At 69.8% G+C, this 57,151-nt stretch carries 52 protein-coding genes (2 of these 52 cut by a window edge); 26 read left to right on the top strand and 26 right to left on the bottom strand.

The features are described from left to right. Together RS84_RS04860 and RS84_RS04855 are read right to left on the bottom strand one after the other, a co-directional pair. On the bottom strand, positions 1–885 hold the 5' portion of the coding sequence (locus tag RS84_RS04860) for an extracellular solute-binding protein (protein ID WP_045256620.1). 396 nt of this gene lie to the left of the window's left edge; only the first 885 of its 1,281 coding nucleotides appear in the window; its start codon is at positions 883–885; the stop codon falls past the left edge of the window. A gap of 41 nt (positions 886–926) precedes the next feature. After that, on the bottom strand, positions 927–2,858 hold the full coding sequence (locus tag RS84_RS04855) for a DUF2264 domain-containing protein (protein ID WP_235281385.1): 1,932 nt from the start codon (positions 2,856–2,858) through the stop codon (positions 927–929). 152 nt (positions 2,859–3,010) lie between these two features. Here RS84_RS04855 and RS84_RS04850 point away from each other — a divergent pair, with 152 nt between their 5' ends. After that, positions 3,011–4,804, top strand: coding sequence for a heparinase II/III domain-containing protein (locus RS84_RS04850; protein ID WP_045256619.1), 1,794 nt, complete (start codon positions 3,011–3,013; stop codon positions 4,802–4,804). Continuing rightward, a complete protein-coding gene (locus RS84_RS04845) occupies positions 4,801–5,892 on the top strand; it encodes a substrate-binding domain-containing protein (RefSeq protein ID WP_045256618.1) in 1,092 nt (363 codons plus the stop codon). The genes RS84_RS04850 and RS84_RS04845 overlap by 4 nt, the downstream gene beginning before the upstream one ends. Before the next feature lie 183 nt (positions 5,893–6,075). On the opposite strand, the gene RS84_RS04840 is transcribed toward RS84_RS04845, so the two are convergent. Then, the gene (locus RS84_RS04840; RefSeq protein ID WP_045256672.1) at positions 6,076–7,026 is read right to left on the bottom strand and encodes a LacI family DNA-binding transcriptional regulator; all 951 of its coding nucleotides are present in this window, start codon (positions 7,024–7,026) and stop codon (positions 6,076–6,078) included. Between the two features lie 176 nt (positions 7,027–7,202). Here RS84_RS04840 and galT point away from each other — a divergent pair, with 176 nt between their 5' ends. From galT to galE, 3 genes are read left to right on the top strand one after another with little or no spacing between them, the layout of a single operon-like run. Further along, on the top strand, positions 7,203–8,354 hold the full coding sequence (gene galT, locus RS84_RS04835; RefSeq protein WP_045256617.1) for a galactose-1-phosphate uridylyltransferase: 1,152 nt from the start codon (positions 7,203–7,205) through the stop codon (positions 8,352–8,354). After that, positions 8,351–9,538 carry a galactokinase gene (galK, locus tag RS84_RS04830; protein ID WP_045256616.1) on the top strand — a complete coding sequence of 396 codons (1,188 nt, stop codon included), beginning with the start codon at positions 8,351–8,353 and terminating at the stop codon, positions 9,536–9,538. Before galT ends, galK begins: the two co-directional genes overlap by 4 nt. Before the next feature lie 40 nt (positions 9,539–9,578). After that, a complete protein-coding gene (gene galE / locus RS84_RS04825) occupies positions 9,579–10,559 on the top strand; it encodes a UDP-glucose 4-epimerase GalE (protein ID WP_045256615.1) in 981 nt (326 codons plus the stop codon). Between the two features lie 338 nt (positions 10,560–10,897). Here the strand turns inward: galE and RS84_RS04820 are convergent, their stop codons facing one another. The 5 genes from RS84_RS04820 to RS84_RS04800 form a co-directional block, all read right to left on the bottom strand. After that, positions 10,898–12,238, bottom strand: coding sequence for an MFS transporter (locus RS84_RS04820; protein ID WP_082062039.1), 1,341 nt, complete (start codon positions 12,236–12,238; stop codon positions 10,898–10,900). Next, positions 12,235–13,158, bottom strand: coding sequence for a polysaccharide deacetylase family protein (locus tag RS84_RS04815; protein ID WP_052676217.1), 924 nt, complete (start codon positions 13,156–13,158; stop codon positions 12,235–12,237). Before RS84_RS04815 ends, RS84_RS04820 begins: the two co-directional genes overlap by 4 nt. After that, a complete protein-coding gene (locus RS84_RS04810) occupies positions 13,155–14,288 on the bottom strand; it encodes an ROK family transcriptional regulator (protein ID WP_045256614.1) in 1,134 nt (377 codons plus the stop codon). Before RS84_RS04810 ends, RS84_RS04815 begins: the two co-directional genes overlap by 4 nt. A 134-nt stretch (positions 14,289–14,422) precedes the next feature. Beyond that, positions 14,423–15,013 carry a gluconokinase gene (locus RS84_RS04805; RefSeq protein ID WP_045256613.1) on the bottom strand — a complete coding sequence of 197 codons (591 nt, stop codon included), beginning with the start codon at positions 15,011–15,013 and terminating at the stop codon, positions 14,423–14,425. Continuing rightward, positions 15,013–16,392, bottom strand: a complete 1,380-nt coding sequence (locus RS84_RS04800) for a GntP family permease (protein ID WP_192627565.1) — start codon at positions 16,390–16,392, stop codon at positions 15,013–15,015. Before RS84_RS04800 ends, RS84_RS04805 begins: the two co-directional genes overlap by 1 nt. A gap of 193 nt (positions 16,393–16,585) precedes the next feature. On the opposite strand from RS84_RS04800, the gene RS84_RS04795 reads away from it, so the two are divergent. Beyond that, entirely contained in the window at positions 16,586–17,296 is a 711-nt protein-coding gene (locus RS84_RS04795) for a FadR/GntR family transcriptional regulator (protein WP_045256611.1), read from the top strand. A gap of 28 nt (positions 17,297–17,324) precedes the next feature. Here RS84_RS04795 and RS84_RS04790 read toward each other — a convergent pair whose 3' ends face one another. Then, positions 17,325–18,752 carry a gamma-aminobutyraldehyde dehydrogenase gene (locus RS84_RS04790; protein WP_045256610.1) on the bottom strand — a complete coding sequence of 476 codons (1,428 nt, stop codon included), beginning with the start codon at positions 18,750–18,752 and terminating at the stop codon, positions 17,325–17,327. Between the two features lie 100 nt (positions 18,753–18,852). Between RS84_RS04790 and RS84_RS04785 the strand changes: the two genes are divergently transcribed. Genes RS84_RS04785 through RS84_RS04775 form a run of 3 tightly spaced genes read left to right on the top strand, consistent with a single transcriptional unit; the run spans position 18,853 to position 21,067 of the window. Continuing rightward, on the top strand, positions 18,853–19,320 hold the full coding sequence (locus RS84_RS04785; RefSeq protein WP_045256609.1) for an Lrp/AsnC family transcriptional regulator: 468 nt from the start codon (positions 18,853–18,855) through the stop codon (positions 19,318–19,320). Beyond that, positions 19,320–20,723, top strand: a complete 1,404-nt coding sequence (locus RS84_RS04780) for an NAD(P)/FAD-dependent oxidoreductase (protein WP_045256608.1) — start codon at positions 19,320–19,322, stop codon at positions 20,721–20,723. Before RS84_RS04785 ends, RS84_RS04780 begins: the two co-directional genes overlap by 1 nt. After that, entirely contained in the window at positions 20,720–21,067 is a 348-nt protein-coding gene (locus tag RS84_RS04775) for a cupin domain-containing protein (RefSeq protein ID WP_045256607.1), read from the top strand. The genes RS84_RS04780 and RS84_RS04775 overlap by 4 nt, the downstream gene beginning before the upstream one ends. A 26-nt stretch (positions 21,068–21,093) precedes the next feature. Here RS84_RS04775 and RS84_RS04770 read toward each other — a convergent pair whose 3' ends face one another. Further along, complete coding sequence (locus RS84_RS04770) at positions 21,094–22,572, bottom strand: PucR family transcriptional regulator ligand-binding domain-containing protein (RefSeq protein ID WP_235281384.1); 1,479 nt, start codon at positions 22,570–22,572, stop codon at positions 21,094–21,096. 175 nt (positions 22,573–22,747) lie between these two features. Between RS84_RS04770 and RS84_RS04765 the strand changes: the two genes are divergently transcribed. Then, positions 22,748–24,232: a CoA-acylating methylmalonate-semialdehyde dehydrogenase gene (locus RS84_RS04765; protein WP_045256605.1), complete on the top strand. Its 1,485-nt coding sequence runs from the start codon at positions 22,748–22,750 to the stop codon at positions 24,230–24,232. A gap of 8 nt (positions 24,233–24,240) precedes the next feature. Continuing rightward, positions 24,241–25,626, top strand: a complete 1,386-nt coding sequence (locus tag RS84_RS04760) for an aspartate aminotransferase family protein (protein WP_045256604.1) — start codon at positions 24,241–24,243, stop codon at positions 25,624–25,626. 76 nt (positions 25,627–25,702) lie between these two features. Here RS84_RS04760 and RS84_RS04755 read toward each other — a convergent pair whose 3' ends face one another. Continuing rightward, the gene (locus RS84_RS04755; protein WP_045256603.1) at positions 25,703–26,704 is read right to left on the bottom strand and encodes a LacI family DNA-binding transcriptional regulator; all 1,002 of its coding nucleotides are present in this window, start codon (positions 26,702–26,704) and stop codon (positions 25,703–25,705) included. 122 nt (positions 26,705–26,826) lie between these two features. Here RS84_RS04755 and RS84_RS04750 point away from each other — a divergent pair, with 122 nt between their 5' ends. The 7 genes from RS84_RS04750 to RS84_RS04720 all read left to right on the top strand — a co-directional run bounded on the left by RS84_RS04750 (position 26,827) and on the right by RS84_RS04720 (position 34,241). Beyond that, on the top strand, positions 26,827–27,954 hold the full coding sequence (locus RS84_RS04750; protein WP_045256602.1) for a Gfo/Idh/MocA family protein: 1,128 nt from the start codon (positions 26,827–26,829) through the stop codon (positions 27,952–27,954). Next, a complete protein-coding gene (locus tag RS84_RS04745) occupies positions 27,951–28,673 on the top strand; it encodes a cupin domain-containing protein (RefSeq protein ID WP_045256601.1) in 723 nt (240 codons plus the stop codon). Before RS84_RS04750 ends, RS84_RS04745 begins: the two co-directional genes overlap by 4 nt. After that, a complete protein-coding gene (locus RS84_RS04740; protein ID WP_045256600.1) occupies positions 28,670–29,731 on the top strand; it encodes a Gfo/Idh/MocA family protein in 1,062 nt (353 codons plus the stop codon). Before RS84_RS04745 ends, RS84_RS04740 begins: the two co-directional genes overlap by 4 nt. 55 nt (positions 29,732–29,786) lie before the next feature. Beyond that, entirely contained in the window at positions 29,787–30,815 is a 1,029-nt protein-coding gene (locus RS84_RS04735) for an ABC transporter permease (RefSeq protein WP_082062038.1), read from the top strand. Continuing rightward, a complete protein-coding gene (locus RS84_RS04730; RefSeq protein ID WP_045256599.1) occupies positions 30,809–31,741 on the top strand; it encodes a carbohydrate ABC transporter permease in 933 nt (310 codons plus the stop codon). Before RS84_RS04735 ends, RS84_RS04730 begins: the two co-directional genes overlap by 7 nt. Before the next feature lie 49 nt (positions 31,742–31,790). After that, a complete protein-coding gene (locus RS84_RS04725) occupies positions 31,791–33,455 on the top strand; it encodes an extracellular solute-binding protein (protein WP_045256598.1) in 1,665 nt (554 codons plus the stop codon). A gap of 81 nt (positions 33,456–33,536) precedes the next feature. After that, on the top strand, positions 33,537–34,241 hold the full coding sequence (locus RS84_RS04720; RefSeq protein WP_045256597.1) for a DUF624 domain-containing protein: 705 nt from the start codon (positions 33,537–33,539) through the stop codon (positions 34,239–34,241). Between the two features lie 131 nt (positions 34,242–34,372). Here the strand turns inward: RS84_RS04720 and RS84_RS04715 are convergent, their stop codons facing one another. Both RS84_RS04715 and RS84_RS04710 read right to left on the bottom strand, forming a co-directional pair. Further along, positions 34,373–35,980: an amidohydrolase gene (locus tag RS84_RS04715; RefSeq protein WP_045256596.1), complete on the bottom strand. Its 1,608-nt coding sequence runs from the start codon at positions 35,978–35,980 to the stop codon at positions 34,373–34,375. Next, complete coding sequence (locus tag RS84_RS04710; protein WP_045256595.1) at positions 35,977–37,434, bottom strand: purine-cytosine permease family protein; 1,458 nt, start codon at positions 37,432–37,434, stop codon at positions 35,977–35,979. The genes RS84_RS04715 and RS84_RS04710 overlap by 4 nt, the downstream gene beginning before the upstream one ends. Before the next feature lie 104 nt (positions 37,435–37,538). Here RS84_RS04710 and RS84_RS04705 point away from each other — a divergent pair, with 104 nt between their 5' ends. Continuing rightward, on the top strand, positions 37,539–38,564 hold the full coding sequence (locus tag RS84_RS04705) for a LacI family DNA-binding transcriptional regulator (RefSeq protein WP_052676216.1): 1,026 nt from the start codon (positions 37,539–37,541) through the stop codon (positions 38,562–38,564). Here the strand turns inward: RS84_RS04705 and RS84_RS04700 are convergent. From RS84_RS04700 to RS84_RS04680, 5 genes are all read right to left on the bottom strand, one after another. Next, the gene (locus RS84_RS04700) at positions 38,553–39,548 is read right to left on the bottom strand and encodes a DNA-methyltransferase (RefSeq protein WP_045256594.1); all 996 of its coding nucleotides are present in this window, start codon (positions 39,546–39,548) and stop codon (positions 38,553–38,555) included. The two genes, RS84_RS04705 and RS84_RS04700, sit on opposite strands and share 12 nt — an antisense overlap. 12 nt (positions 39,549–39,560) lie before the next feature. Further along, positions 39,561–40,610 carry a biotin/lipoate A/B protein ligase family protein gene (locus RS84_RS04695; RefSeq protein WP_045256593.1) on the bottom strand — a complete coding sequence of 350 codons (1,050 nt, stop codon included), beginning with the start codon at positions 40,608–40,610 and terminating at the stop codon, positions 39,561–39,563. Positions 40,611–40,636: 26 nt separating this feature from the next. After that, positions 40,637–41,374 (bottom strand): DUF1684 domain-containing protein, encoded by a 738-nt coding sequence (locus RS84_RS04690; RefSeq protein WP_045256592.1) that lies wholly within the window; start codon positions 41,372–41,374, stop codon positions 40,637–40,639. 106 nt (positions 41,375–41,480) lie between these two features. Next, positions 41,481–42,335: an alpha/beta fold hydrolase gene (locus RS84_RS04685; RefSeq protein ID WP_045256591.1), complete on the bottom strand. Its 855-nt coding sequence runs from the start codon at positions 42,333–42,335 to the stop codon at positions 41,481–41,483. Between the two features lie 49 nt (positions 42,336–42,384). After that, positions 42,385–43,122, bottom strand: a complete 738-nt coding sequence (locus tag RS84_RS04680; RefSeq protein WP_045256590.1) for a copper homeostasis protein CutC — start codon at positions 43,120–43,122, stop codon at positions 42,385–42,387. A 73-nt stretch (positions 43,123–43,195) separates the two neighbouring features. Between RS84_RS04680 and RS84_RS04675 the strand changes: the two genes are divergently transcribed. The 3 genes from RS84_RS04675 to RS84_RS19115 all read left to right on the top strand — a co-directional run bounded on the left by RS84_RS04675 (position 43,196) and on the right by RS84_RS19115 (position 45,452). Then, positions 43,196–43,636 carry a MarR family winged helix-turn-helix transcriptional regulator gene (locus RS84_RS04675; RefSeq protein ID WP_045256589.1) on the top strand — a complete coding sequence of 147 codons (441 nt, stop codon included), beginning with the start codon at positions 43,196–43,198 and terminating at the stop codon, positions 43,634–43,636. A 5-nt stretch (positions 43,637–43,641) separates the two neighbouring features. Beyond that, positions 43,642–44,958, top strand: a complete 1,317-nt coding sequence (locus RS84_RS04670; RefSeq protein ID WP_045256588.1) for an MFS transporter — start codon at positions 43,642–43,644, stop codon at positions 44,956–44,958. A 74-nt stretch (positions 44,959–45,032) separates the two neighbouring features. After that, positions 45,033–45,452, top strand: coding sequence for a hypothetical protein (locus RS84_RS19115; protein ID WP_045256587.1), 420 nt, complete (start codon positions 45,033–45,035; stop codon positions 45,450–45,452). 56 nt (positions 45,453–45,508) lie between these two features. Here the strand turns inward: RS84_RS19115 and rocD are convergent, their stop codons facing one another. The 6 genes from rocD to RS84_RS04635 form a co-directional block, all read right to left on the bottom strand. Next, positions 45,509–46,765, bottom strand: a complete 1,257-nt coding sequence (gene rocD, locus RS84_RS04660) for an ornithine--oxo-acid transaminase (protein WP_045256586.1) — start codon at positions 46,763–46,765, stop codon at positions 45,509–45,511. Next, a complete protein-coding gene (gene ddaH, locus RS84_RS04655) occupies positions 46,762–47,658 on the bottom strand; it encodes a dimethylargininase (RefSeq protein WP_045256585.1) in 897 nt (298 codons plus the stop codon). Before ddaH ends, rocD begins: the two co-directional genes overlap by 4 nt. Before the next feature lie 174 nt (positions 47,659–47,832). Then, positions 47,833–48,828, bottom strand: coding sequence for an NAD(P)-dependent alcohol dehydrogenase (locus RS84_RS04650; RefSeq protein ID WP_052676214.1), 996 nt, complete (start codon positions 48,826–48,828; stop codon positions 47,833–47,835). Beyond that, positions 48,825–49,046, bottom strand: coding sequence for a helix-turn-helix transcriptional regulator (locus RS84_RS04645; protein WP_045256584.1), 222 nt, complete (start codon positions 49,044–49,046; stop codon positions 48,825–48,827). The genes RS84_RS04650 and RS84_RS04645 overlap by 4 nt, the downstream gene beginning before the upstream one ends. Then, entirely contained in the window at positions 49,046–49,480 is a 435-nt protein-coding gene (locus RS84_RS04640; RefSeq protein ID WP_045256583.1) for a hypothetical protein, read from the bottom strand. The genes RS84_RS04645 and RS84_RS04640 overlap by 1 nt, the downstream gene beginning before the upstream one ends. A 71-nt stretch (positions 49,481–49,551) precedes the next feature. Further along, complete coding sequence (locus RS84_RS04635; RefSeq protein WP_045256582.1) at positions 49,552–49,773, bottom strand: hypothetical protein; 222 nt, start codon at positions 49,771–49,773, stop codon at positions 49,552–49,554. A gap of 239 nt (positions 49,774–50,012) precedes the next feature. Between RS84_RS04635 and RS84_RS04630 the strand changes: the two genes are divergently transcribed. The 4 genes from RS84_RS04630 (at position 50,013) to RS84_RS19110 (ending at position 55,447) form a co-directional block, all read left to right on the top strand. Then, on the top strand, positions 50,013–53,615 hold the full coding sequence (locus RS84_RS04630) for a proline dehydrogenase family protein (protein ID WP_045256581.1): 3,603 nt from the start codon (positions 50,013–50,015) through the stop codon (positions 53,613–53,615). A 103-nt stretch (positions 53,616–53,718) separates the two neighbouring features. Beyond that, positions 53,719–54,360, top strand: a complete 642-nt coding sequence (locus RS84_RS04625) for a hypothetical protein (RefSeq protein WP_152641747.1) — start codon at positions 53,719–53,721, stop codon at positions 54,358–54,360. Then, the gene (locus tag RS84_RS04615) at positions 54,357–54,914 is read left to right on the top strand and encodes a hypothetical protein (RefSeq protein WP_052676213.1); all 558 of its coding nucleotides are present in this window, start codon (positions 54,357–54,359) and stop codon (positions 54,912–54,914) included. Before RS84_RS04625 ends, RS84_RS04615 begins: the two co-directional genes overlap by 4 nt. Next, the gene (locus RS84_RS19110) at positions 54,911–55,447 is read left to right on the top strand and encodes a hypothetical protein (RefSeq protein ID WP_152641746.1); all 537 of its coding nucleotides are present in this window, start codon (positions 54,911–54,913) and stop codon (positions 55,445–55,447) included. Before RS84_RS04615 ends, RS84_RS19110 begins: the two co-directional genes overlap by 4 nt. Here RS84_RS19110 and RS84_RS04605 read toward each other — a convergent pair. Together RS84_RS04605 and RS84_RS18595 are read right to left on the bottom strand one after the other, a co-directional pair. Beyond that, positions 55,333–56,706: a hypothetical protein gene (locus RS84_RS04605; protein WP_052676212.1), complete on the bottom strand. Its 1,374-nt coding sequence runs from the start codon at positions 56,704–56,706 to the stop codon at positions 55,333–55,335. The two genes, RS84_RS19110 and RS84_RS04605, sit on opposite strands and share 115 nt — an antisense overlap. A 30-nt stretch (positions 56,707–56,736) precedes the next feature. Continuing rightward, positions 56,737–57,151: the 3' portion of a DUF4190 domain-containing protein gene (locus RS84_RS18595; RefSeq protein WP_052676211.1), read on the bottom strand. Its footprint extends 650 nt past the window's final position; the window shows 415 of its 1,065 coding nt (coding positions 651–1,065); its start codon lies beyond the right edge, outside the window; the stop codon is at positions 56,737–56,739.

Below are 57,151 nucleotides of genomic sequence, written 5' to 3'. Positions count from 1 at the left end.
CGCGGTCTTCTCGTCGAGCTGCGGGGCCGGAGCGATGCCCCACTCGAAGTCGTTCGCCTCGCCGGAGGCCTGCTGCGCGATCAGGGTCGCGGTGTACCACGTGCCCATCAGCAGCATGGCCGCCTTCTGCGTGCCGAACTCGCCCTGATAGGTGAGCTGGTTCGCGGTCGAGGTGTTGAAGTCGACCTGGTCCCCGGCATCCTGCAGCGCCAGCGTGTTGTCGTAATAGTCCTTCAGGTGGCCGAAGTCCCCCTTGAGGATGTCGGTGCCGGTCTGCGCGTTCGCGAATCCCTGCACGGTCGACTGCCAGCGGTGCAGGTAGTCGCCCTTGACGGTGTCGGTGGTGAGCGCCTTCGCAGCGTCGGCGTAGTCCTCCCACGTCCATGAGCCGTCGGGGTAGTCGACGCCTGCCGCATCGAACAGCGCCTTGTCGTAGTAGAGCACCCAGGAATCCTGGCGGTAGGGCACCGCATAGGAGACGCCGTCGACCTTGTAGGAGTCGGCGCCGCCGATGCCGTCCGGCAGCTTCACGTCGGAGACGTCGAGCAGCTGACCGCCTTCCTGGAAGGTCGTGACGTACTTGACCTCCTTCTGCGTGATGATGTCGGGGCCCGATCCTGCGGCGAGGTCGGCCGTGACGAGCGTGTTGTACTCGGCCGGGTCGTACTCCTTGAGCTCGATCGTGACGTTCGGGTGCTCCTTCGTGAACGCGTCGGCGAGCGTCTGGAACTCGGGCGTCGTGTCGAGGCTCCAGCCCGACAGGGTCAGGGTGATCGGGGCGTCGGGGTCGGCGCTCTCGGCAGCGTCGGTGCCGCCGGAGCAGCCGGCGAGGGCGAGGGCCGCGACTGCGGCGATGCTGCCGGCGGCGAGGATCTTGCGGTTCATGAGGTACTGCTCCTTTGCAATTGCGGGTAGGTGCGTCAGGCTCAGGCGAGCCGGTGTGCGGTGGTGCGGGAATCGGGCCAGGTGACGACGACGTCGTCGTCACCGATGCGGACGGACGGGGCGGATGCCGGTGCACGATCCGACAGGTGCACCGCGGCGGCGATCCACGTGCCGGTTGTCACCGGGGAGATGAGGACGGGGACGGATGCCGCAGCTCCGAGCGGGCTCGCATCGCGGCGATTCTCGATCGAGGGCGCGCCGCCAGGGGTGAGAGCGACGATCGTGCTGTGCCGGCCCGCGGCCGCAGCGGTGGCGCCGGCCTCCGAGACGGCGTGCTCGACGGCATCCGCGGCGATGGCCCAGCCGCCGATGCGCAGCGCGGTGGGGGCGGCATCCGCTTCGATCGTGTCGATGCGCACGAGGCGGATCTCCCACGCGCCCCGCACGATCGACCAGGTCGTCACGGTGCCGGCGATCTCGACGTCGCCGGTGATGCCTGAGCCGTGCCGGGTCTGCGTCGCGGCCGGGACGATCCAGTGCGCGGTCGCCGTGGACCCTGCGATCGCGGCCTCGCCATCGAGCCGGATGCCGTTCACGCGCATGCCCGCGCGATGCGTCGCCCGGCCGTCGGCATGCAGGAGCGCGACCGACTGCTCGAGCGGCTCGGCCCAGCCGTCGCCGTTCAGCAGCGGGCTCGTCGCCGTGGAGTAGCCGAGGCGGGCGTACAGCGGCGAATCGCCGACGAGATCGCCGGGGCGCGCGTGGTCGGCGCCGTGGTTGATGACGCGGGCGATGCCGTCATCGGAGGTGGCCGAGATGATCCAGGCCGGAGAGAGCGCGGCGCGAAGGGTGTCGTGCGTCTGCGTGGGGAGCTCGGTCTGCGCGACGGTCCACACCGGGTGGTCCTCGGGCAGGGCGATGCCGAGCAGTCCCTTGGCCGCCCAGTACGGCGAGCCCGTGCCGGAGTAGTTCTGCGCGAGCCGGCGCCACTCGTGGTGCCAGCCGAGGTCGAGCAGGCCCTGGTCGTTCGGTGCGCCGTTCTCGGCGAAATGACGGACGATGGCGGATGCTGCTCTGCGCAGCTGCCCTGCGGGCACGGACGGCACCTCGGCGATGATGCCGGCCCAGTACGGAGCCGCCGCCGCGAAGCGGTAGACGAGGCTCCGGCCCTGGATGAGGGGAGAGCCGTCGGCCCCGACGAGAGCGATCGCGTCCTGCAGGAAGGTGTCGAGCCGCGCGACATCGCCCGCGGTGCGGCCGTTCGCGAGCTCCGTCGCACCCTGCATCCGCGACCACAGCACCGGATAGAGGTGCAGCGCCCAGCCGACGTAGTGGTCGTAGGCGCGCTCGTCTCCGTCGGAGATCCAGCCGCCCTCGCGCAGGAACGAGTCGTGCCGCGCGAGATCGTCGTCGATGTCGGCCTGCGACCACGGTCCGCCGACCGAGCGCAGGAAGGTCTGCACGACGACGCGGAACCACAGCCAGTTGTTACGGGGATACGTCGTGTCGCCCACGACCGGGGAGAGGTAGTCGATCAGGCGCTGCTGAGTGAGGGCGTCGAGACGGTCCCAGATCCACGGCCGGGTCAGATCGAGGATGAGCGCGATCGAGGCGGCTTCGACCTTCGCCTGGGCGTGCTCGTCGAGACGGACCCAGCGGTCGGCGGCATCCGGGTCGACGCCGGCGACGATCCCATGCGAGTAGAAGTCGATCAGGTCATCGACGCCCTCGCCGCGGGCGCCGGCGATGCGGAAGCCTGCGAGGAGGAACGTGCGCACGAAGCCCTCGAGTCCGTCGACGTCGGCGCCGTAGCCGCCGGACGCGCCGGGAAGCGTGATGCGCGCACCGTTCTCGGAGGCCCAGGGACGCACGGCCGCGAGCAGCCCGTCGGCGTAGGCGATGAGGTCGTCGCGGGTCCACTCCGGTGCCGCCACGGTCGACGCCGCTGCCGCGCTGGTGGGCTCGTTCGCCACAGGGTTCTCCTTTGAAGACTGCTTCGGGTCCGGTCGGGAGGGCCTGACGTCCGCTCCCGATCGTTGGGAGATTATCATCCCATTTCGATCAGGACAATACGAAGATAATTCTTTATCGATCATTTTCGATCAGCTATGCTGATCCCGTGAACATGCTTCCCGCACCGACGGCCGACGATCGCGCCGCCTGGTCGCACGTCGACGCGGCCGACCTGCTCGCCCGCGCCGAAGCCGATCTCGGCACCCCCTGGCCGCAGCCCCTCGCCAGCCAGGCCGCCCGCGTGCACCGCGACGGCGACCGCTCTACCTGGGAGGACGCGGCGTTCGCCCGCCAGCATCGGCTCAGCCGCGCCGTGATCGCGGCAGCCGTCACCCTGGAGGAGCACTGGATCGACGAGGTCGCCGACGGCGTGCAGCTGCTGTGCGAGCAGAGTTCGTGGTGCTGGCCCGCGCATGACGACGTCTACGAGAAGAGCCGCGGCGTGCTCGCCGACGTCACCGACCCGTTCCTCGATCTGGGAGCGGGCGAGGTTGTCGGCCAGCTCGCCTGGATCGATCACGTGCTCGGCGCTCAGCTGGACGCGCGGGCGCCCGGCATCCGCTCCCGCATCCGTCACGAAGCCGAGGTGCGCGTCTTCCGCCCCTTCATCGAGCGCCGCGACTGGCACTGGCTGGGCCTCGACGGCGACGTGCACAACTGGAACCCGTGGATCCACTCGAATGTGCTGACCGCCGCGGTGCAGCTGCACGACGACCCTGAACCGCTCATCGACCTGGTCATCGAGGGGCTGGACCGCTACCTCGTCTCGCTGCCGGCCGACGGTGCGATCGATGAGGGGTACTCGTACTGGTGGAACGGCGCCTGCCGGGCGCTCGAGGCGATCGACGTGCTCGAGCACGTGACAGGGCGGATGCCGGCGAGCATCGAGGCGCTGCGCGCGTCCGTCTCCTTCCCTCATCGGTGCCATCTGGGCGGAGAGTGGTACGCGAACCTCGCTGACGGACAGGCCCGCCCCCGCGTGCATCAGCCCTGGCACGCGCTGCACCGTGCGGCGCGGAGGCTGGGCGATGCGGATGCCGCGGCCCACGCGGCGGCGCACCGCGGCCTGCCCGCATCGGAGATCGCGGGGCTCGGGAGACTCGTCCGCGAGCTGACCGATCCCGAATGGCGCGAGGTCGCCATCGTCGGCTCGCCGCTCCCCCGCGACGTGTGGCTCCCCTCGACCGAGATGCTCCTGACGCGCGAGCGCGAGGGCTCCCCCGATGGCCTCGCCCTCGTCGTGAAGGGCGGGCACAACGCCGAGCACCACAACCACAACGACATCGGCTCGTTCATCGTCGCCAGCGACGGCGTCCCCGTGATCGTCGACGCCGGGCGGCCCACCTACACGAAGGCCACGTTCGGACCCGAGCGCTATTCGATCTGGACCATGCAGAGCGCCTGGCACAACACGCCGACGATCGCCGGCGTCGACCAGTCGCCGGGGCGGGAGTTCGCGGCATCCGAGGTCGAGGTGTCGTTGTCGGAGGACGTGTCCTCGCTCGCGCTCGAGATCGGCGGCGCGTACGAGATCGACGGGCTCTCCTGGTGGCGCACGGCCGCCCTCGATCGCGCGAGTCGCATCGTGCGGGTGTCCGACGTGTGGCGGGGGTCCCCGACCGGTGCGACTCGGCTGAACCTGGTGGTGGCCGGCGAGGTGACCCCGCTCGACAGCGGCGTCCGCATCGTGCCGCTCGACGGCGCGACGCCGGTCGTGATCCGATGGCCCGCCGGCATCCGCTGCACCGAGACGGTGCGCGAGCTCGACGATCCCGTCCTGAGCGACGTGTGGGGCGAGCGGCTGACCCGGCTCGAATTGGACGTGAGCGCACGCGAAGACGCGTGGATCACGGTAGAAAGAGACATCGTCGCTCCGGCGACGAGCGACAGCGAGGACGAACGATGACCGATCAGCAGCACGCTCCGCTGGCGCCGGCGCGCCACGCGCACATCCTCGCAGCTCTCGGGCGCGACGGGATTGTGCGGGTGTCGCAGCTCACGGAAGAGCTCGGCGTCGCTCCCGTCACCCTGCGCCGGGACCTGCAGCAGCTCGAAGAGGAGGGACGCCTCGAGCGCGTACATGGCGGAGCCGTATCGGCATCCGCCCCCTCCGCCGTGGTGGCCGCCGCCGGAACCGGAGGGGCGATCGCCGTGCTCGTCCCCTCTCTCGCGTACTACTGGCCCGGCGTCATCCGCGGAATGGAGGCCGAGGCCCACCGGCGAGGCCTCCGGCTGGTGCTGCGCGGCGCCTCGTACGAGCTGCAGGACGAGCGACCGGTGCTCGAGCGCCTCGTGGCGTCGGACGACGTGCGCGGCCTGATCGTCGCCCCGAACCCCGACGCCGCGCACGCGCAGGACGTCGTGCAGTGGCTCGCCTCCTCCGACATCCCGAGCGTCTTCGTCGAGCGCGACGCCGTCGTGCTGCCTGGGCGGGAGCCGGTCGAGAGCGTCACCACCGACCACGCGCTCGGCGCGGTGCTCGCCGCCCGTCACCTGGCCGGGCTCGGGCACGAGCGGCTGGGCCTGATCCTCTCGCGCGATTCGCCGACCGGCCGGAAGATCGTCACGGGCTGGGCGACCGCGTGCGAGGAGCTCGGCCTCGGCCCGGAGGCGCACTTCGAGAGTCTTTTCCCTGACCGGAACGGCCCCGGGTTCACCTCGGCGGTGAACGCGGCGATCGACACGGCTCTCGAGAAGGGTGTGACCGGGCTGCTGATCCACTCCGACCCCGAGGCCATGGCGTTCATCGATATCGCTCTCAACCGCGGCCTGGCTGTGCCGGAGGACCTCTCCGTCGTCGCCTACGACGACGAGGTCGCGCAGCTGTTCACTCCCGCGCTCACCGCCATCAGCCCTCCGCGCGGAGGCGTCGGCGCCGCAGCGGTCGATCTGCTCGCCCGACGCCTGGCCGATCCGTCGCGCCCCGTGCACCGGGTGTCGCTGAGCCCCACGCTGAAGGCGCGCGAATCGACGGCGCCGGCGACGAAGGCGTGAGCTCCTCGTTCCGGCGTGAGCTCCCCCTTCCGGCGTGAGCTCCTCGTCCCGGCGTGAGCTCCCCGCAAGGACGCACTGAACTCACGGCGGAAGCCGGATCTCACCGCAGGTATCGGATCTCACCGCAGGTATCGGATCTCACGACGGAAGCCGGACCTCACGCCGGAAGCCGGATCTCAGGCATCAGCGGGTGCTGGCCCGCTCGACCAGCAGCGTGGGCACCACGACGGGCCCGGACGCGGCATCCGCACCCTCGATCTCCGCCACCAGCGCGTCGACCGCCCGGTGCGCCAGGGCGGTGAAGTCCTGCCGGATCGTGGTGAGCGGAGGGCGGTAGTTCGCGGCATCCGGAACGTCGTCGAATCCGATCACCGCGACGTCTTCGGGCACGCGGCGTCCGCGCTCGGCGAGAGCCCGCAGAAGTCCCAGCGCCATCTGATCGTTGGCGCAGAAGACGGCGGATGCTGCGGCGAGCGCCTCGCCCGCCGCATATCCGGATTCGGCGCTCCAGTCACCGCGAATGGGGACGGGCGCCGCGAGGCCCGCCGCGACGAGAGTCTCGCGCCAGCCGCGCTCGCGCTCCGCCGCAGCGAACGAGTCGACGGGGCCGGCGAGGTGATGCACGGTGGAGTGGCCGAGCGAGATCAGATGCGCGGTGGCCGACGCCGCGCCACCGGCATGATCGCTGTGCACGGCGACGAACCCGGCATCGGTCTGCGCATCCACCACGACCAGTCGCAGGCCGCGAGGGCGTTGGGTCGTCGCGACCTGCGCCGATGCCTCGTTCAGGACGATCGCGCCGTCGACCTCCTGCTCTGCCAGGCTCTGGAACGCCGCAGCCACACCGTTCGAGGCGGTGACGAGGGTGAGCGCGTAGCCGCGCTCGGCCGCGGCCTCGGCTGTCGCCTGCAGCATGCGCGAGTTTCCGACGGTCGCGAGGGTCGTGACGACGAGTCCGATCGTCTGCGAGCGTCCGGTACGCAGGGCGCGCGCGGCGCGATGAGGGCGGTAGCCGAGTTCATCCATGGCCTTCTCGACGCGCGTGCGGGTGTCGGGGTCGACACGGGGGCTGTCGTTCACGACGCGCGAGACCGTCTGGCCCGACACGCCGGCACGGGCCGCGACCTGCGCCATCGACACCCGGCCCGAGGAGGCGCGAGGGCGGCGCTTCGGTGCGTCTCCGAGGCCGAGAAGATCATCGGTCACCGGCATCCTCCGTTCACAGGTCCGGAATGTTGACGTTACCACGGCCTGTAGGTCATGATGTTTACGTGAACACGGAGAATCATCCTGAATTGCGAACCGCCGCGATGACCGCCGAGCGACTCTCGGCCGGCGTCACGAAGCGCGCCACGAAGCTCGCCGATGGCCGAGACCTCATCTACTACGACGACCCCGATACCGCGCTCGACGCCGAGCGCTCGGTCGACGCACGCACGCTCGATCCCCGCCCCGAGTCGGCGACCATGCGTCTGGATGTGCTCACCGGTGACTGGATCACGGTCGCCGCGAACCGCCAGAACCGCGTCATGATGCCCAGCGCCGACGCAGACCCGCTGGCCCCGCAGACGCCCACGAACCCCTCCGAGGTTCCGTCGCGCTACGACGTCGCCGTGTTCGAGAACAAGTCGCCGGCATTCGGCCCCGCTCTCGCCGAGGCGACCGGCGACGCGCCGGCCGCGAGCAATCCGCCCCGCGGCCTCGACGACCTCGCAGCCCTCGGCCTCGGCCGCACCCGCACCTCGGTCGGCCGCTGCGAGGTGGTCTGCTTCAGCCCCGAGCACTCCGGCTCCTTCGGCACCCAGACCGTCACCCGCGCCCGCACCGTGATCGAGGCGTGGGCCGACCGCACGGCCGCGCTCTCGCGGCTGCCCGGCATCGAGCAGATCTTCCCGTTCGAGAACCGCGGCGAGGCGATCGGCGTGACCCTGCCGCATCCGCACGGCCAGATCTACGCGTACCCGTACGTCACTCCGCGCACCACCCGCCTGCTCGACAGCATCGATCGCACGGCCCCCGACCTGTTCCAGCACATCCTCGACTTCGAGCAGGGCTCCGAGCGCGTCGTCTTCCGCGGCGAGCACTGGACGGCGTTCGTACCCTTCGCCGCCCGCTGGCCCCTCGAGGTGCATCTGATGCCGCACCGGCACGTGCCCGATTTCGCCGAGACGACGGATGCCGAGCGCGACGAGCTCGCCCCGCTCTATCTGCGCCTGCTGCGCGGAGTCGACGCACTGTACGAGACCCCCACCCCGTACATCGCCGCATGGCACCAGGCGCCGGTGAACGTCGGCCGTGACAGCGTGCGCCTGCACCTGCAGCTGACGAGCCCCCGCCGAGCCGCCGACAAGCTCAAGTTCCTGGCCGGATCCGAAGCCGCCATGTGGGCGTGGGCCGCCGAAGTCACCCCGGAGCAGGGCGCTGCCCGCATCCGCGAAGCCATCGAGAGGGCACACGCATGACCGACACGCAGGACACCGCCACGGCCCTGTTCCGTGAACTCACCGGCCGCACCCCTGACGGCCTCTGGTCGGCGCCGGGGCGCGTGAACCTCATCGGCGAGCACACCGACTACAACGACGGCTTCGTGCTGCCCTTCGCGATCCCGCATCGCACCGTGGCCGCGGTGGGCATCCGCGAAGACGGCATCGGCCGCGTGCGCGTGGCCTCGACCTTCGCCGCCGAACCCGTCGAGGTCGCGCTCGACGACCTGGCAACGCTGTTCCCGACCGCGACCGGCTCCGAGCCGGCCGTACCCGAATGGGCTGCGTACCCGCTCGGTGTCGCCTGGGCACTCGCCGAGGCCGCAGGCCGGGCCGGAGCGGGCGTCGACATCGCGATCGCCTCCGACGTCCCGGTGGGCGCAGGGCTCTCCTCCTCCGCCGCGATCGAGGGGGCGACGGCATCCGCCCTGAACGACCTGTGGAACGCCGGCCTCGACAAGACGGCCCTCGCCCGCATCGGCCGCAAGGCCGAGAACGAGGCCGTCGGCGCGCCCACGGGCATCATGGACCAGATGGCCTCGATGCTCGGCGAGCCGGATGCCGCGATCTTCCTCGACTGCCGCTCGCTCGAGGCACAGCTGGTGCCGCTCGGCGTCGCCGAGGCAGGCCTCGCGATCCTCGTGATGGACACGCGCGTCAAGCACGCGCACTCGACCGGCGGATACGGCGAGCGCCGCGCGTCGTGCGAACGCGGCGCCGCGATCATGGGCGTGCCCTCGCTGCGCGACGTGTCGGTGGGAGACCTGCCTCGGGCCGAGGAGCTCATGGACGATGTGACCTTCCGCCGGGTGCGCCATGTCGTCACCGAGAACCAGCGGGTGCTCGACACCGTGCGGACGCTCCGCGAGCAGGGCGCGCGGGCGATCGGCGACCTGCTCGTCGCCTCGCACGCGTCGATGCGCGACGACTTCGAGATCTCGGTGCCCGAGCTCGACACGGCCGTCGAGGCCGCTCTGGCGGCGGGCGCGCTCGGCGCCCGGATGACGGGCGGCGGCTTCGGCGGGGCGGCGATCGCGCTCATCGAGGCGGATGCCGTGGAGACTGTGTCGGATGCTGTGAACGCCGCGTTCGCGGCATCCGGCTTCTCCGCTCCGCACCTGTTCACGGTGACGCCCTCGGCGGGTGCTCAGCGCGACGCCTGAAACAATGGTCATTCCACCATCACCGTCCTGAAGGAGAAGCATGTCCTGGATCGTCACCGGCGGCGCCGGCTACATCGGATCGCACGTCGTCCGGGCACTGGCTGATGCCGGGCTCTCCCCCGTCATCGTCGACAACCTCTCCAGTGGCGTCGCCTCGTTCGCCCCGGAGGGCGTGCCCTTCGTTCAGGGCTCGATCCTCGACCGTGATCTGATGGAGAAGACCCTGCGTGAGCACGCTGCCGAGGGCGTGATCCATGTCGCCGGCTTCAAGTACGCCGGGGTGTCGGTGCAGCGCCCGCTGCACACCTACGCGCAGAACGTCGACGGCACCCGGATCGTGCTCGAGGCCATGCAGGCCGCGGGTGTCGCGAACATCGTGTTCTCCTCGTCGGCCGCCGTGTTCGGAACGCCGGATGTGTCGCTCGTCGTGGAAGACACCGAGAAGCGGCCCGCCAGCCCCTACGGCGAGTCCAAGCTCATCGGAGAGTGGCTGCTGCGCGACCAGGCGGCGGCGACCGCCGAGTCCGACAAGCCGCTCCGGCACACCTCGCTGCGCTACTTCAACGTCGTGGGCTCGGCCGACCCGACCGTGTACGACGTGAGCCCGCACAACCTGTTCCCGATCGTGTTCGAGAAGCTCATCGCAGGTGAGACGCCGCGCATCAACGGCGACGACTACGACACCGAAGACGGCACCAACGTCCGCGACTACGTGCACGTCGGCGACATCGCCGCGGCGCACGTGGCCGCGGCTCAGCGGCTTGCCGCAGGGCAGTCGATCGAGCCCGCCTACAACCTGGGTTCGGGCGACGGGCTGAGCGTGCGGCAGATCATGGATGCCATGGCCCGTGTCACCGGAATCGACTTCACCCCCGAGATCGGGCCCCGCCGCCCCGGCGACCCCGACCGCATCGTCGCCACCGGCGAGCTCGCCGCCCGCGACCTCGACTGGAAGATGCGGTACACGGTCGACGAGATGGTGCGCACGGGCTGGGAGGCTCGGCTGCGGGCTTCTGCCTAGTCCGTCCCCGGCTCCGGGATCGCCTTTTCCGGCAAAGAGCGGGGACCCTTTCCCCGCAAGCGGGGCCCCTTTCCCGATTTGCCGGAAAAAGGCGATCCCTGCGCCTCGCGTGCTGGGGGCGAGATGCTGCGCCTCGCGAGGTACGGATGCCGGGGCCCCGAGGGGTCGGCATGCCGCCGGCATCCGCGTGCGCGAAGCTGTCGCCCTCCAGCGAAACGGCGACCACAAGACGCACCTCGCGAATGTCCGCACCCCGTTCCTGACATCCGCGTGCGCGAAACTGCCGCCCTCCCAGGAGAAGGCGACCACACCACGCACCCGCCCGAACGGGCGGCGCCTCAGAGGTCGCGGGACCTGATCGGGTAGAGCCAGAAGCACAGCCAGGCGAGCGCCGTGAAGCCGAGCGGCACGACCGCCAGCATGATGCGGATGCCGCCGTCGACCGTGTCGGGCTGGGCCTCGTCGAGCGAGGCGTCGAAGCCCGACGCCGTCAGCACCACGGCGGCGACGACGGCCTGCAGCACGACCGAGCCGCGCACCACGAACCCGTTGACGCCGAAGTAGGCGCCCTCGCGCCGGTGCCCGGTGCGCACGGCATCCTCGTCGATGATCTGTCCCAGCATCACCTCGAGGAGCTGCAGCAGCCCTCCCACGCCGACTCCCACCGCCACTCCGACCAGTGCGGCGGCGAGCACCGACACGGGCAGCAGATAGCCGAGCACCGCCACACCGAACACGCCGACGCTCCAGAGCACAGCCGTGCGCGGTGACGTGCGCCTGACGACCGCGCTCCACAGCACGATCGACGGAATCGCCGTGACGAAGATCGCGCCGAGCAGGACGCTGCCCTCGCCTTCCGCACCGTGCAGCGAGTAGCGCACGTAGAACGGGATCGCCGCGAGGATCACCGCGACGGAGGTCTGCACGAAGAGCGAGCCGAGCACGTAGGGCACGAACGCCCGATTCGCGAATGTGAACCGCATCTGACCGACCCAGGTCATCGCCTCCGATGCCGCCTCGGGAACCGTCCGCTCGATCATCCCGCCGACGAACGACCACACCAGCAGCACGAGGCACACCGCGCTCAGCACGAGAGCCATGCCGGGCCAGCCGATCGATCCGTACAGCGCGGGGGCGCCGGCCGTGCCGAGCACCATGCCCAGGATCGCGAAGATCTGCCTCGGTACATTGCCGCGCGCGCGTTCCGCCGTGGTGCGGAAGATCTCCGGGAACAGCGCCGAGATGTTCAGCACCACCACGACGAATGCGATGTCGTAGAGCGCAACGACGACGAGGAACCACACGATCGCGCCCGCCGGCGACAGCGCGGGAGGCATCCACACCAGCGCGAACGCGACCACGAGCGGCACGATGCCGAGTCCGATCCACGGGATGCGCCGGCCCCACGGTGTGCGGATGCGGTCGGAGAGCGCGCCGACGACGGGATTCAGCACGGCGTTCAGGATGCCGTGGGCGATCATCGCTCCGGCCACCCATGCCGGCGGCACGCCGAGGTGCGTCACGTAGAAGTACACGGCGAAGGCCGAGAACGTCTGCGCCATCAGCTGGGTGGGGAAGCCGGATGCTCCGAAGGCGATCGACTGCGCGCGCGTCGGCGCGGCATCGAGACGGCGATCGCGGATGCCGGCGAGGCCGCGAGGCCGGGTCGGGTCGCTCACCGCGCCGCAGCCCGCTGCAGATCACGCAGGCTCCGCCAGCCGATGCGCACGAGACCCTCATCCGCAATGGCCTGGAGCACCGCCGGATCCGTCAGCAGGCGGCGCTCGTATCCGCGCTTGGCCGCGGCGAAGTCGACAGCGGCGCGCAGCTCATCGTCGTCGACCATCGGATGCACGTAGATCTCGGTGACGCCGGCGGGCACCGCGCGCAGCAGGCCGATGAATCCATCGCGCATCTGCTCGTAGGTCTCCTCCTGCGGGGTTCCCTCCCCGACGAGTTCGAAGGGATGCGACCACAGCCGATCGATGATCTCCACGCCGAGGGCATCTGCCGCCGCGGTGGCACGGTCGAGCAGGTGCTGGAGTCCGGCATCCACGCCCACGCCGTCCATGCTCCGAGGCAGCCGGAACGGCAGTCCGTGCCGTGCGGCGAGGCCGAGCACCGGGGTGAGGAAGTCGCGCCCTGTGGCGAGTCCGTACACCGAGCCCATGTGGTTGTCGAGGTGTGTCACATCGACCCCGGCATCGAGAGCAGCCTGCAGCTGGGCGCCGAGCTCCGCCTCGACGTCGGCCTCCGAGGCGAGCTGCTCGACCGAGACGACGTCGACCGGGAAGAACCCGTCGGCGTCGACCAGCGTCGTGGCCGTCCCCGTGAGCGGGCGCCAGCGGTAACGGCGCCATTCGCTGGTGAGCACCAGATGCACGCCGACGTCGAGGTCGGTGCGCGAGGCGGCGAACGCGAGCGCCTCCGGCGACCACGCACACGGCACCATGATGGTCGCCGAGTCCGCAGCTCCCGCATCCAGCAGCCCGGAGATCGCCGTGTTCGCGGCATGGCACATGCCGAAGTCATCCGCGTTGATGATGATCGCGCGCGCCCCCGGCGCGAGGCCGAGGCGATCGGCGAGATCGGAGATCACCGGCCGCTCCGATCCGGAACGATGCTGGTGAACACCGCGGCGCGAAGCGCCGACGTCGCCTCGCCGATCGCGCCGACCAGCGGAGCCTCTGGGCCGAACTCCGAGACCAGGAAGCGCATCGGCAGCTGGGCGGCGAAGGCATCGGCGACCTTTCGCACCGAGTCGACCAGGACCGGATGGGCGGCCGTGCCGGCGAGGATGAACGCCTCGGGGTCCACGATGAGGGCCACGCTGCCCGCGGCGAGGGTGATCCGGCGTCCCATCTCGGCCGCCATCGCGAGAGCGGCCTCGTCGCCGCCGGCGGCGGCGTCGAGGTGCTGATCGACGGTGGCCTGCGGATCGCGGCCGTGCACGAGAGCGAGATCGCCGACGACCTCGTCGCTCAGCACGGGGGCGCCGACCGGCAGCGGCGTCTGCGGCAGGTACATGATCTCGCCCGCGACCCCGGCGAAGCCCCGGTGCAGCGCACCGTCGATCACGATGCCTCCGCCCAGGCCGTCATCGAACAGCATCAGCACGAAGCTGGCGAGCTGCGCGCCGGCACCCGAGGTGAGCTCTGCCAGTGCGGCGAGGTTGACGTCGTTCTCGACGCGCACCGGGCAGCCGAGCAGCGTCGAGAGCGCCGAGCGGAAGACGCCGCCGTCTGGGCCCTGATCGTCTCGGATGCCGCCGTCGGCCGTGACGATTCCGGGCACGCCGACGACGGCGAGGTGCAGCGGTCCCTTCGCGAGCGCGCGGCACGACTCCACGAGCGCGACGATGTGCTCGACGCGGTCCATGTGCGGCGGAAAGGGTGCGTGCTGCTCGGCGCGCACCGCGCCGGTGGGGTCGACGAGAGTGACGTGGGCGGCGTGGTGATCGACGTGCACGGCGGCCGCCAGCCCCAGAAGCGGATGCAGGGCGACGCGCCCCGCTGCCGGTCCGCGGGTGTCGCGGTCGACTCCCGCGGGGGTGACCGCGTCGGCGCTCTCGAGCATGCGCAGCACCTGCGTCACCGCGGTGCGGGAGAGACCTGTGGCGGCCATGAGCTCGGCACGGGTCAGCGGCCCCCGGCGAGCCAGGGTCTCGAGGATGGCCCGTCCGTTCAGGATCCTCAGCAGCGACTGCGGTCCGGCGATCGGACGTGCCATGGTGATTCCCCCCGGGATCGACGTCCGACCAGCCTGACACATCGCGTCATACATGTCGACGGTCCGCGTGATCCGAGGATGCCGCGATGCGGCGACCGGAGGGCGTCTCCTCCGGCCGCCGCATCGCGCGGTGTTCAGTCGGCCAGCAGACCCTCGTCGGTGTACACGGGAGCCGGGAGCGCGGCGAGGTGGAGGCGGCGCATGATCTCCTTCACCTCGTCCTTCGGTCCGCGGCTGAGCTCGACGACGATGCCGTTCTCGTCAGGCTCGAGCGGCTCGAGCGTGGCGAACTGCGAGCCGAGCAGGCTCTGCGGCATGAAATGGTCGAGCCTGTTGCTGAGGCGCGTCGCGATCGTGTCGCGCGAGCCGTCGAGGTGCACGAACGCCACCCCCGGGCCGCTCAGCCGGTCGCGGTAGACGCGCCGCAGCGCAGAGCAGGTGATGATGCCCGGCGTCCCCGACGCCGTGTGCAGCTGGATCCAGGCCGAGATCTTGTCGAGCCACGGCCAGCGGTCCTCGTCGGTGAGGGGCACACCCGCGGCCATCTTCTCCACGTTCGCAGCGGGGTGCAGGTCGTCGCCCTCTTCGAGGTCCCACCCGAGGCGTCCGGCAAGCATTCCGGCCACGGTCGACTTGCCCGATCCGGAGACTCCCATCACCACCAGCACGATGGGCGGGTCGACCTCGTTCGAGTCTGCGGTCGTATCGTTCGTCGAAGTCTCCATCAGACCACCAGATCCAGCAGCAGCACGCCGACGAGGCCGGTGACGGAGATCAGGCACTCCAGCACGGTCCACGTCTTGAACGTCTGCGGGAGGTTCGTGCCGAGGTACTGCTTGACGAGCCAGAATCCGGCGTCGTTCACGTGCGAGAGGAACACCGATCCGGATCCGATCGCGAGCACGAGGAGGGCGACCTCCGGGCCCGAGAGCGTGGCGGCGGCGGAGGTCATAAGCCCCGCGGCGGTGATCGTGGCGATCGTCGCGGATCCCGTCGCGACGCGCACGAGCACGGCGACGATCCAGCCGAGCAGCAGTACGGAGATGCCGCTGTCGAGCACAGCCCGCGTGATGACCTCGCCGATGCCGGTGTCGATGAGCACCTGCTTGAATGCGCCGCCGGCGCCGACGATCAGCAGGATGCCCGCGATCGGCGGAAGGCTGCTCTCGAGCGACTCGGCGATCGTCTTGCGGTTCATCCTGCCGCCGGCACCGAGCACGAAGATGCCGAAGATCAGGGTGACCAGCAGCGCGATCGTCGGGGTGCCGGCGAAGTCGATGGTCTGCTTCCAGAGATCGGTCGACTCGGGCGCGATGATCGCGGCGAGCGCCTTGCCCATCATCAGGACGACGGGGAGGAGGATGCTGGCCAGCGCGGCGCCGAACGAGGGACGCGGGCGCTGCGTGACGTCCTCGCCCTTGTCCTCGGCGGTGAGGAACATGTCGGGAACCGGGACCGGCGCCCACTTCGCCGCGAAGCCGCTGAAGACGGGGCCCGCGATGATGACGGTCGGGATGGCGATCAGCACGCCGAAGGCGAGCGTGAGGCCCAGGTTCGCGCCGAGCGCGTCGATCGCGATGAGGGGGCCGGGGTGCGGCGGGACGAGGCCGTGCATCGCGGAGAGTCCCGCGAGGGTCGGGATGGCGATCTTCATGAGGGCGACGCCGGATCGACGCGCCACCAGGATGATCACCGGGATGAGAAGCACGAGGCCGATCTCGAAGAACATCGGCAGGCCGATCACCGCTCCGACGAGCCCCATGGTCCACGGCAGGGACCGCGGTGTGGAGCGTGCGACGAGGGTGTCGACGATACGATCGGCACCGCCCGAGTCCGCGAGCAGCTTTCCGTACATCGCGCCGAGCGCGATCAGCACGCCGACCCCGCCCATGGTCGAGCCGAAGCCGTTCGCGAAGCTGGTCAGCGACTGCGCAGGAGCCATCCCCGCTGCGGCCGCAACGCCCAGCGCGCCCAGCGTCAGCGCAAGGAAGGGGTGCACCTTCAGCCAGGTGATCATGACGATGATCAGCGCGAAGCCGACGACCGCGGCGGTGATCAGCTGAGCATCCGGCCCTACCGGGACGATCGGCGCCGGATCTGCCATCGGCAAGAGTGTCAAGGGAACCATCATTGTTCCTCCCGTGGGGGAAGCACTGTCCGAGAGCCACTGCGCTTCCGTCTGATATTTAAGAGAACGGTAACTGAATAATCCGATTATTACAAGAGAAGGATCGAGAATACTTGTCTTTTCTCGTTTTCCTCACCCAAACATCGGGCCTTACTTCTACTGTGGGCACATGGCCCAGAACGCACTGCACGACGTGATCGTCGAGCGATGGGGTGCCGACATCGGCGCCGGTCGCCGCGCGCCCGGCAGCAGGATCATCATGGACGAGGCGGTTTCCGAGTTCAATGCCTCCCGCAGCGCGATCCGCGAAGCCGTACGCGTCCTCGAATCCCTCGGCCTGGTCGCATCCCGGCAGCGCGTCGGCATCCTCGTGCAGCCGCCCGAGGCATGGAGCCCCTACGACGAGAGGGTGCTGCGCTGGCGGCTGGACGGCCCTGGGCGCGCCGAACTGCTGCAGAGTCTGAGCGAGCTGCGCGGCGCGGTGGAGCCCGTGGCCGCCCGCCTCGCCGCGACGCACGCGACCCCCGAGCAGTGCGGGGCGCTGACCGCATCCATCGTGGGGATGTCCTCGACCTCGCGCTCGGCGAACGCCGAGGAGTATCTCGCGCATGACATCGCCTTCCACACCACACTGCTCCAGGCCTCGGGCAACATCATGCTGAGCAGCCTCGCGCCGATGGTCCTGGCCGTCCTCGAGGGCCGCACGCATCACGCGCTGATGCCGCGAACGGCCGACCCCGAGGCGCTCCGGCTGCACGCCGAGGTCGCCGCGAGCGTGCAGGCGCGGGATCCTGGTGCCGCCGAGGCGGCCATGCGCGCGATCGTCGCCGAGTCGTCTGCCGCGATGGAGGCGATGCAGACGCAGCGTGAGGAGCCCTGAGCCGGCGACCCCCGCAGCGTTCCCGGAGTCAGTCCAGCGCGGTCATCACGTGCTTGATGCGCGTGTAGTCGTCGAAGCCGTACTGCGACAGGTCCTTGCCGTAGCCGGAGTGCTTGAACCCCCCGTGGGGCATGTCGGAGACGAACGGGATGTGCGTGTTGATCCATACGCACCCGAAGTCGAGATCGCGGGAGAAGCGCATGGCGCGGGCGTGATCGGTGGTCCAGACGGATGCTGCGAGCGCGAACGGCACGCCATTGGCCATCGCGAGTGCCTCCTCGTCGATGTCGAAGGCCTGCACGGTCAGCACCGGCCCGAAGATCTCTCCCTGTACAACCTCGTCGTCCTGCCGCACGCCCGTGACGATCGTGGCGGGCCAGAAGTATCCCCGCTCGCCCTGCCGGGACCCGCCGGCCACGACTGCGGCGTGCGCGGGCAGCCGGTCGACGAAGCCCTGCACCTGCGCGAGCTGGGCGGCGCTCGAGAGCGGACCGTAGAGCACGCCCTCCTCGCCGGGACCACCGGTGCGAGCATCCGTCTTCGCCTTCGCCACGAGCGCGCCGACCAGCTCGTCGTGCAGGGAACGGTGCACGAGCACGCGCGTCGCCGCGGTGCAGTCCTGCCCGGCGTTGAAGAACGCGCCCGTCACGATTCCCGCGGCGGCCTTCTCGACGGAGGCATCGGGGAACACGATCGCGGGGGCCTTGCCGCCGAGCTCCAGGTGCACCCGCTTGACGTCGTTCGCGGCGGAGCGCGCCACGGCCATGCCTGCGCGCACCGATCCGGTGATGGCCACCATCTGCGGCGTCGGATGCTCGACCAGCGCGACCCCCGTGTCCCTGTCTCCGAGCACGACGTTGAAGACGCCGGCGGGCGTGTGCTTCGCCACGATCTCCGCCAGCAGCAGCGTCGACAGCGGTGTGCTCTCGGCCGGCTTCAGCACGACCGTGTTGCCTGCGGCGAGAGCGGGGCCGATCTTCCACACCGCCATGTTCAGCGGGTAGTTCCACGGTGTCACCTGACCGATCACGCCGACGGGCTCTCGCCGGACGAAGGAGGTGTGCCCCGCGAGATACTCGCCGGCGGCCCTGCCCTCCAGGCTGCGCGCCGCTCCTGCGAAGAAGCGCAGCTGGTCGATGGACTGCATGATCTCATCGGCGACGAGCGTGGCTCGGGGCTTGCCTGTGTCCTGCGACTCCAGATCGGCGAACTCCTCGGAGCGGGCGAGCATCTCATCCGCGATGCGGAACAGCGCCAGCTGACGATCGGCTGGCGTGGCATCCCGCCAGAGCGGGAACGCAGCGGATGCAGCGGCGTACGCCGCGTCGACGTCACCGGCGTCCGAGACAGGCAGCCGGCCGTACTGCTCCTCCGTCGCCGGGTCGATCAATGGCAGGATCGAGCTGCCCCGTACGGGCAGGTATCGACCGCCGATGAAGTTCTGCAGAGTGCGCATGGTGGGATGCTAGCTCAATGGCGACGAAATCTGAAGGTGACTTCGGATAAAAACGACTGAATCGGTTGCATTCGGCATTCAGCCCTGTCAATATCGTCACATGTCCGCAATAGCAAAGCAGCCCGCTCTCGACGACGTGTCGAAGAAGATCATCGAGCTCCTGCAGGAGGACGGCCGTCGCCCCTATGCGGAGATCGGCCGGGCGGTCGGACTCAGTGAGGCTGCGACTCGTCAGCGCGTGCAGCGCCTGACCGAGGCAGGGGTCATCCAGATCGTCGCCGTCACGGATCCGATGCAGCTGGGCTTCCACCGCATGGCGATGATCGGCATCCGCGTCGTCGGCGATCCGCGCGAGGTCGCCGCGCAACTCGCAGAGATCGAGTCCCTCATCTACGTCGTCGTGACACTCGGCACCTTCGACATCGTCGTCGAGGCGGTGTGCGAGAACGACGACGATCTGCTGCAGCTCATCGCCACCCGCATCCGCACCATTCCCGGCGTGACGCACACCGAGAGCCTGCTCTACGCCGGCCTCTACAAGGACCAGTACAACTGGGGAACCCGCTGATGGGCGCCACGGTCTTCGAGCGCCGCCGACCCGACGAGGCCGTCGTGGACGCAGCCCTGCGGGACACGGCGTTCTCCGTGTTCTGGCTCGACGACGTCGAGCGCGTCGAGCATCCGCCCCTCGCCGGCGACGTGCGCGCCGATCTCGCCGTGGTCGGCGGCGGCTACGCCGGCCTCTGGACCGCCGTCCGCGCCAAGGAGCGCGACCCGCAGCGTCGCGTCGTGCTGCTGGAGGCGTCGCGGGTGTCGTGGGCGGCATCCGGGCGCAACGGCGGGTTCTGCGAGGCCAGTCTCACGCACGGGCACGAGAACGGCGTCAACCGCTGGCCCGATGAGATCGACCGGCTCGAAGAGCTGGGACGGGAGAACCTCGACGCGATCGAGGCGACCGTGCAGCGCTACGGCATGGACGTCGACTTCGAGCGCACCGGACAGCTCGAGCTGGCGGTCGAGCCGCACCAGGTCGACTGGTACCGCGGGGAGCCCGGCTTCCTCGACGAGGCGACGGTGCAGGCCGAGGTGCACTCCCCCGTCCTCCTCGGAGGCCACTGGGACCGCGAGGGCTGTGCTCTCGTGCACCCCGCGAAGCTCGGCATGGAGCTCGCGCGCGTGGCTTCCGAGCTGGGTGTGGAGATCTACGAGCACTCGATCGTGCGCGCAGTCGAGGGCGACGGATCGGGCCCGGTCCGTCTTGTGACGCCGGACGGCAGCGTCACAGCGGATGCCGTCGCTCTCGCGACCAACGTCTTCCCGTCGCTGCTCAAGCGCAACCGGCTCATGACGGTCCCCGTGTACGACTACGTGCTCATGACCGAGCCGCTGACGGCCGAGCAGCTCGAGGCGATCGGCTGGTCGAACCGTCAGGGCCTCGCCGACAGCGCCAACCAGTTCCATTACTTCCGGCTCACAGCGGACGATCGCATCCTGTTCGGCGGCTACGACGCGATCTACCATTTCGGCGGCAGGGTGCGCCCCGAGTATGAAGACCGCATGGAGAGCCACCGGAGGCTCGCCTCGCACTTCTTCACGATGTTCCCGCAGCTGGAGGGTCTGCGCTTCACCCACCGGTGGGCCGGGGCGATCGACTCGTCCAGTCGCTTCTGCGCGTTCTTCGGCACGGCCCGCAGAGGACGTGTCGCGTACGCGACGGGATTCACCGGACTCGGCGTGGGGGCGGCCCGCTTCGCCGCAGACGTCATGCTCGACAAGCTCGCCGGAAAGGCGACCGAGCGCACCGAGCTGAGAATGGTGCGCGAGAAGCCCATCCCCTTCCCGCCGGAGCCCGCCGCGTCCATCGGCATCAACCTCGTGCGCGCGGCCATGAATCAGGCGGATCACAACGAGGGCAGGCGCAACATCCTCCTCAAGACGCTGGATGCCGTCGGCATGGGGTTCGACTCGTGAGCGGGCTCCCGGCGGGTTCGGGTGTCGACGCGTTCGCGCTGCCGCTCGCGCACGGAGCGCTGCCGGCTTCCGAGGTCGTGACCGGTGCGCCGACGACGGCATCCGTCGCGCTGTCCTCGCTGGGCGGCGTGGAGGTGGGCATCTGGGAGATGACGCCGGGAACGGCATCCGACGTCGAAGCCGACGAGGTGTTCGTCGTGCTGTCGGGCCGCGCGACGATCTCGTTCGTCTCGCCGCCGCTGCCGTCGCTGGACATCGGACCGGGTTCGGTGGTGCGCCTGGCCGAGGGCATGCACACCGTCTGGACCGTCACCGAGACCCTCCGCAAGGTGTACGCGGCCTGATCGGGCACATGACGCCGGCTGCTCGCTCAGCGGCCCGAGGGCCCACGCGCGGCAAGAGCGACATGCAGGGCTGCGAGCGTCTCGCCGTCGTCGAGGTCGGCGTCGAGCAGGTCGCCGATGAGAGTGAGCCGCTGGTAGAACACGGATCGCGAGAGGTGGGATGCTGCCGCCGCCGCCGACCGGTTGCCGGGGTGGGCGAGCAGCGCCGCGAGCACCATGAGCAGGTCACCGCCGCGCTCCTCATCGTGGCGGATCAGAGGCGCCAGCATCCGCTCGCTGTGCTCCTGCAGCCGATGATCGGATCCCAGCGCCGACACCAGACGGGCGAGCGGGCGGTCATCGACCCGACGCACGGTCCCGGCCGGCACCCGTGGCGCGAGGGAGCGCACGCCGGGCAGGGAGGTGAGCAGCTCCTCAAGGGAGGCGGATGCCGCACCTACTGCCACTGCGCCGCCTGATGCGGCGCCGGGCAGCATCCGCAGCGTCGCCTCGTCGAGCGCGACGTCCGCCGGCAGCGACAGCAGCACGATGCCCTCCCCGTCGATGATCGCTCCGAGGGCGGCCGCGCTCCCCTGCGACAGGCGGTCCACGGCGTCCGAGACCGACTGCGCTCCCACGCTCACGAGCGCGTGCAGAACGCGTCCCCGCACCGGGAACCCGACAGACTCCAGGCGCGCCGACAGGTCGGCAGGTCGGGCATAGGCATGTCCGACGAGCGCCTCGACGAGCAGGCGCCGCGAGCGCGGCTCCCAGCCTTCACCCCCGTCCGCGAGCCTGCCCAGCGCGAGGGCGGTCGCGGCCTGCTCGAGCACCGTCAGTCTTCCGACTGCGTGCGCCGATCCTGGTCCCGCGACCAGCGCACCCCACCGGGTGCCGCGGGCCTCCACCGGCACACGGTGCCATCCGTCGTCCGCGCCGTCGCCGGCCTCCAGCCTTCGCGCACGCATCGGCCACCCGTCGAGCACCTCCGCCTCGTCTGTGAGCGGCGACGACATCGCGACCACCTCGTGAGCGAGGTTCTCCAGCACGACGGAGGCTCCGAGCACCCGGGCGGTCTCTCGCACCACCACCTCGACCGGGGCGCCCTGCAGGCCGAGACCCGTGAACAGCTCGTGCAGATGCTGACGCTGCTGCAGCGCCTCGAGCTGCGCCGCGATGATGCGCCGGTGCACGGCCTCGGTCAGCGCGACGAACTTCACCTCCCGATCGAGGCAGACGAGCGCCAGGTCGTGTCGCCGGCACGCGGCCGTGAACGCGGGAGGGACGACGGCGAAGCGCGTGCCGAGCTCGAGCACGACGCCGGCGACGGATGCCGCGGCCAGAGAGCCGGCGAACTCGATGAGGCCGGCTTCATCTCCCGGCCAGCCCGCTCCGGTCGACAGCAGCAGCTCACCGCCGTCGAGAAGCCCGGCCACGCGCGGACTGTCCGACACATGCACCCAGCGCACGCGCGCATCGAGCGAGCCGCACAGCACCTCCGGCACCCCTGCCTGCACGGCAGGCATCGCAAGCACCTCCGCGACGGTGGGAAGAGAACTCGCGGCGGCGGAAAGATCCATACACTCTGTCCGATGATGAGGAAAAGACGCGACAGGCTGCCACTGATCCTCCATTCTTCCCTCTGAAACCATGAGAGACAAGTTGGCATCAGCCGGCGGTCAGAGTGTACGAGGAGCATCCGTGAGCATCGTCCGTCATTTCATCAGCGGCAGCGAGTCGGCCGAGGCCGTGCGCACCGGCCAGGTCTTCGACCCCGCCACCGGCGCCGTCGCCCGCGAGGTCGCCTTCGCGAGCACCGCCGAGGCCGAGACCGCGATCGCCGCGGCCAAGGCGGCCCTGCCTGCGTGGCGCTCCTCCAGCCTGATCAAGCGCGCCGACGTGTTCTTCCGCCTGCGCCAGATCCTCGCCGAGCGCACCTCCGAGCTCGCCGCGATCGTCACGAGCGAGCACGGCAAGGTGCTCTCGGATGCCGCGGGCGAGGTCTCCCGCGGCATCGAGAACGTCGAGTTCGCGGCCGGCCTCGTGCACCTGCTCAAGGGCGAGCGCGCCGAGCAGGTCTCCCGCGGCGTCGACGTGCACTCCGTCAAGCAGCCCGTCGGCGTCGTGGCGGCGATCACCCCGTTCAACTTCCCCGTGATGGTGCCGCTGTGGATGGTCGCCTCGGCGATCGCCTGCGGCAACACGGTCGTGCTCAAGCCCAGCGAGAAGGACCCGTCGGCCGCGATCTGGCTCGCGAAGGCCTTCCAGGAGGCGGGCCTCCCCGACGGCGTGCTCAACGTCGTGCAGGGCGACAAGGTCGCGGTGGACGCGCTCCTCGACTCCAAAGACGTCGCGGCCGTCAGCTTCGTCGGCTCGACGCCGATCGCCCGGTCGATCTACGAGCGCGCGTCCGCGAACGGCAAGCGCGTGCAGGCCCTCGGCGGCGCCAAGAACCACATGGTCGTGATGCCGGATGCCGACATCGACGGCGCCGTCGCCGCCGCGATCTCCGCCGCCTACGGCTCGGCCGGCGAGCGCTGCATGGCCGTGTCGGTGCTCGTCGCGGTGGGCGACATCGCCGACGACCTGGTCGCCGGCATCCGCGATCGCATCGCCACCCTGCAGATCGGCCCGGGCACGGATGCCGCGAGCGAGATGGGTCCGCTCATCACGCGCGAGCACCGCGACAAGGTCGCCTCGTACGTCACCGGAGCTGCGGCCGAGGGGGCGACGGTCGTCGTCGACGGCACGCAGAAGACGTTCGCAGGCGACGGGTTCTTCATCGGCGTGAGCCTGGTCGACCACGTGAAGCCCGGCATGAAGGTGTACGAGGACGAGATCTTCGGGCCGGTGCTCTCGGTCGTGCGCGTGGAGACCTACGCCGAGGCCGTCGAGCTCATCAACGCCAACGCCTTCGGCAACGGCACCGCGATCTTCACGCGCGACGGCGGCACCGCCCGCCAGTTCGAGTTCGACATCGAGGTCGGCATGGTCGGCGTGAACGTGCCGATCCCGGTGCCGGTCGGCGCGTTCTCGTTCGGAGGCTGGAAGAGCTCGCTGTTCGGCGACTCGCACATCTACGGCCCCGAGTCCATCCACTTCTACACCCGGTCGAAGGTGGTCACCACGCGGTGGCCCGACCACACCCCGTCGCAGGTCGACCTCGGCTTCCCGAGCAACCACTGAGGAGCGTCATGGACTACATCGATCGACACGGCACGGCACACGGATTCCCGGCGGCGGATGCCGAGGCGCAGGTGCGCGCGGACGACCGCGGACACGTCTTCCACTCCTGGAGCGCGCAGGCGCTCATCGACCCGATGCCGGTCGCCGCAGGCGAGGGCTCGACCTTCTGGGACTTCCGGGGGAACGCCTACCTCGACTTCTCCAGCCAGCTGGTGAACCTGAACCTGGGTCACCAGCATCCGGATCTGGTGTCCGCCATCCAGCAGCAGGCGGGGCGGCTGTCGACCATCCAGCCGTCGCTCGCGAACGACGTACGCGGCGAGCTGGCCCGGCGCATCGCGGACGTCTCCCCCGAGGGCCTTGAGAAGGTGTTCTTCACGAACGGCGGCGCCGAGGCCAACGAATACGCCGTGCGCATGGCCCGTCAGGTGACCGGCCGCCGCAAGGTGCTGTCGATGTACCGGAGCTACCACGGCTCGACCTCGACCGCGATCTCCCTGACCGGAGACCCGCGCCGCTGGGCGAACGAAGGCGGCGACGGCTCGGCGGTGCGGTTCTTCGGACCGTACCTGTACCGCTCGGCATTCCATGCGACCACTCAGGAGGAGGAGGGAGCGCGCGCTCTGCAGCACCTCGAGCAGACCATCCTGCTGGAGGGTCCGGCGACGATCGCGGCGATCATCATCGAGACGGTCGTCGGCACGAACGGCGTGCTGGTGCCGCCGCCCGGCTACCTGCAGGGCGTGCGCGAGCTGTGCGACCGGCACGGCATCCTGTACATCGCCGACGAGGTGATGGTGGGCTTCGGCCGCATCGGCGAGTGGTTCGCGATCGACGCCTTCGGCGCGCGGCCCGACCTGATCACCTTCGCGAAGGGCGTGAACTCGGGCTACGTGCCGCTGGGCGGCGTCGTGATCTCCGAGCGAGTGGCCTCGCACTTCGACCGGGTGGCCTTCCCTGGCGGACTGACCTACTCCGGGCACCCCCTGGCCTGTGCAGCCGGGGTGGCCACGTTCGAGGTGTTCGAGCGCGACGGCATCCTGGATCGCGTGCGCGACCTGGGGGCACGCGTGGTCGAGCCGACCCTTCGCGGCTGGCTCGAGACGCACCCCTCGGTCGGAGAGGTTCGCGGTCGGGGCCTGTTCTGGGCCGTCGAGCTGGTGCGCGACCGCGAGACGCGGGAGCCCCTGGTGCCGTTCAACGCGTCGGGCCCGGATGCCGCACCCATGACCGCCTTCGCCGCTGCCGCCAAGCAGGGCGGCGTGTGGCCGTTCACGCACTTCAACCGCATGCACATCGCCCCGCCGCTGGTGATCTCCGAGGAGGAGCTCGTGCGCGGGCTGTCGGTGCTCGACGAGGCGCTGACTGTGGCTGACGGGTACGCGCAGGGCTGACGAACAGCCGACGGGGCCGGGTTCTTCGGAACCCGGCCCCGTCGTGCCCCTCCAGCTCCAGCTTGGCCGCGTCAGTTCACGCGCGGGCCGACGGCGCCCCGATGGATTCTCGCCACACGATGCGGTGGATCTCCGTAGGCGCCTCCGGCTCCTCCTCGCCGCGCACGGCCGCAATGAGCCGGCGCATCGAGTAGTTGCCGACGAGGCCACGATCCTGCACGACGCTGGTCAGCGACGGCACGAGGAAGGCGCTCGTGCTGATGTCGTCCCAGCCTGTGATGCTCATGTCCCCTGGCATGGCCCACCCTCGCAGCGTCGCGGAGCGCATCGCGCCCACGGCCGTGTGGTCGTTGGGGGCGATCAAGGCGAAGGGAACAGTCGCTTCGGGCAACGAGGACACGACCTCGATTCCCACCTCGCTGCTCCAGTCGCCTTCGATCACGCCGAGCGACTCGAGCCCAAGACGATCCACCGTCGCCAGATAGGCATCGCGCCGCGCCACTGCGGAGGGGAACTCGAGATCGCCGGTGATGTGCAGGAAGCGCCGATGACCCAGCTCCACCAGGCGCTCCATCATCACGACGACCGGCTGCGCGTCGTTGAAGATTCCTGTGGCGTGCATCTCCTCGTCGAACGTCGACGCGCTGAGGACGATGGGGCCCACCTCGCGGGAGAGGTTCAGAATTCGGTTCGGCAGCGGAGTGAATGAGAGGAAACCCTCGTACTGTCCGCTGTCGACGAGCTCCTCCACCCGGTCTGCGCGCTCGTCACGATCATCGGGCAGGCTCAGGACGTCGAGGACGTAGCCTGCCTGCTCGGCGGAGATCGTCGCCTCTCGGAGCATATTCAGGGGGTTCGGGGCCCTTACCGGGAAGACGACGGCGAGTCTCCCGGTCCGCTGTGTGCGCATGGCTCGTGCAGCGAGATTCGGGCGGTAGTTGAGCTCGGATGCGGCCTGCAGCACCCGCTCACGCGTGGCCGCAGAGACACCGTCGCGGCCGGTGTACACGAAGGAGACCGTCGACTGTGAGACTCCGGCGAGTCGGGCGACGTCTCGGCTTGTGGGCCGCTTGTGCATGTTCCCCCTTCGATTCGACGATCCGTGTCGGAAAACGCTTGACGGATCTATCTCACGTGAGCATACTAACTCAATACGTACTACTCATACGTATTGAACATCGAGAGCTCAACGAGGACGCAATGCTCAGAATCGGAATAATCGGCACCGGCGGGATCGCGAACGCCCACGTCCAGGGGTACCTGGCCTTCCCGGAACACTGCGAGATCGTCGCGCTCGCCGATGTCGCTCCCGGCCGGGCCGCGCAGAAGGCCGAGGAGTTCGGCATCTCCGCCGCCGGCTACGACGACCCGGCGCAGATGATCGCGGAGGCCGACCTCGACCTGGTCAGCATCGCGACGCCGCCGTCCACACACGCTCAGCTCACCATCGCCGCACTGGATGCCGGCATCCACGTCCTGGTGGAGAAGCCGATGGCCCCGTCGCTCGAAGAGTGCGAGGCGATGCTCGCGGCACAGGAGCGCAGCGGAAAACTGCTCTCGGTCGTCGCGCAGAACCGCTTCCGCGACGACCTCGCCACTCTCAAGGAGGTCGTCGACTCCGGCCTTCTCGGGTCGATCTCGCACGTGCGCGTCGACTCCGCGTGGTGGCGCGGCCTCCCTTACTACGACCTCTGGTGGCGCGGCACGTGGGAGAAGGAGGGCGGCGGCTGCACCCTCAATCACGCCATCCACCACATCGACCTGCTGCTGTGGCTGCTCGGCAGTCCGGCAGAGGTCACCGCCATGCTCGCCAACGCGCAGCACGACAACAGCGAGGTCGAGGACCTCTCCGTCGCGGTCTTCCGCTACGAGCGCGGCCTCGCCCAGCTCACGAGCTCGGTCGTGCACCACGGCGAGGAACAGGAGATCGTGATCCAGGGTCAGCACGCTCGCGTCTCCCAGCCCTGGAAGGTGCTCGCGGAGTCCTCGGATGCCGCGGGCTTCCCCGCACGCGGCGGCGATGCCGAACGAGTGGCCGCCATCGAAGCGATCGTCGCGAACCGCGAGCCGCTCGCCCACCGGGGCCACGAGGGGCAGATCGAAGACCTGCTCGCCGCGATCCGCGACGGCCGCAAGCCGATCGCCGACGGGCGCGCCGGTCGCGACGCGATCGAGGTCGTCACCGCGATCTACAAGGCCGGCATCGAAAGGGAGTTCGTCTCGCTGCCACTCTCGGCATCCGACCCGTACTATCGCGCGGGCCGGCTCGTCGAGCACGCGCCCCACTTCTTCGAGAAGACCGCATCACTAGCCGAGGCCGCGTCATGAGCACTTTCCCCGGCGGCACCTCGCTGTCGCACCTCGACATCTACGGCGACGCCGCCCCCGACGGCGTCTGCGGCGGCAGCCCGCACATGCACCTGGTCTCCACCGAGGCCTACGTGGTCGTCTCGGGCCGCGGCGCGCTGCAGACCATCGACGGCGACGGCTTCCGAGAGACGCCGCTCTCGGCCGGAGACATCGTGTGGTTCACGCCCGGCACGATCCATCGTGCCGTCAATCGCGACGACCTGAAGGTCGTCGTGCTGATGAGCAATGCGGGCCTCCCCGAGGCGGGAGACGCGGTGATGACGTTCCCGGCGGAGATCGTGGCGGATGCCGCGGCCTACGCCGAGGCCGCGGCACTGGGCGACCTCGAGGGGCGCGCCGCTCGGGCCTCACGGCGCCGCGACCTCGCCGTGACCGGTTTCGAGGCGCTCCGCGATGCTCTGCTCGCCGGCGACCCGGCCCCGCTCGAGGCGTTCCGCACCGCCGCGGGAGCGCTCGTGCGCGACCGCGCCACGGGCTGGGGCGACCTCATCCGTGAGCGCCCCCTCGCCCAGGCCGAGCGCTCTCTCACGCACGCCCAGGCGATCGCCCGCGGCGACGTCGCGCACCTCTCCGAGGCCAGGGTGCAGCAGGCCGTGCCGTCCGCCGGTGAACGCGGATTCGGCATGTGCGGGCGCCTCCGCACCTACGACGTGACCGAACAGGAGAACCAGAAGTGAACCATCCCTACACCTTCGATCCGCTGCCCGAGCCCGTAGTGGCACCAGGCGAGTTCGCCTTCGCGGCTGTCGGCCTCGACCATGGCCACATCTTCGGCATGGCCGACGGCCTGATCGGCGCGGGCGCGACCGCGAAGTGGGTGTTCGACAGCGACCCTGAGCGGGCGGCCGCGTTCGCCGAGACCTTTCCGGGAGTGCGCGTCGCCTCGTCGGAGCAGCAGATCCTCGACGACCCCGAGGTGCAGCTGGTCGCCACCGCGGCCATCGCCTCGGAGAGGGCGCCGATCGGCCTGCGAGCCATCGCGGCGGGCAAGCACGCCTTCGTCGACAAGGCTCCGCTGACGACCTTCGAGCAACTCGAGGCCGCTCGCGAGGCGACGGCCCGCACCGGGCTCAAGTATGCCGTGTACTACGGCGAGCGCCTGCACACCGAGTCGTCGATCCTCGCAGGTCAGCTCATCGAGCGTGGTGCGATCGGCCGCCCGCTGCAGGTGGCCTCTTTCGGTCCGCACCGTATCGGCGGCGGGCGCCCAGACTGGTTCTACGACCCGGCGCAGTACGGCGGCATCCTGTGCGACATCGGCAGCCACAACTTCGACCAGATCCTCTATTACACCGGTGCCACGGACGGGCGCATCGTCAGCTCGACCGTCGCGAACTACGCGCACCCCGACACGCCTGGCCTGCAGGACTTCGGCGACGCGCACGTCGTGCTCGACAACGGCGCGTCCGGCTACGTGCGCGTGGACTGGTTCACCCCGGAGGGGCTCGGCGTGTTCGGCGACGGCCGCACGATCATCCTCGGCACCGACGGCTACATCGAGCTGCGCAAGTACATCGACATCACGACCGACAACGGCGGCGGACAGGTGCTCCTAGTGAACCAGGAGGGCCAGTACCGGTTCAACGCGAACGGGATGACAGGCTTTCCCTACTTCGGGCAGCTGATCCGCGACTGCCTCGACGGCACCGAGACCGCCATGACCCAGGCGCATGCCTTCAAGGCGGCCGAGCTGAGTCTGCAGGCGCAGGCCGCCGCCGAGGTGCTCGAGCCCTGACCGCAGCGGCGCGCGTGCGCCGGCAATCCGCAGAACCACGAGGAGGTGGACCTGAATGCCCGAGATCATCGAAGCGCCGCTGTCGCTGAGCAGCTCCGCGCAACCCGGCAGCGAGACGCGGGTCATCACGACCGCACGCCCGCGTCGTCGCGCATTCCGGCGCGACCGGACGCCACGCGCCCGCCAGTCCTGGCGCCGCGCACTGACCAAGGACTGGCGGATCTACACGTTCCTGATCGTGCCGATCCTGTTCCTGCTGATCTTCCGCTACGTGCCGATGCTGGGGAACATCATCGCGTTCCGCCGGTTCCGGCCTGGTGGATCGATCTTCGGAGACGAGTGGGTCGGGTTCTACTACTTCCAGGCGTTCATCTCGAACCAGCAGTTCTGGACGGTGTTCTGGAACACGGTGATCCTCGGCGGGTTCACCCTGCTGATCTGCTTCCCGCTGCCGATCATCCTCGCGCTGATGCTGAACGAGCTGCGTTCGCGCAGGTTCAAGCGCATCGTGCAGACGATCTCGTATCTGCCGCACTTCATGTCGATCGTGATCGTCGCGGGGCTCGTACTGCAGCTGACCTCGCTGAACGGCACGATCAACCAGGTGGTCGAGGTGTTCGGCGCGGACCCGGTGCCGTTCATGCAGCGGCCGGAGTGGTTCCGCTCGATCTACGTGTCGTCCGAGGCCTGGCAGACCGTCGGGTGGGGAACGATCCTCTACCTCGCGGCCCTCACCACGATCGACGATCAGCTGTACGAGGCCGCCCGCATCGACGGCGCGAACCGCTGGCAGCAGACCTGGCACATCACGCTCCCCGGCATCCGCCCGACCATGATGGTGCTCCTGATCCTGAACATCGGATCCTTCATGTCGGTCGGCTTCGAGAAGGTGCTGCTGCTGCAGAACCCGCTGATCTACTCCACCGCCGACGTGATCTCCACGTACCTGTACCGCGTCGGCATCCAATCCGCGCAGTTCTCCTACGGAACCGCGATCGGACTCTTCGAGGCCGTGATCGGCCTGGTGCTCGTGCTGGGCGCGAACTTCATCTCCCGTCGACTGGTTGGAACCTCGCTATGGTGACCGAAGCCCTCCCTCAGAAGCCCGACATCGCGCACGTGCGCCGGGAGACCGGCGTCATCCGCGAATCGCTCGGCTACCGCACCTTCCGCGTCGTCAACGCGATCCTGCTCGTGCTGATCTGCGTCGTGACGCTGTACCCGTTCGTGAACCTGGTCGCCAAGGCGTTCTCCTCGGAGGGCTACATCGCCGCCGGCGAGGTCAACCTCATCCCGCGCGGGTTCAACCTCGACACGTTCCGCGCTGTGATGGGCGACGGCCTGTTCTGGACGAACTACGGCAATACGTTCCTGTACACGATCGTCGGCACGATCATCGCGATGGTCATCACCACCACCTACGCCTACGCGCTCAGCAAGCCGCACCTCAAGGGCCGCGCCTTCTTCGTCGGCATCGCGGTGTTCACGATGTTCTTCGGCGGAGGCCTCATCCCGAACTACATCCTCATCGCGAACACCCTGGGCTGGCGCAACAGCATCTGGGCCGTGGTCGTCCCCGGCGCGCTCAGCGTCTTCAACCTGCTCGTGATGAAGTCGTTCTTCGAGAGCTTCCCGACCGAGCTCGAAGAGGCCGCCGCGATCGACGGGCTCTCCACATACGGGATCTTCTTCCGCATCGTGCTCCCACTGTCGAAGGCGGTGCTCGCGACCATGACTCTGTTCTACGCGGTCAGCCAGTGGAACTCGTGGTTCAACGCCTTCCTGTTCATGGACGACAAGAACCTGTTCCCGGTGACGATCTACCTGCGCAACCTGATCGCCGCGGCCACGGGAACCTCCGAGATCACCGGCGGCGGCGAGGCGGTGCAGATCGCGTCCAACATCCAGGCGGTCACGATGCTGCTCACCGTGCTCCCCATCATCTGCTTCTACCCCTTCATCCAGCGCTACTTCGTCTCGGGCGTCATGCTCGGGTCGGTCAAGGGCTGAAATCCCCCACCCGCGTCGAACGACGACGTTCACACAAAGGAGACACACCATGACCACCACTCGCAGGCGCCTCACGGGCGTCGCCGGCATCGCGGCGTTCGCCGTCGCGCTGGCCGCGTGCACGTCGGCGCCCGCCGACGACACTGCGGAGGCCGGCGGCGTCAAGATCGCCGCCGAGCAGTCCGTCGGCGCCATGGACGACTTCAAGGCCGGAACCACCTTCAAGGCGACGGAGCCGGTCACGTTCTCACTGATGTACCGCGACCACCCCGGCTACCCGGTGAAGGACGACTGGTCGATCTTCCAGCACCTCGCCGACGACCACAACGTGACGTTCTCGCGCACCGACATCCCGATGTCGGACTTCGACCAGAAGAAGTCGCTGCTGATCGGCAGCGGCGAAGCATCCGACATCATCTCCGTGTCCTATTCGGGAACCGAGACCAAATTCGTCTCGGGCGGCGCGATCCTCCCCGTGTCGGACTACCTCGACTACATGCCGAACTTCCAGGAGAAGGTCGAGAAGTGGGACCTCCAGGACGAGCTCGACAACCGCCGTCAGGCCGACGGCAAGATCTATCTGCTGCCGGGGCTGCGCGAGACGCCGAACGTCGAGTACAGCGTCGCGATCCGCGAGGACCTGTGGGAGAAGGCCGGGATCACCGAGGACCCGAAGACCTGGGACGAGTTCGCCGAGCAGCTCGCCGAGGTGCAGAAGGCGAACCCCGAACTCGCCTACGCGATGTCGGATCGATGGACCGACTCGACGCCGCTCGGTTCGCTGCTCAACGTGATGGCACCCAACTACGGCACCGCGGCCGGGTGGCAGTACAACAACACCTGGTACGACGAGGACTCGGAGAAGTACGTCTTCACCGGCACCACGGACGAGTACCGCGACCTGATCACCGATGTGTCTGATCTCGTGTCCGACGGGCTCCTCGACCCCGAGATCACGCAGAGCGACGACCAGGCCGTGCAGAAGTTCATCTCGGGCCAGTCGGCCGCGATCTCCGGCAACACGCAGACGCTCACCGAGTATCGGACGAAGTTCGCGGATGCTGGTCAGCCCGATGTCCCGATCCGCCTGATCTCGATCCCGGCCGGCCCTGCCGGCTCCAACCTCGCCAGCGGTCGCTTCACCTCCGGCCTGATGATCAGCAGCGAGGCCGCCGAGAAGCCGTACTTCAAGGCTCTGCTGCAGTACATCGACTGGCTGTACTACTCCGACGAGGGCATCGAGTTCGCGCAGTGGGGCGTGGAGGGCGAGACCTTCACGAAGGATGCCGACGGCACCCGCAAGCTGATGGACGACATCGGATGGAGCGCGGTGAACGCCGGTGCGCCGAAGAAGCTGAACGCCGACTTCGGCTACAGCAACGGCGTGTTCCTGCCTGCGAACGGATCGTCGAAGGAGCTGCTCCTCTCGCTCATGACCGACGAGGTCGCAGACTGGACCGAGAAGCAGCTGGAATCCAAGAAGCAGCTGCCGGTCGCGCCCGCGCCGCTGCTCGACGAGATCGAGCTCGAGCAGACCTCGCTGCTGCAGACGCAGCTCACGGATGCCGTGCACGCCGCGACCGCCGCGTTCATCACCGGTCAGCGTTCGATCGACTCCGACTGGGACGCGTACGTCACCGAGATCGAGGGGCTCGGTTCCGGCCAGCTCATCGATACGTTCAACACGGCGCTCGAGCGCGCCAAGAGCAAGTAGCGGCCCAGGCTCCGCAGATGTCACGTTCCCGGTCGGGGTCGTGACATCTGCGGGGCCTTCCGGACAGGAGCGGAGAGGGACATGGGCGAGACGAAGAACGAGACGCTCGACGAGGTCGGGCGCGGCCCGCTCTCACGCGGCGCGGCGGTCGTCTATCGGATGCTCGTGCTGGAGGTGCAGCTGCTTCTCGCTACGCTCCCGACGAGCCTCGCGGTGCTGCTCCTCGGCCGCGATCCCTCGAACCTGCCGCTGTTCGTGCTCGCGCTGGTGCCGGTCGCCCCGGCATTCGTCGCCGGCGTCGCCTCCGTCCGCGCGGCTGCGGCGAGTCCCGACCTCGCACCCGGGCGGCACTTCTTCCGTGCCTACCGGCGCGACCTCGTGCCGACGCTGCGCTGGGCGATCCCGGCCACCCTCGTCCTCGCCGTGCTGACCTTCAACCTCACCCATCTCGGCGCCGTGGAGGGCGGGCAGGCTCTCCGCCCGGTGATCCTCCTGATCGTGATGGCAACGCTGGTCTGGTGCGGGCACATGACGGTGCTCACCTCCGCCTTCAGCTTCCGCACCCGCGACGCCGCGCGCATCGCCCTGGCGCAGATCCTGCCGCGCTGGGCCTTCTCCCTCGGCATCCTGTCGCTGCTGGTGATCAGCGCCTTCCTGGTGATCGCGCTCTCCGAGGTCGTCCTGCTGCTGCTCCTGTGGGCGGCAGTCGCTCCCCTCGCTCTCATAGCCCGCCCCGTCATCGATGACGTCACGGCGCGGTTCACGACCTCCCCCAACAGAACCTGATCCCTCCGCAGAAGGAGAGACAGAGATGGGAGAGACAGCCGGATGCCGTCATTCGCGGAACCGAGTTCACGGCATCACTGCCCCCGCAGCGCGTCACGACGTTCGTCGCCTGAGGCGCGGGGCGTCGTCGTTCAGCGGCCGACGGCCTCCCCCGCCACCACCGTCATCTCGACGCGCGAGGTGAGGAACGCCTCGACTCCGTCACGGAACGGGTCGCCGGAGAGCACGAGGAAGTCGGCTGCGGCGCCCGCCCGCAGCACGCCGAGCTCGCCGTCCCAGCGGGCAGCGTAGGCCGCGTCGCGCGTCGCCCGGCGCACGGCGTCCGCGATCGCCATGGCGTTCGCGGGGACGTTCGCCGGCAGCGCCGGGTCGAACGCCGAGCGCCTGGTCGTGGCGACGAAGAGGTTGGGCAGGGGGTCGAAGGGGGCGGTCGGCGCATCCGTGCCGAAGGCCAGCGTCGCGCCGGCCTCGACGAACTCGCGCCACGGGTAGCCTCGCTCGACTCGGTCATCGCCCAGCATCGCCCGCCAGTTCGGCTGGATCGCCGGATCGCAGTGCACGGGCTGCATCGAGGCGACGACTCCCAGCCGGGCCAGGCGCAGCGGCGTCTCGCGGTCGACGGTCTCCAGGTGCTCGAGCCGGTGCCGGCGATCGGCGCGAGGGCCGTTGGCGGCGACGGCCGCCTCGAGCGCGTCGAGCGCCAGAGCGGATGCCGCATCGCCGATCGCGTGCATCGCGACCTGCAGCCCGGCCGCATCCGCCGCCGCCACCACTGCAGAGAGCGAGGGCAGATCCCACAGCGCGTCGGGATGCGAGCCGTCGTGGAACGGATGCCGCATCGCGGCGGTGCAGCTGTCGATCACGCCGTCGACGAACAGCTTGATGCCGGTGATGCGCAGCCACGGCCCCGAGTGGCGGGCAGCGAGCTCCGCCGCCCGTGCGACACCAGCGAGATCGCCCTCGGATGTCGCCGTGCGATTCACGACCCAGTGCCCTGCGACGCGCAGCGGCAGCGTGCCGCCGCGCCGCCTCTGCACCGCCTCGAGTGCGCGCAGCTCCGGCTCGCCCAGCCCCATGTCGACGGCCGCGGTGACCCCGGCGGCCAGATACGCATCGAGTGCGGCCTCGAGCGACTGCTCGCGCTCTCCATCCGAGACGATCTCGTCGAGCCGGTCGCGCATCAGGCCGAGCGAGGCGTTCTCCCACAGCATCCCGGTCGCCGTCCCTGCCGAATCGCGCTCGATCCTGCCTCCCATCGGATCGGGCGTGGCGTCATCGATGCCCAGCTCGGCGAGGGCCGCGCTGTTCACCCAGGCCGAGTGGCTGTCGTTCGCGTGCAGATACACCGGACGGTCGGCGATCACGGCGTCGATCATGTCGCGGTGCGGCTTCGCCCCCTCGAGCGCCGAGAACAGCCAGCTGCGTCCGACGATGCGAGCAGCATCCGACTCCTGCGCGGCCGCAGCCAGCCGGCGCTGGATCTCGGCGAGATCCGCGGCATCCTGAAGGTCCACCTGCCCGAGCGACTCGCCCATCGAGACGAGATGCGTGTGCGCGTCGACGATGCCGGGCAGCACGAGCCGTCCCTCGAGCTCGACGACCTCGTCGGCCGGAAGGGCCGATGCGGTCGCGGCATCCCCGACGAACACGATCCGCCCGTCGCGCACGACCAGGGATTCGGCCCACGCCACGTCATCCGAGGTGAAGATCGCGCCCCCGCGATAGTGGACGGTGCTCACAGGGACTCCTTCGATCGGGCAGAGGTGCGCACGAGCACCAGGTACAGGGCGAACGGCACGATGAGGCCGACCGGAACGGACAGGTCGATGCCTCCGAGGGCCGCGGCGATCGGGCCGACGAACACGAGCGTCGAGCTGCACATGAGAGCTGCTGCGATGCCGACCAGGACCGACACCGCGCCGGCGATGTGCACGCCGCCAGAGAACCAGTACCGGCTCCCGTGCGACTCGTCGGCGAGCGCCGCGCCGTCGTAGCGGTTGCGGCGCCACAGCATGTCGGCGAGGTACACGCCCATCACGGGCGCGAGCACGGAGACCGCGAGCTGCAGGGCGCTCGACACGCTGTCGAGGAAGTTCCAGACCAGCAGGGCGAACAGCGTCATCAGGACGCCGACGATGCCGTCGAGCAGCACCGTGCGGGTGCGAGGCAGACGGATGCCGACGGCCTGCAGCGCGAGGCCCGAGCTGTACGCGGTCATCGCGTTGTTCGCGATCGTGCCCACGATCACGGACACCAGGAAGATCGGCGCGAACCAATCGGGCAGGAACTGCTCGAGTCCCGCCTCCGGGTCGCTCATGTCGACCGACGACGCGGCGAGCACACCCACGAAGGTGGCGAGGACGCTGGGGATGACCATGCCCAGGCTCGTCCACAGCGCCACGTCGCGCACGCGGGTGGACTGCGGAAGGTAACGGGCGAAGTCGGCGCTGTTGGTGTACGAGAGCGGGCCTGATGCCACGAGAGCGATGCCGGCGCTCATCATGACGGCGAGGTCCATGCCCTCGAGGGGCGCGGCGGGAGCGAAGCTCCACTGGGCCCCGCTGACGACGAACACCGCCATGACGACGAAGATCAGCGCGAGCACGGCGGCCAGCGGCTGGTAGAGCCGCATGATCAGCCCGTGCCCGTAGATGCTGATGATCATGGTCGCCGCGGCGATGACGATCGCGCTGATCGCGATGGTCCATGCGGTCGCCGGCACCCCCACGCGGGAGAGCAGGCCGACCATCACCGTGGTGGCGGCGGCCCAGTTGATCGCGAGGTAGCTCACGCTGATCAGCCACCCCGCGACCGCGACGTTCACCCGGTTGCCGTTCACTCCGTACATGGCACGCGTGATGACCTCGCTCGGCGTTCCGGCCGCGGGCCCGGACGCGGCGATGATGCCGGTGATGATCGAGAACAGGTTGCCGACCACGATCGCGATGAGCGCCTGCCAGATGCTCAGTCCCATGAGCACGAGCGAGGCCCCGATCACGACCGCGAGGAAGTTGACGTTGGGCGCCGCCCACACGGCGAACAGGTCGCGGGCGCGTCCGCGCCGCTCCGCATTCGGGATGTAGTCGATCCCGTGGGTCTCGACGCGCGTCGCGCTGTCGTTCGCGGCGGCGGTGCGCGTGATCGCCGTGGGGTCGGGTGCGGATGCCGCGGTGTCGGGTGTCACCTGTGACATGGGTTCCTCCAAGTTCTGCGTGCGACGCCTTCGTCGCGCCTGATTGGACACGCTAGGCACCCAAAACGATTTGGACAAGGATTTCTCGGGAGTATTCTGTGCGCATGGCCCGAACGCGAGCGACGATCCGCGATGTCGCGCGCCGGGCAGGGGTGTCGTCCACGACCGTGTCGCACACGTTCTCGGGCAACGGTGTCGTCAACGAGCAGACCCAGGAGCGCGTGCGCGCCGCGGCATCCGCCCTCGGCTACCACCCCGATGTCGTCGCCAGCGGATTGCGCAGCAGCCGCCTCGGCGTGATCGGACTCGTGCTGCGCCCGGCGGTCGGGCCCGAGCCGCACCAGCTCGGCGACGTCGACTATTTCCCGCGCTTCGCAGGCGCCGCGGCTCTCACCTCTCTCGGGCACGGATACGCGCTCATGCTCGTCGCCGACCCGGTCGTTCCGGGGGCTTCGCGCACGGCATATGCCTGCGACGGCATCATCGTCACCGATCCGGTGGGGAACGATCCGCTCACGGCGGCCATGCGCTCGAGCGGCATGCCGTACGTGCTCGTCGGACGCGATGTCGCCGACCCCGACGACCCGCACGTGATCGACATCGCGACCGCGCACATCGTCGACCGCGTGCTCGACCACCTCGCCGCGGCCGGCGGCACCCGGCCGGCGCTGATCGTCGGCACGGATGCGATCGAATGGAACCTCGCGACCGAGAGCAGGTACCGGGAGCGGATGCTGTCGGCGCGCCTGCCGGCGACCGTGCTGCGCGTTCCGGAGCGAGCCTCTCGATCGGAGGCCGGCCTGGCCGCCGACGAGCTGCTCTCCCTGCCCGAGCCCGCTGACGCCGTGTACTGCCTGACCAGCGATCATGCGCGCGGGGTCGTCGAGCGACTGGTCGAGCGGGGCGTGCGTGTGCCTGAGGACGTCGTGGTGATGTGCGGATCGGATGCCGAGTGCCTGCGTGCGCTGTCGCCGACGATCTCGACCGTCGACCTGCTGCCGGAGGCCCTGGGCCGGCAGGCGGCCGCCGCACTGCTGCGTCAGCTCGAGCCGGATCTCGCTGTGACGGCACCCGAACCCGAGCACGGCCGACTCATCGTGCGGGAGTCGACGAGCCGCTCAGGACGCTGAGCCAGGCACGGCGACCTCAGCGTGCGGCATCCGCTCCTTCATGATGCGCACCGCCTCGGGGTTGTCGTCGACGAGCACCACGTCGCGGCCGAGGGCCGAGGCGACGGCGCCGGTCGTCCCGGAGCCGGCGAACAGGTCGAGCACGCGGTCGCCGGGGCGGCTCGACGCGGTCACGATGCGCCGGAGGATGCCCTCGGGCTTCTGCGTCGGGTATCCCGTCTTCTCGCGTCCGGTCGTCGGGACGATGGTGTGCCACCAGACGTCGGTGGGGAGCTTGCCCCGCGCCGCCTTCTCGGGCGTGACCAGCCCCGGCGCCATGTAGGGCTCCCGATCGACCTCGTCGGAGTTGAACACGTAGGTCCGCGGGTTCTTCACGTACACGAGGATCGTGTCGTGCTTGGTGGGCCAGCGGCGTCGCGACTTGGCTCCGTAGTCGTATGCCCAGATCAGCTCGTTCAGGAACGAATCGCGACCGAACACCGCGTCGAGCATGACCTTGGCGTAGTGCGCCTCGCGATAGTCGAGGTGAAGATACAGCGTGCCGTGGTCGGCGAGCAGCCGCCAGGCCTCCTCGAGCCGCGGCATCAGGAAATCGCCGTAGTCGTCGAACCGGTCGTCGTAGGTGCGCAGCATGCCGCGCACGCGCTCATAGGCATGCCCGTGGAACCCGTGGCGGATCTCGGCAGGCGGCTCCGCCGGTTCGGCCGGCTCGTCCGCTTCGCGTTCATAACTCAGGACATCCGGGGCGGCATCCGCCGATTCCGCCGCTTCCGCCCCTGATTCCGCCGATTCTTCCTGAGTTGTGAACCTCCGGCGGGCGGTGACGACCTGCCGTTCGCGGGCGCGGCCGGTGTTGAACGGCGGGTCGAGGTAGATCAGGGTGAACGATCCGGACTCCAGGGATGCCGCGACGGCGAGGTTGTCGCCCTCGATGATGGTGACGGCACCGCAGGGCGTCTCGTCGCGTTCGACGACCGAGGTCACGGGACCCTGCGCTCAGGGGACACGGTGCAGCCACGCGTCGGTGGCGAACTTCGACTCGACGAGCGCCTCGGCCTCGGCGTACTCGTCGGCGGAGATGGTTCCGTCCTCCGCCGATGTCAGCGAGCGGAACGTGTCGATGAAGCGATCGATGATCTCGGCGCGCGCGAGCCCGGTCTGACTGCGAAGCGGATCCACCCGCTTGGCCGCAGACGCGGTGCCCTTGTCGCTGAGCTTCTCGCGCCCGATCCGCAGCACCTCGGTCATGGTCTGACCGTCGATGTCATACGACAGCGTCGCGTGGTGCAGCACGCCGCCGTTCGCGAGACGCTTCTGGGCGGCGCCGCCGATCTTGCCGCTCGAGGAGGCGATGTCGTTGAGCGGCTGGTAGACCGCGTCGATGCCGAGCGAGCGCAGCGCCTGCAGCACCCAGTCGTCGAGGAACGCGTAGGAGTCGGCGAAGGTCATGCCCGCCACGAGGGATGCCGGCACGTACAGCGAGTACGTGATGATCTGCCCCGCGGCCATGAGCATCGCTCCGCCGCCGGAGATGCGCCGCACGACGTCGAAGCCGTGCCTGGTCGCGCCCTCGGGGTCGACCTCGTTGCGGTACGACTGGAAGGACCCGATCACGACCGCCGACTGGTCCCATTCCCAGATGCGCAGCGTCGGCCTGCGGCGCCCCTCGCCGACGCGCGAGGTGAGCACCTCGTCGAGAGCGAGGTTCATGCGAGGGGAGACGGCCTTCTCATGCACGATCTCCCAGTCGAAGTCGCGCCAGCCGGGGGCCGTCACCAGGGCCCGGCGGACAGCGGTGCCGACCGCCTCGGGCGTGAATCCGAGCAGCTGCGCGCCCTCGGGCAGCGCCGCGCGCACCGCTGCGGCGATGGCCGTGGCATCCGCCTGCTCGGGAAGCCCCTCGATCGCCGCGTTGATGTCGTCGAGAGCCGTGTCGGGCTCGAGGAAGAAGTCGCCGGCGAGGCGGACGTCTTCGAGCTTTCCGTCGATCACCTCGAGGTCGACGACGACGAGCTTTCCACCAGGAACCTTGAATTCACCGTGCACGGTTCCAGCTTAAGGCGCGGCCGGGCTCAGCCGCCGAGGACCACCGCCCGCTCCCCCGCCCTGATCGAGCTCGTGTACCGGTTCTCATCCGGCGGCTGAGGGCAGAGGTACTGGTCCGAGAACGCGCACGGCGGCAGATACGCCCGGTTGAAGTCGATCCAGGCGCGCCCGTCCGGGGCGGGCTCTTCGACAGTGAGGAACCGGAACCGGTAGGTCTCTATGCCGTTCGTCCCGTCGGCGAAGACCGCGCTGAGAGCCCCCTGCCCGTTGCGCGTGACGACGAGAGATCTGGGGATGCCGTCGAGCTCGAACCGGAGGCGCCCGGCGATCTCCGACTCATGCTGTCGTCCGTCGACCGCCGTGATCGTGATGATCTCGCCCTGTGCCGGCTCGAACACCGCGGCGATGCGCCACCCCTCCCTGGGCGGATAGGCGTCGATCGCACTGAACCGCTCGCGCTGGGGTCGCCGGGGGTTGAACACCCGCAGCGCCAGGTCGCCGCGACGGTCGAAGACCCGCAGCTCGCGGCGGCCGAACCTGATGGTCTCGGCGCCCCGCAGCGTCACGACCGCCCCCGACGCGCCGAGCTCGCTGCCCCGGATCGCCCCGTCGCCGGTGAGCGCCCAGAGCCCCGGCACCCCCTCGACCGCCGCGGGTTCGGTGATCAGCCAGTTCGTCGACTCCAGCGCGGCCGGGCCGTACTCCGCTCCGGCGTATCCCTCGCGTGCACGGTGCCACTCGCGCCATTCGTTCTCGAAGCTCATCAGCACCTCCCTCTCGCCGCGAATCTATGACGCGAGAGGTGGCGGCGACGCGGGTGGCGTCACGCAGGATCACCCGACGTAATGACGGGACTCCGAACGAAATGTTTCAGCGGCGGGGAATGCGCGTGTCGAGCCAGGCGAGGAGGTCCGCGCGCACCTCGGACTGCTGCAGCTCGTTGAAGATCTCGTGACGGGCGTCGGGGTAGACGAGCGTCGTGACGTCGGTGAGACCCGATCGGGTGCGGTACTCGTCAGCGAGCTTGTGCACGCTGCGGGGGCCGCCGACCGGGTCGTCACGGCCGACCATGAGAAGCAACGGGACGTCGCGCCCGAGATCTCGGCGCGGACGACCGTAGAGCCGCGCAGCCTCGATGGGCCCGAAGAGCTTCAGCAGCGGCACGTCGGTCGTGAGCGGGTCGTCCGAGAACTCCTTCCACACGGCCGGGTCGCGGCTGAGCCACTCCAGCCCTGTGGCATCCTGCGCCTTCCAGCGGGCGTTGAGCGGTGCGGCGTTCAGCGACGCGGGCGTGCGCAGCGCCGAGCCCGACAGGATCACGGCATCCCACGCCTCGGGGTGGTCGTTCACGAGCATCTGCGCGAGGAACGATCCCCACGAGTGCCCGAGCAGCACGAGCGGCAGGTCGGGATGCTCTTCGCGGATGATCCCGGTGAGCTGCCAGATCGCCTCCTTGGCGGCGCGGATGCCGCCCTTGCCCAGCCTGCCGAGCTTCGCCGGGTGGTTGTGCTGGCGGATGCCGGTGCGCCCGTGCCCGCGGTGGTCGTCGGCGTAGACGATGAATCCGGCCCGGGTGAGCGAGGCGATCAGCGCCCCGTAGCGGCCGGCATGCTCGCCGACCCCGTGCAGCAGCTGCACGACCCCTCGCGCCTCACCCGCCGCGGGGTGGACGTCGTAGACGATGGCGATGCCGTGGGAATCCGTGAACTCTCTGGTCTCCGTCACCCACCCACCATACGACCCTGCGCCCGCTCAGCGCCGTGCAGGACGCAGTTCAGCGCGACAGGGCGTCTTTCACCGACTGCGCGGTCGCGAGGTCTGTCACCTCGTAGCCCCCGATCCCGTCCGCCGCCGACCCCATCCGCACGCCACCGTCGCCACGCACGGTGCGCTTGGCCGAGAAGTGCAGCGCGTCGACGCCGGTGTCGACGAGGGCCGGAGCGGATGCGGCATCCACCCCGCTTCCCGCCATGATCTCGATCTCTCCCTCCGCGGCCGCCACGAGAGCGCGCAGCGTGTCGATCCCCTCGACCGCGGTCGACGCGCCACCCGAGGTGAGCACACGGCGAAGGCCCAGCGACCGGGCCGCCGCGAGGGTTACGAGCGGATCGGCGGAGACGTCGATTGCCCGGTGCAGGGTGACGGATGCTCCGCCCGCCGCGTCTCGAAGCCGGGCCATGGCCTGGAGGTCGAGGACACCGGTCCCATCGAGTGCGCCGATCACGACGCCGTGCGCCCCGGCCGCGACCGCTCGGCGCACGTCGAGCTCGGTCAGCGCGAGCTCCTCGGCGTCGTAGTGGAACCCTCCGGCGCGGGGCCGTACGAGCACGTGCACCTCGACACCGGCGTCGGCGGCGACAGCGAGGCACAGTTCGAGGGTGGCGGGCGAGGGCGTGAGCCCGCCGAGCGCGAGCCCCTGTGCGAGCTCGACCCGCACGGCGCCGACCGCGCCCGCGACACGGACGCCCGCAGGGTCCTGCACGGCGATCTCCAGGGCGGGGGTGTGCGGCATTCTCCCATTGTCGCGCGCCCGCGGCCGTCCTCCTCTTCCCTGCGGCGAGAATTTTACTTAGACTGTCTAAGTAATGTCTGCATCCAACGAAGCCCTGTCCGTCACGGCCGCAGACCTGCGCCTCGCCACGTTCCGTCTGGCCCGACGACTTCGATGCGTCCGCGTGGCCGACGCGATGAGCGATGCGCAGCTCGGAGTCCTGATGACCCTGCGTCTGCACGGACGCCGCACGATCACCGCCCTCGCGGAGCGCGAGCGGGTCACCGCCCCCTCGATGACGAGCCTGATCAACGGCCTCGAGGAGCAGGGTCTCGTCACCCGCACCGTCGACGACCACGACCGGCGCCGCGTGCAGGTCGACGTGACTCCTGCCGGCATCGACATCGTCGAGCGGACCATGCAGCGCCGCGACGAGCTTCTCATCGATGCGATGCAGCACCTGGAGCTCACTGCGGACGAGGTGCACACGCTGCGCGACGCGGCTGCGCTGATGTGGAAGCTGGCCGAGCGATGAGCGGGATGTTCCGGTCGTTCGCGAACGTCAACTACCGCATCTGGTTCGCGGGCGCGCTGGTGTCGAACATCGGCGGGTGGATGCAGTCGACCGCCCAGGACTGGGTCGTCCTCACCGAGCTGACGAACAACGACGCCGCGGCGATGGGCGCCACGATGGCCCTGCAGTTCGGCCCGCCGCTGGTGCTGGTGAGCCTGACCGGATGGGTCGCAGACCGTTTCGACCGTCGCCGCATCCTGCTCGTCACGCAGAGCCTGCTGCTGCTGCTCGCGATCGCGGTCGGCGTGCTGCTGCTCACCGACGTCATGACCCTGCCGATGATGTTCTGCTTCGCCGCCGGATTCGGCGTCGTGAACGCATTCGACGCCCCTGCGCGGCAGGCGTTCGTCTCCGACATGGTGTCGACCGGAGACACCTCGAACGCGGTCGCCCTGAACTCGGCGTCGTTCAACATGGCGCGGATGATCGGCCCGGCCGTGGGCGGGCTGCTGATCGTCGCGATCGGGTCGGGCTGGGTGTTCGTCGTGAACGCCGCGACGTTCCTCGCGATGATCGTGGCGCTCCTGATCATGCGGCAGGGTCAGCTCGCGCCGCGCCTCAAGAACCGCAGCCGCGGGGGTCTCGCCGCAGGCTTCCGCTACGTGTGGGGGCGCAGCGACCTGCGGGTGGTGTTCGTGACGGTGTTCCTGATCGGCGCCTTCGGCATGAACTTCCCCATCTTCGCCTCGACCATGGCGATCGAGTTCGGCGCGGGCGCGGACGGCTACGGCGTGCTCAGCTCGATCCTCGCGATCGGATCGCTCACCGGCGCGCTGCTCGCGGCACGCCGTGAGCGGGCGCGCGTGCGGGTGGTCGTGCTCGCCGCCGGCGGCTTCGGGGTGTTCGCGTTCGTCTCTGCCTCGATGCCGACCTACGCCGCATACGCCGTGACGCTGATGTTCACGGGCTTCACGATCGTCACGCTGCTCACGACCGCGAACGGCTACGTGCAGACCACGACCGACCCGGCTCTCCGCGGACGAGTGCTCGCCCTCTACATGGCGGTCATCATGGGGTCGACGCCGGTCGGCGCCCCGATCGCGGGCTGGGTGGCGGATGCTTTCGGCCCCCGAACGGCGATCATGCTCGGCGGTGTCGCCGGGCTCCTCGCCTGCGCCATCGGGCTGACCTGGATGCTCACGAGCGGTCGCCTGCGCCGCGACGAGAGCCGGCGTTTCCTGGTCACACTCGACGAGACGCGACCGATCGAGGTCGTCGACCCGGTCGAGTTCAGCGACGAGGCAGCCGCGACCACCCCGATCCGCACCGCCAAGAACGACTGAGGCGACGCAGATCACGACGTCCTCCGGTGTCAACCCCCTCATCCGTCCGGCATCCGCGGCGTACCGTCTGCCGCATGGACGAGAACATGGAACGCACACCTCACCCCGAGGACCCGGCCGAGGGCGCGCCCGACGTGGACGGCGCGGACCGCGCTTCGCATGACGGCGACCCCGACCGCATCCCGGAGCACAACACGGCCCCCGACGGATACGCGGGCGATGACGGCGCACACGAAGGCGCTCTGCAGGGCGACAGCTGGCCCGAAGACGCGACGGGCGGCGCGATCCAGGGAGACAGCGGCGCGGGAGGCACCGGCGGAGCCATTCAGGGCGACAGCTCAGAAGGCGGAACCGGCGGGGCGATCCAGGGCGATGCCGACCCGGAGCGCAGGACCTCTCTCGGCGGCGACGAGAGCACCGAGGAGCAGCTGGGCGCCGACAACGAGGTCGAGGAGGACAGCCTGAAGACCCTCGACCCCGACGATCCTGCCTGATCCGTCGGACCGAGCTGCCGGTGGCGGCAGGGCCTCTGCCCGCCACCGGCTGGGGATCAGCGCTCGAGAACGAGCCGCAGCTGCTCGACCGCCCAGTCGAGTTCGGTCGCGCGCACCACGATGGGCGGCGCGATGCGGATGGTCTGACCGTGCGTGTCCTTCACGAGCACGCCGCGCTCGAGCAGCTTCTCGGCGATCTCCCGACCGGTTCCGAGAGCCGGATCGATGTCGACTCCCGCCCACAGTCCCGCGATGCGGACCGCGGTGACACCGTGCCCGATCAGCGACTCCAGCGAGGTCGCCAGATGGGCGCCCAGCGCGCGGGCGCGCTCCTGCACCTCGCCGCTCTCGAGCATCTCCACCACGCGCAGGCCGACGGCCGCGGCCAGAGGGTTTCCGCCGAAGGTCGAGCCGTGCTCGCCGGGCCGGATGACGCCCAGCACATCGCTGTCGCCGACGACGGCCGAGACGGGCAGAAGCCCGCCGCCGAGCGCCTTGCCGAGCAGGTAGAGGTCGGGCACGACGCCTTCGCGATCGCACGCGAACGTCTCCCCCACGCGGCCGAGACCCGACTGGATCTCGTCGGCGATGAACAGCACGTTCTTCTCGTCGCAGATCTCGCGGATGCGGCGCAGGTAGCCGTCCGGCGGGATGATCACGCCACCCTCGCCCTGGATCGGCTCGAGAAGCACCGCGGCGGTGTCGTCGGTGATCGCGGCGGCGACGGCATCCGCATCGCCATAGGGCACCACGTCGAATCCGGGCGTGTACGGCCCGAAATCGTCGCGCGCCTGCTCGTCGTCGCTGAAGCTCACGATCGTCGTGGTGCGGCCGTGGAAGTTCCCTGCGGCGACGATGATGCGCGCGCGGTCCTCGGCGATGCCCTTGACGCGGTAGCCCCATGCGCGGGCGACCTTGATGCCGGTCTCGACCGCTTCGGCGCCCGTGTTCATCGGAAGGACCAGGTCCTTGCCGCACAGCGTCGCGAGCGCCGCGGCGAACGGCTCGAGTCGGTCGCTCATGAACGCGCGGCTGGTCAGGGTCACCCGCCCGAGCTGCTCGGTGAGCGCGGCGACGAGGGCGGGATGCCGGTGACCGAAGTTCACGGCCGAGTAGGCCGCGAGCAGGTCGAGGTACCGCTTGCCCTCGACGTCGGTCACCCACGCGCCCTCAGCGCGCGCGATGTTGACGGGCAGCGGGTTGTAGTTGCGGGCGACGTGCTCCTCGACTCCCTGGGTCGCTGAGCCCGCGTCCTGGGTCGCTGAGCCCGCCCCCTGGGTCGCTGAGCCCGTCGAAGCGCCCGCGGTCGTCACTTCGCACCGCGCAGTTCGAGGGTGCAGCACTTGATGCCGCCCCCGCCGAGCAGCAGCTCGGACAGGTCGATGAGGATCGGGTTGTAGCCGCGGTCGCGCAGCTGCACCTCGAAGCCCTTCGCGCGCGGCGAGATGATCACGTTGTACCCGTCGCTCGCCGAGTTCAGGCCGAAGACCGATCCGTCCTCATCAGAGACGAGGATCGCGTCGGGGAAGCGCTCTTCGAGGACCGCACGACTGGCGTCGTCGAACGCGCCGGGCAGGTAGGCGATGTTGGCGTGCTCCGGGCCGCCGTTCTCAGCGCCCTGCACGGGATCGAGCACCGCGATCGCGGTGTCGAGGTGGTAGAAGCGCGGGTCGACGAGGTTCAGCGAGACGACCTCGCGGCCGAACACCTCGCCGACTTCGCGGTGGCTGTCGCCCGTCGAGCGGAAGCCGGTGCCCGCCAGGATCACGTCGCCGACGAGCAGGAAGTCGCCTTCGCCCTCGTTGACCTCCTCGGGGATGATCGTGTCGTAGCCTGCTGCGCGGAACCACTCGGCGAAGGCCGGGGCTTCGCCGGCGCGCTCCTCGAATCGGAACTTCGGCACATAGGCGCGCCCGTCGATCAGGAACCCGCCGTTGGCCGTGTAGACCATGTCGGGGTATCCGGCGAGCGGCTCGATCAGCTCGACCTCGTGCCCGAGCTCGAGGTACAGGTCGTAGAGCTTCTGCCACTGCGCGACAGCCTTCGCGGTGTCGGTCGGCTTGGCGGGCTCCATCCACGGGTTGATCGAGTAGTTCACCGTGAAGAACTCCGGCTTGCACATCAGGTAGCGACGGTGATGCGCGGTGCGGGTGGGAGCCCCTGTGGGGCTCTGAGCCTGTCGAAGGGTGGTTTCAGGCGTCGACATGGTGCTCCTTGAGAGACAGGTGCGGCGGACGCTGTCCAGGGGCCCGGCGGTCCTTCGACTCGATCGACTCGGCCCTTCGACAAGCTCAGGGACCCAGTTGCGAGGAAGATGCGACTCGGGCACGCCAGCGACCATTCTGTCACCCGCCCCTGGAAGCCGCCAGAGCGCGCCGGATCAGCTCACTCGGACGACGAGCTTGCCGACGACGTGCCCCTCCTCGATGCGGGCGAGCGCGGCATCCGCCTCGTCGAAGGAGTACTCGCGCTCCACGACGGGCGCGAAGCGCCCGGCGGCGAGCAGCTCCAGCATCTTGGTGATCACCTCGGGCCGGTTGGTCGCGGCGAGCGAGCGGATGCCGGGACCGCCGCCGATGGACAGGAACGCCGCTTTCAGCATCCGCGGGATCGGGCCGAGCACGTGTCCGCCGTCGCCCGTCACGAGCACGATGGTGCCGTCGTCCCTCACCAGCCGCTGCAGGTCGCGCAGGTCGATGCCGCCGGCGACGTCGATCACGGCGTCGAAGTGCCTGCCGGGTATCGCCGAGAGCGGTTCGCGGCGGTGATCGAGCGTGCGCACGGCGCCGAGCCGCTCGACGAGGGCTCGATTCCGTTCGGCGCAGCTGGCCCACACCTCGGCGCCTCGCAGCGCGGCGAACTGCACGGCGAAGGTCCCGACGCCACCGGATGCGCCGATCACGAGCACGCGCTCGGCGCGACGCCGCAGCCCGACACCGGCGATATCGAGCGCCTGCCAGGCCGTGCCGCCGGAGATCGGGAGCGTCACGGCATCGCGTTCGTCGACGCCCGGCGGAACGGGCTGCACTCGTGCTGCGGAGACCGCGGCGTACTCGCCGAGCCCGCCTCCGCCCTGCAGCTCGCCCACGACGATGTCACCGATCTCGACGCCGATCACGTGAGGCCCCGCCTGCACGACCTCGCCCACCGCATCCATCCCGCGGATCGGGTGCTTCGGACGCGTGAGCCCGAACACCGGCCGCACCAGCAGCGGGTCGCCCTGCATGAGCCGCACGTCTCCGGCGTTGAGCGCGGTGGCCCGCATGCGCAGGAGCACTTCGCCCGTGCGCGGCACCGGGATCGGCACGCGCTCGAGCCGCACGCCTGCCGCCGGGCCGTAGCTCTCGTTGCGCCATGCCCTCATCGACTCGGTCATCTCGGCACCTCCGGATACTGGAACAGCTCGTCGAGCCCGACCCCGAACGCCCTCGCGATCTGGAACGCCAGCTCGAGCGTCGGCGAGTACTTCTGCTGCTCGATCGCGATCAGCGTCTGCCTGGTCACCCCGACCGTGCGGGCGAGCTCGGCCTGCGTGAGACCCGCAGCCTCGCGATGCGAGCGGATGCTGTTCGAGACGAGCGTCGGCTTGACCATCACAGAAGGCCCCGGCGGTAGGCGATCACGCGGGCGATTCCGCCGATCACGGCCGAGATGGCGAACCCGGCGAACATCGTGTGCGCGATCCAGAACAGGTCGGCGCCCATCGCGCACAGGGCGATGACGCCGAGCCCGGCGATCACCAGGAAGGCGTGCTCGACACGGCCTCCCATCCGGCTGATGTCACGGTCGCGGATGTCGGATCGCGAGGCGCCCTCGCGGTCCTTCATCCCGACGGCGATGCCCCATCCGATCGTGATGACGATCGTGACGGCGACGCTCAGGCCGATCGTCCACAGCATGACCGGCAGCCAGTCGACCTCGGTCAGCGGCCCTCCGCCGGCGAGCTGCAGCAGCACGAGAACGTACACCGTCACAGCGATGACGCTGACGACGAGCCCCGTCCACGCGTTGCGCTCTTCTAAGACCATGACGCCTCCCATGTAAAAGACTATTGACACGCCGAGCGTACGCCGCGGCATCCGATCATGTCAAGAATTCTTTACACATCGGATCGATGCGGATCGACGGCCCCTGGCTCTACCTCGTCAGGCCGCGCCGGCCAGACGACCAGCAGGAAGACGGAGATCGGCCCGAGGAGCGCCGTGAGCAGGAACCAGCCCCAGGGCGAGCGGTTGCGTGTGCGCGCGAACCCGGCGGTCAGCAGCGCCACGGACAGCCACATGGCGGAGACGGTAGAGGAGAGTGCGGCGACGTCGGACATATCCCGAGCCTGCCGCGATCTCTCCCCGACGGTTGCCGCGACACCGGGAGCGAGCAACATCCTGGCCGATCGTCGCCCGCCGTCTGGACAAGTGGCACATCTCGCTCGGGCTCTCGCCTGTCCGCCGGGATGCCGGCACGCGGCCGGGCTTCGAGCGGGGAGACGGAGATTCCGGGAACGGATCGGTCGCGAGGGCGTCGCACCCGGGAAGGCCGGTGCCCCGGATCTAGGCTGAAGCCATGTCAGAGCCCTCGCCCTCCGCTTCCGCTTCTCTCGAGGAGCGCGCAGCGGAGCTCGCGCGGCGCTGGGCGGCGGCGGCGCCCGGCGCGGCCCCGCAAGACGAGCGTCTCGCGGCGGTGATCGGCGATGCCGGCGGGCGTCGTTTCGCGCTGGACCTCACGGATGCCGTCATGCGGACCGAGAGCCTGCGCGCGGCAGCCTCACGGCTGCGCGAATCAGGGACCGTTCCCCCGTCGTTGCCGTGGCTCTTCCGGGGCACGCTGCGCGCGACCTCCGGGCTCGCGCATGTGCTGCCTGCCCCGGCCGTGCCGATCGCGCGGCGGATGCTGCGCGAGGTCCTCCGCCCGCTCGTGGTCGACGCCCGCCGAGCGAAGATCGAGGCCGAGATCGCGCGCGTGCGCGGCGACGACGACGCGACAGCGCCTTCCGCGAGCGGTCGCGTCCGCCTCGAGCTCATCCGGCTCGGCGAGACCGTGCTCGGCGAGGCAGGGGCCGCTCGGCGCCTGAGCGCCATCCACGAGCTGATCCGCAGGGATGACGTCGACCAGGTGGCGGTGGACGTGCGCTCTGTCGTCCGCCCCGCATCCGAGTGGGCGTTCGACGAGCGAGTGGCGGACGCGGCCGCGAAACTCGCGCCCCTCTACGCGACCGCCGCGACGAACGGCGTGATCATCACGCTCGACGTCGCGGAACACGACGACCTCGATCTCACGATCGCCGTGTTCACGCGCCTTCTCGAGGATCCTCGTCTCCTCGCGATGGCCGCGGGGATCAGCCTGCCGGCTTCGCTGCCGGACGCACTGCCCGCGCTGGAGGAGCTCTCGGCCTGGTCCGAGAACCGGGTCGACCAGGGCGGCGCGCCGATCACGGTGCGGCTGCGCTCCGGCGCGGCCATCGCCGCCGAGCGCGCGAAAGCCGCTCTGCACGGGTGGACGCCGGCGACGCACGAGACCGACATCGATGCAGCCGCCGCGCTGCTGCGCTGCCTCGACCGCGCTCTGCGCCCCGAGCGCACGCGCGCGGTGCGGATCGGCGTAGGCGGAGCCGACCTCGGCATCGCCGCATACGCGTGGCTGCTCGCCCAGGAGCGCGGGGTCGCCGACGCGCTGGAGCTCGATCTGCTGCACGGCCAGGATCCCGGCCGGGTCCGCGTGCTCGCGCGGGAGACCGGAGCGGTGCTGCTGCGCGCGCCGGTCGTCGACCCGGCGGAGTTCGACATCACGATCGGCCAGTGGATCCGCCTGCTCGACGCGGACGCACCCTCGGCCGCGGATGCCGGCAAGCGCCTGCTCTCCGCGCTGCTCAGGTCGACCGAGGCGTCGCTGCGCACCACCCCTCGCGGCACGCAGAATCGCCTCGCGCCCGTCCACGAGTCGGTGCGATCCCCCGCGCAGGCGCCGGACCCGGAGGAGCAGCTGACCAAGGCCGTGCTCGGGATCAGCCGAGGCTCCGAGGACCAGCCTTTCCTCGAGACTGCGGTGTACTCGGCGCGCGAGATCGACGCGGATGCGGGCGGCGCTCCCGGGTTCGCGAACGCGCCGGACACCGACCCTTCCCTGGCGGCCAACCGCGAATGGGCACGACAGGTCTTCGCTCGGATCGCCGCGGAGTCCGAGAACCCGCCCGCCGCGACGCGGGCCGTTGCCGACCAGGAGACGGTCCGAGCCCTGCTCATGCGCACGCGGGAGTCCGGCATCCAGTGGGGATCGCGGCCCGCATCCGAACGAGCCGACGTCCTGCACCGTGCGGCGGCGGCGCTCGAAGGGAATCGCGGAGAACTGATCGCGATCGCCGCCGCCGAGACCGGGCTGCTCCTGCCGGAAGGCGACGCGGAGGTGAGCCGAGCAGCGGACAGCGCACGCTATTACGCCATCACGGCGCGCGAACTCGACGCCGTGGCCGGCGCGGCATTCGAGCCCGCCGCGCTGACCGTCGCCTGCTCGTCGTGGCGCGCCCCCATCGCCGAGCCGGCCGACGCGGCTCTCGCCGCGCTCGCCGCGGGATCCGCCGTCGTGCTGGTGCCCGCACCCCAGGCTCTGCGATCGGCATCGGCGATGGCCGAGGTGCTGTGGCAGGCGGGCGTTCCGCGAGACGCTCTCGTCGTCGCCGACACGGGGCTGGACACCGCGCTGGTCTCGATCGACGACGTCGACCTGGTGCTGCTCAGCGGGTCACGGGACGATGCGGCCCGCATCCGTGCGCATCGACCGGGACTCTCGCTTCTCGCGGAGACGGCCGGCCGGAACGCGGCCATCGTGACCGCCTCGGCGGACCTCGACCAGGCGGCGGCCGACCTCGTGCGCAGCGCGTTCGCGCGCGGGGGCCAGGCCGCGACCGCCGTCTCCGCCGTCATCCTCGTGGGGCCCGCAGGGCGCTCGAAGCGATTCGCCCGGCAGCTGGCGGATGCGGCGCGCTCGCTGCGCGCGGGCTGGCCTGCTGATCCCGCGGCGCAGGTGGGTCCGCTGATCGAGCGGCCGGACGGCGCAGCAGAGCGCTCGCTGACCCGGCTCGATGACGAGGAGGAGTGGCTCGTGCGGCCTCGGGCCGTCGGAGCCGACGAATCGGGGCTGCTGTGGCGACCCGGCATCCGCGTCGGGGCACGGCCCGAGCGGCTGTCCGAGCGCGTCACCGGCGCGGTCCCCGTGCTCGACGTCATGCACGCACCGACGCTGGAAGCCGCGATCGACCTGCACAACGACATCGCCTGCGGCCTGGTCGCCGCACTGCACGCGCACGATCCTGCCGAGCTCGGTCTGTGGCTCGAGCGCGTCGAGGCCGGCATGCTGTTCGTCAACCGGGACACGACCGGATCCGTCGTGCAGCGCCGGCCGTCAGGTGGCTGGAAGCACTCGTCGCTCGGCGGCGGCGCGAAGAGCGGCGGTCCGAACCGGCTGATCGGACTCGGATCGTGGCACCCGCGGCGGTCCGTCGCGCAATCCAGCACGCTGCATCTGCGCGGTCTGGACTCGCGCATCACGGCGCTCATCGAGGCGGCTCAGCCGTCGCTCGGCTATGAGGAGTTCGAGTGGCTTCGCAGGGCCGCGCTCTCGGACGCCCTGGCATGGGATCGCGAGTTCGGCAGAGTGCGCGACGTCTCCAGGCTCGGGGTCGAGCGCAACCTGCTGCGGTACCGGCCGGTGCCCGTGGAGATCCGGGTGGCAGCGGACGCGCGGCTGCATGATCTGCTGCGCGTCGTGATCGCGGCGGTTCGCGCAGGCTCGGCGTTCGTGCTGTCGATCACCGACGGTCTCCCCGCCGGCGTGCGGCATGCGCTGACCGACCTGCAGGCCTCGGTCTATCTGGAGAGCGATGCGGAGTGGCTCGAGCGCGGCCTGCGTCACTCGGCGGCAGAAGGCGAAGGTGGCCTCTTCGGCCTGCCGCGTGCCGACCGGGTGCGCCTGGTGGGAGGGGCGGATGCCGTCGCCGGCCTGCGTGCGCAGCTGATCGGCGCTGCATCGGGCGCCGATGAGGTCTCGGTGCACGACGGGGAGGTCACTCCTGCGGGCCGCATCGAGCTGCTCACCTTCGTGCGGGAGCAGTCGATCACGATCACCGCGCACCGCCACGGGGCCCCCGACGACTGGACTGCCGCCGTCATCTGAGCGGCCGTGTCCACACCACACCCGCGGCTCACAACGTCCCTTCGAATACGCCTCCGCCCTCGGCGACCCCTCCCCCAGCCATGCGCGTTCTATGCTGTGGGGCGTGGGGGAAGCACAGCAGCAGGTCGCACCAGCCCGGGGACGCTACCGGGCGACGCTGGCGGCACTGCTCGTGATCGTCCTCCTCGGCGCCGCGGTCGCGATCCTCGCGGCGACCGGTGGACTGGAGACCTCGACCCGCCGCGGTCCCGTCGAACACGGCCCGCAGGAGGAGTTCACCAGCAGTGACATGCGGATCACCGTCGAACGCGCGGTCGTCGTCGACCAGCTGCCCGGATCCGGCGTGTTCACCGATGCGGATGCGGGGGAACGGGTGTTCGCGGTGCTGATCGAGGTCGAGAACCTCGACGTCGATCCGCGCCTGGCGCGCAGCGACGGCGGCCTCTCGCGCGTGATCGCCGACTTCGGGATCGAGGGCGAGCCGGAGATCTCCGTGTACGGCGACGGCGACTTCAGCGTCGTCACCCTGCAGCCAGGTGTCCCCGCGAGGCTGCTGCTGTCGTGGATGGTCGACGATGATCAGATCGGCGATGGCGACGACGTGCACCTCACCATGCCCGATGCCGAGAAGCGCGAGAGCACCCTGACGCCCGGCACATTCGTGTGGGACGAGCTGCCGCCCTCGGCCGTCGTGGTCACCACCGTGGAAGACCTCGGCGAAGGACGAGAGGACGGCAGGCTGTGAAGTCGACACTCGCCTGGGCACTGGCGCTCGTGATGGTCGCCGCCGCGTGGAGCGTCACGGTGCTCACGCCTGCGGACGATGCGGGCAGCGACGCGTTCGTCACTGACGTCGCGGTGGGCGAACGCGGCTCGGGGCGCAACATCGCCGCCACTGTCGGCGCCGTCACGATCGCGAAGTCCGTCACCGCGGAGAGCGGCTGGAACGCCACCGGGAACTGGGTGGTGATCGAGGTCACCGCGGAGGCGAGCTCCGACCAGGTGCACGGTCTGCTGAGCCTGGCGACCTTGAAGATCGGCGATCGCACGTACAGCGCGAGCGAGCGCGGACCCGACGAGATGACCCTGTATCGCACTCAGCTGGTCCCCGGTGTACCGCAGACCGGCAGCCTGCTTTTCGAGGTGCCGGAGAATGCGCTCCGCGGCTCCGTCATCCTGCGATTGGCGACCTCGACGACTCCGTGGGGCGATTCGATCCTGCAGGTGAACATCGACCTCGACGCCGCTGACCGGGTCGGCTCGACCCAGATCGCCGATGTGGATTGGGCCGCGGGATGACCGGCGGCTGGTGGCGCCGCAACACCGCGGCGGTCGTGGCCCTGGCCGTGCTCGTCCCGGCGGCGGCGCTGGCTGTGGGCTGGCGGGAGTGGCACGAGGTCTACGACGATCCGTCGCAGTACACCCGCGACGTGCTGCCGGACGAGGATGGCACGATCGAGATCGACGGTGCGGTGCTGGGACCTGCGAAGGCCGACACCTTCACCGAGGCCGACGGATTCGAGCTGCCCGACGGAGCCAAGGTCGTCGCCGTGAAGATCCCCGTCGACAACGCCGACCTCGATGATCCGATCCGGTGCTGGTGGCCCACGCTCGTCGAGCAGAGCACAGGACGCGAGTGGGCGCAGATGTCGAACGAGCTCGGACTCTCGTCCGACCCCGACGTCCAGACCGAGTGCGACCCCTCACCCACCGGCCCTTATGACATCATCGTGCCGTTCATCGTGCCCGACGACGCGGAAGGGCCGTTCTGGCTCGACATCGATCCCGATGAGTCGGACGGCGCATTCGCGAGGTTCCCCGTCACGCCCTGAGGGGCAGTCGCACCCTGGAGTCCCGGCCCTCCTTCGGGCGTGGCGCCCGTCCAGGATGCATCCGCCGGGCGGAGTGCGCGCAGCGACGTGTCGAACGTCCCGGCGATGATGCTCACTCTGATCGGCTCCGCGATGACCATGGGGATCAGGGAGATGATCGTCGTGACGCCGAACCAGAAGGTGATCTCGTGCGGCCCGATCACCCGGACCAGCGCGACGCCGAGCACCGGCTCGATCGCCTTGGCGACCGCGTACAGCAGCAGATACGAGGCGATCATGACCGGCCCTGACCGCCAGAGCAGAAGCAGAGCCTGTCCCATGAGCGCACCGCGCGAGCGCAGTTCGGTCGTGAGAGACGCCACTCGCTCGCGCACCGCGGCCGGCACCCGGTCGACGCCCGCGCGCATGCGCTCGCTCAGCCTGGCCTGCACGCGCAGCCGCTCCGACGCAATCGCCTGCCCGTACACCACTCCGGCGACCGCCAGCCAGGCCAGCGGCTCGAGGATCACGCGTCCGGCGTGCTCGAACAGCCATTCGACTCCGCTCAGCATCCACTCCAGCGGCACGAACTGTCCGGCGAGCCAGGCGCGCAGGTCGGTCACCCACCCTGCGAAGGCGCGAGTGGCGAGCCATCCGAGACCCGCATCGACCGCCTGCATGAGCAGCAGAAGGGAGAAGAACACCCAGACCACCTCGAAGTACAGCGCGACCAGCGCGACCGCCTTCGGCATCCGCTCGCCCCACCGGCTCCACGCGAGGCGACCGGCCACGGCGAGGACGATGATGAGGATCGTCCACACGTTGAACGAGAGGTTCAGGACCACGTCTCCGCTGGATGCCTCGTAATCCGCCGTGCCGATCTGACCGAGGCGCTCCTCCAGCGCCCGGTTGGCGTAGGCGATCACATCGACGTTGAGCTCCTTCTGCGCGGTGTAGACGGCGAAGAAGGGCAGCACGCTCGCCAGCAGGGTCGCCATGAAGTCGGCTCGCCGCTCACGGGCGGCGGCGGGCAGAGGCGAGATGGCCTGCAGCGCGCGCAGTCCGTCGCGGATCACGAGGAACATGCCGACGAAGCCGATGAGTCGTGCGAGGACCGCAAGCGGCAGGATCAGCAGCCCCAGCGTCGCACTGTGCCCGCCGACGAGACCGGCTGCCTCGATGAGCAGCTGATGCACCAGCGTCGCCCCGAGGAACCACGCGAGAAGCGCCGGCCAGTGCCGCCACAGCACCCGGCCCGTAGCCCTCAGGATGTCGAGCACGGCCTCACACCACCGATCAGCGCCGGACTCCTATTTCCATTCCCACGTGTCGATCACGTGGTCGATCTGCTCGTCGCCGTTGTCGTAGGGAGTCGTCACCGAGATGATGAAGAGCCGCAGCTGCTCGCCGCCGGCCTGATAGGGCTCCGGAACGAGGACGGTGATGAAGGCCTTGGTCTTGGTCTCGGGCACGTTGCTGTCGACGCGGGTGATCGTGGCGGGAACGCCGCCGATCGTCGTGGGCTCGTGCAGGCTGATGATCGTGCCCTGCTGAGAGAAGTACTGCTGGGTGCTCTCGATCGCGTCGACCACGGCATCGACGTCGCCGCCGGGTGCGAGGCTCTCGGCGTCCGCCGCCGAATACGGATCGACCTGGATCTGGCCCGCCACGTCTCCGCCGCCGGTCGGCTTGAACGTGCCGTCGTCCTGCCACTCGCCCCAGAGC

It is taken from the genome of Microbacterium hydrocarbonoxydans (assembly GCF_000956475.1).
Lineage (GTDB): Bacteria > Actinomycetota > Actinomycetes > Actinomycetales > Microbacteriaceae > Microbacterium > Microbacterium hydrocarbonoxydans_A.
The sequence above is the reverse complement of the archived record's forward strand: the minus strand, read 5'-3'. Positions and strand labels throughout refer to the sequence as shown.

Bases quoted from the DNA above. Each gene is read 5' to 3' on its own strand.
- RS84_RS04850 (WP_045256619.1), top strand. From the start codon at position 3,011: ATGCTTCCCGCACCGACGGCCGACGATCGCGCCGCCTGGTCGCACGTC.
- RS84_RS04845 (WP_045256618.1), top strand. From the start codon at position 4,801: ATGACCGATCAGCAGCACGCTCCGCTGGCGCCGGCGCGCCACGCGCAC.
- RS84_RS04840 (WP_045256672.1), bottom strand. From the start codon at position 7,026: ATGGCGCAGGTCGCGGCCCGTGCCGGCGTGTCGGGCCAGACGGTCTCG.
- galT (WP_045256617.1), top strand. From the start codon at position 7,203: ATGACCGCCGAGCGACTCTCGGCCGGCGTCACGAAGCGCGCCACGAAG.
- galK (WP_045256616.1), top strand. From the start codon at position 8,351: ATGACCGACACGCAGGACACCGCCACGGCCCTGTTCCGTGAACTCACC.
- galE (WP_045256615.1), top strand. From the start codon at position 9,579: ATGTCCTGGATCGTCACCGGCGGCGCCGGCTACATCGGATCGCACGTC.
- RS84_RS04810 (WP_045256614.1), bottom strand. From the start codon at position 14,288: ATGGCACGTCCGATCGCCGGACCGCAGTCGCTGCTGAGGATCCTGAAC.
- RS84_RS04805 (WP_045256613.1), bottom strand. From the start codon at position 15,013: ATGGAGACTTCGACGAACGATACGACCGCAGACTCGAACGAGGTCGAC.
- RS84_RS04800 (WP_192627565.1), bottom strand. From the start codon at position 16,392: ATGGCAGATCCGGCGCCGATCGTCCCGGTAGGGCCGGATGCTCAGCTG.
- RS84_RS04795 (WP_045256611.1), top strand. From the start codon at position 16,586: ATGGCCCAGAACGCACTGCACGACGTGATCGTCGAGCGATGGGGTGCC.
- RS84_RS04790 (WP_045256610.1), bottom strand. From the start codon at position 18,752: ATGCGCACTCTGCAGAACTTCATCGGCGGTCGATACCTGCCCGTACGG.
- RS84_RS04785 (WP_045256609.1), top strand. From the start codon at position 18,853: ATGTCCGCAATAGCAAAGCAGCCCGCTCTCGACGACGTGTCGAAGAAG.
- RS84_RS04780 (WP_045256608.1), top strand. From the start codon at position 19,320: ATGGGCGCCACGGTCTTCGAGCGCCGCCGACCCGACGAGGCCGTCGTG.
- RS84_RS04770 (WP_235281384.1), bottom strand. From the start codon at position 22,572: ATGCCTGCCGTGCAGGCAGGGGTGCCGGAGGTGCTGTGCGGCTCGCTC.
- RS84_RS04760 (WP_045256604.1), top strand. From the start codon at position 24,241: ATGGACTACATCGATCGACACGGCACGGCACACGGATTCCCGGCGGCG.
- RS84_RS04755 (WP_045256603.1), bottom strand. From the start codon at position 26,704: ATGCACAAGCGGCCCACAAGCCGAGACGTCGCCCGACTCGCCGGAGTC.
- RS84_RS04750 (WP_045256602.1), top strand. From the start codon at position 26,827: ATGCTCAGAATCGGAATAATCGGCACCGGCGGGATCGCGAACGCCCAC.
- RS84_RS04745 (WP_045256601.1), top strand. From the start codon at position 27,951: ATGAGCACTTTCCCCGGCGGCACCTCGCTGTCGCACCTCGACATCTAC.
- RS84_RS04735 (WP_082062038.1), top strand. From the start codon at position 29,787: ATGCCCGAGATCATCGAAGCGCCGCTGTCGCTGAGCAGCTCCGCGCAA.
- RS84_RS04730 (WP_045256599.1), top strand. From the start codon at position 30,809: ATGGTGACCGAAGCCCTCCCTCAGAAGCCCGACATCGCGCACGTGCGC.
- RS84_RS04725 (WP_045256598.1), top strand. From the start codon at position 31,791: ATGACCACCACTCGCAGGCGCCTCACGGGCGTCGCCGGCATCGCGGCG.
- RS84_RS04720 (WP_045256597.1), top strand. From the start codon at position 33,537: ATGGGCGAGACGAAGAACGAGACGCTCGACGAGGTCGGGCGCGGCCCG.
- RS84_RS04710 (WP_045256595.1), bottom strand. From the start codon at position 37,434: ATGTCACAGGTGACACCCGACACCGCGGCATCCGCACCCGACCCCACG.
- RS84_RS04705 (WP_052676216.1), top strand. From the start codon at position 37,539: ATGGCCCGAACGCGAGCGACGATCCGCGATGTCGCGCGCCGGGCAGGG.
- RS84_RS04690 (WP_045256592.1), bottom strand. From the start codon at position 41,374: ATGAGCTTCGAGAACGAATGGCGCGAGTGGCACCGTGCACGCGAGGGA.
- RS84_RS04680 (WP_045256590.1), bottom strand. From the start codon at position 43,122: ATGCCGCACACCCCCGCCCTGGAGATCGCCGTGCAGGACCCTGCGGGC.
- RS84_RS04675 (WP_045256589.1), top strand. From the start codon at position 43,196: ATGTCTGCATCCAACGAAGCCCTGTCCGTCACGGCCGCAGACCTGCGC.
- RS84_RS04670 (WP_045256588.1), top strand. From the start codon at position 43,642: ATGTTCCGGTCGTTCGCGAACGTCAACTACCGCATCTGGTTCGCGGGC.
- RS84_RS19115 (WP_045256587.1), top strand. From the start codon at position 45,033: ATGGACGAGAACATGGAACGCACACCTCACCCCGAGGACCCGGCCGAG.
- ddaH (WP_045256585.1), bottom strand. From the start codon at position 47,658: ATGTCGACGCCTGAAACCACCCTTCGACAGGCTCAGAGCCCCACAGGG.
- RS84_RS04650 (WP_052676214.1), bottom strand. From the start codon at position 48,828: ATGACCGAGTCGATGAGGGCATGGCGCAACGAGAGCTACGGCCCGGCG.
- RS84_RS04645 (WP_045256584.1), bottom strand. From the start codon at position 49,046: ATGGTCAAGCCGACGCTCGTCTCGAACAGCATCCGCTCGCATCGCGAG.
- RS84_RS04640 (WP_045256583.1), bottom strand. From the start codon at position 49,480: ATGGTCTTAGAAGAGCGCAACGCGTGGACGGGGCTCGTCGTCAGCGTC.
- RS84_RS04635 (WP_045256582.1), bottom strand. From the start codon at position 49,773: ATGTCCGACGTCGCCGCACTCTCCTCTACCGTCTCCGCCATGTGGCTG.
- RS84_RS04630 (WP_045256581.1), top strand. From the start codon at position 50,013: ATGTCAGAGCCCTCGCCCTCCGCTTCCGCTTCTCTCGAGGAGCGCGCA.
- RS84_RS19110 (WP_152641746.1), top strand. From the start codon at position 54,911: ATGACCGGCGGCTGGTGGCGCCGCAACACCGCGGCGGTCGTGGCCCTG.